Source organism: Kushneria aurantia DSM 21353, from assembly GCF_000382245.1.
Classification (GTDB): domain Bacteria; phylum Pseudomonadota; class Gammaproteobacteria; order Pseudomonadales; family Halomonadaceae; genus Kushneria; species Kushneria aurantia.
In genome coordinates this window covers 114,304-171,974 of the sequence record NZ_KB907866.1, presented here as the reverse complement: position 1 = coordinate 171,974, position 57,671 = coordinate 114,304, and the positions used below count along the sequence as shown (strand labels likewise).

Genomic DNA, 57,671 nt, shown 5'->3' with positions numbered 1-57,671 from the left:
CGGGCGCCCGTTCATATCGAAGATCGGATTGTAAGTAGCCTGCAGCCAGACCTCACGACCGCCTTTGGCCAATCGTTTAAACTCGGCAACCTGGTGTTCACCCCGCGCCAGGCGCTCCCAGAACAGTCTGTAGTCGCTGTCCAGACTATCGGCGGGGTCCACGAACATCATATGATGCTGCCCGCGCACCTCGGCGTAGCGGTAGCCCATGAGGTTCAGGAAGTTGTCATTGGCATCGATGATGGTGCCATCCAGCGCGAAAGAGACGACCGCCTGTGACTTGTGAATCGCCGCGATCTGGCCCTGATGATCGGTCTGCTGCGCTCTTTCTTCGGTCACTATCGAGGCGTATTTGACGACCTTGAAGGCCCTGCCGTTCATGTCAAAAATCGGATTGTAGGTGGCCTGAAGCCAGACAGGCTCCCCATCTTTTGAAAGGCGCTGATATTGACCGGCGTGATACTGACCGTTGCGCAGCAGCTTCCAGAACTGCGAGTACTCGATACTGTGCGCATAAGAGGGGACCACAAAAATACGGTGATGCTGGCCGACGACTTCGTCACGCTCATAACCCAGCGCTTTCAGAAAACGGTCGTTGACCTCAAGGATCGTGCCGTACATATCGAAGACGATAACCGCCTGCGACTTGTTAATCGCAGCAATCTGCCACTGATATTCGGCCTGACGCAGCTTTTCACTGGTAATGTCGGTGGCGTACTGAACGATTCGGCTGACACGGCCCGCGGGATCGATAATCGGATTGTAGCTGGCCTGCAGCCAGACCTCGTTGCCCTGTTGGCCTACGCGCCTGAACTCAGCGTTACAGTGCTCGCCGTCGCGCAATCGCTGCCAGAAAATGTGGTAGTCGTCGCCTGCCGCCTCTTCCCGGCTTACCAGAACGTCGTGAGAAAGGCCGATCAACTGCTCCTCGCGATATCCTAGAGCCTCCAGAAACAGGCTGTTGGCCTCAAGTATGCTGCCATCGACCGAAAGGTGCATGACCAGCTGCGATGCATTAATAGCGCTGATCTGGCCGCGGTCGTCGGCGGCGCGATTGTGTATATGGGTGACATCGGTATAGGTCGCCGCAACATTGACCAGTTCCCCATTTTCCAGCAGCGGCATATAATCGGCTTCGATCCATGCCTGGTGGCCGTTGCCAAGGACTCTCAGAGAGACGAACTGGCAGGCCTCACCGCTTTCAAGCGCCGGGCGCAATGCATGGTAGGCATGCTTTTCTGCTTCCAACACGAAGGTTGCAGCTTCGTCGTGTCCTTTGAGTAACTCGATGTCGTCGCCGAAAAGCTCCAGATATCGCCGATTGGCTCGTATGAGCCCGAAATCCGCATCGAAAAGGGCAACTGCAAAGTGAGTGTTGAGGGCACGCTGTTCGGGTGCGACGCTGTAGATATCGTGCCTGCTGCTCGTCACAATCTATCCCTTACGAATTCGGTTCAGGTTATTACATGCGCCATTCAGTCTGCCGGCGGGTGTTTTGCAACCGTTAAAGCGACAGCGTGCATGGCAAGCGGCGACAAACGTCGTTCGAAGACCCACATTTAACGGGCAGTCCTCTAACGCAAAAATAGATAGGGCGTTACTCACTATAACGGCATCCGACGTGCCGACTTTAATATGACCGCCGGCACCGCTGCTCCATGCGCCGGCCAGTGGAAGGAAGAACGCCCCCGGGTGGCAGTTTTTCGCCTGCCATTGACTTACGCTGTAGCCTCACTCCCTAATGAACGCTTTGCAGCCCCTGTTCGAGTGCCCATGATCCTGCTGATCATCTACGCCCTGCTGGCCGTCGGTATCTCCTTTCTCTGTTCGGTACTGGAAGCCGCCCTGCTGTCGCTGACGCCCAGCTATATCGCCAGCCTGAAGGAGCAGCGACCGAAACTGCACCACGCGCTGCAGAATCTGAAGGACAATGTCGATCGCCCGCTGGCGGCGATTCTTACCCTCAACACTATCGCCCACACCGCCGGCGCCACCGGTGTCGGTGCCCAGGTGTCGATCGTGTTCGGGGAGACCTGGATCGGCGTCGCCTCGGCAGTGATGACACTGCTGATTCTGATACTGTCGGAAATTCTTCCCAAGACCATCGGCGCCTGCTACTGGCGTGAACTCTCGCCGCTGCTGCCACCCGTGCTGCATATTATGCTGCGCCTGCTGACACCCTTTATCTGGATCTCGGAGCAGATCACCCGACGTATCGGCAACAGCGGCAGCAACGATGTCGAGGTGCGCGATGAGATCAAGGCGCTGGCCCAGCTGGGGTATGAAAAGGGAGTGGTGGACGCCGACGAGAGCCGCACCATCGTCAACATCCTCAACCTCCACGACATCAGTGCCCGCGAGGTGATGACCCCGCGCACGGTCTGCCTGACCGTGACGCCGCAGATGAGCGTCGCCGAATTCGACAGGGCGTTCGGCCGCGTCCCCTTGAGCCGCTATCCGGTGATGGCGCCGCCGGAGCAGACGCTGGGCTATATCCACAAGCTCGATATCTACCACGCCAATGACAACGACCAGCTCTCTGCGCTGATGCATCCGATCAAGACGATCAGAGCCGATGCGAGTGTCGAGCATGCCTTTATCCAGATGCTCAACGACCACCATCATATGGGCGTGGTCTACGACGATCACGACACCTGGGTGGGGCTTTTGACCATGGAAGATATTCTCGAAACCATTCTCGGTCAGGAGATCATCGACGAGACCGATAACGTCTCCAATATGCGCCATCACGCCAAACAGCTGTGGCTGCGCCGCATTCGTCTTTCGCGCGAAGAGCACGACCGGCGCGAGGGCTGAGCCGAGAGCCGACATGCTACACTGACCAACGTTCGTTTCACCTCCCGCCCGGCACTGCCATGACGATATTTCTGGTCACCTTCACCGTCTGTCTGCTGATCATCGGCCTGATGGTGCTGGCGCTGGTGCTGTCACGCACGCCGCGCTTTCGCACCAGCGAGCAGGATCTGCTGACACTGCTCGACGATGCACTGGCACGTCGTCTCTCCGAGCAGCGCTGGCATACGCTTGTCGGCTATCCCATCCGCCACGACCCTGTGCTGGAGAACGTGCGTCGTCGCTGCCAGATGATCATGGATGAACATGGCCGCCCCTGGCAGGCGGCCCAGGGCGGCGCGCTGTTCAGCGCCGCCGGCATGGAGGAGATCGCCGCACTGCGTCAGTACCTGTATGCGCGCTCTACTCTGCAGGGTTGAGCGCAGCTTGTGGTCCATCCACCTCTACGTTCAGGTTGAATATCAACACCGCCCACCTTTTCCGGTAACCTGATTCAAGCTTTCCACCATACGCATCGGTGACACGAAAGCCTGCGCTTCGAATGCGTGACAACAAACCTACAATTTCGCCCTTTACCAGGGTGACCGCCGGCGAGTCATTGGCGTCGGCCGACTGCGCAAGGAAACTTTATGCTCACAAGCCAACAGATTCTCGATCCACAGAGCTGGCAGCAGCCTCCCGACACGCTCTACGATCGCGTCAGCGATCACTACATTGCCAGTGAAAATGAGCTGATCGGGGAGTTCATCGCACTGCTGCAGACCGATCGGCAGGATTTCGACCGCATTGCCGAACGCACCGCCCAGCTGGTGCGCGACGTGCGAGCGATGGACAGCGCCAGCGACTCGATCGACGAACTGCTGCAGCAGTACAGCCTCAGCACCCGCGAGGGGTTGATGCTGATGTGTCTGGCCGAGGCACTACTGCGCATTCCCGACAGTGCCACCACCGATGCGCTGATCGAGGATCGCCTGAGCGTCGGCGAGTGGGAAAAATACGCCGGTCAAAGCGACTCCTGGTTTGTCAACTTCTCCACCTGGGGGCTACTGACCACCGGGCGCGTGGTCAGGCTCGATCACCCTCGCGAGGGCAAACCGGCAGGCTTTATCAATCGCATGGTCAACCGCATGGGCGAACCGGTGATCCGTCGCGCGATGCGCGAGGCGATGAAGGTGATGGGCCGCCAGTTCGTGCTGGGGCGCGATATCGATGAGGCGATCAAGCGCTCGAAGCCGCTGTTCGACAAGGGCTACACCTACTCCTACGACATGCTGGGCGAGGCCGCCCTGACCCGCGACGATGCCAAACGCTACTTCGACGACTACGCCAACGCCATCCGTTCGGTAGGCGGCGCGGGGGCCAGACTGGCGGACGACACGCCGGCGCCGTCGGTGTCGATCAAGCTGTCGGCACTGCACCCGCGCTATGAGTTCGGTCGCCGCGAGCAGGTACTCGAGGAGCTGGTCGCCTCGGTGCACGAGCTGGTCGCCCTGGCCCGGGAGCAGGATGTCGCCATTACCATCGATGCCGAGGAGGTCGATCGCCTCGAGCTGTCGATGGAGGTGTTTCGGGCGGTGTTCGAAAGCGATACCTGCCGCGGCTGGAACCGCTTCGGCATGGTGGTGCAGGCCTACTCCAAGCGCGCCCTGCCGATGCTGCAGTGGCTCACTCGAATCGCCGACGAACGCGGCGGCGTGATTCCGGTAAGACTGGTCAAGGGCGCCTACTGGGATACCGAGATCAAGAACGCCCAGCAGCTCGGTGTGGACGGCTATCCGGTCTTCACCCGCAAGGCGTGTACCGATGTGACCTATCTGGCCTGCGCCACCTATCTGCTCTCGGATAACACCCGCGAACGCCTCTTCCCCCAGTTCGCCACCCACAACGCCCACACCATCGCCACCATTATCGACCTCTCCGAGCAGTTCGATCGCGACTTCGAGTTCCAGCGCCTGCACGGCATGGGCGAGGCGCTCTACGACGCGGCGCTGGAGCGCGCCCGACCCGGCACCCGCTGTCGTATCTATGCGCCGGTCGGCGCTCACAAGGACCTGCTGCCCTACCTGGTGCGCCGGCTGCTGGAGAACGGCGCCAACTCTTCCTTCGTCCACCAACTGGTCGACCCTGAAGTGCCGGTCGAGTCGCTGTGTGTGCATCCGGTCGAGAACCTCGAAGGCGTGGGGCAGTATTTCAACAGCCACATTCCGCTGCCGGCCGAGCTCTATCCGGACGGACGGCGCAACTCGAAGGGCGTCGATCTCAATATCGCCAGCCAGTTCCGGCCGCTCGAGGAGGCGATGGCGCCCTTTCTGTCGCGCAGCGACTACCGTGCCGGGCCGCTGGTAGGGTTCGATCCTGCCGACAGTGACGACGTCCGGGATGTGATCTGCCCCTGGGATCATCAGCGCACCATCGGCCGCGTCCGCTGGTGCAGTCGCGAGGAGACCGAGCGCGCCATCGACACCGCCCAAAAGGCCTTCCCCGGCTGGAACGACACCCCGGTCGAGGAGCGCGCCGCCATTCTGGAGCGCTTCGCCGAGCTGATGGAAGATCACATGGCAGAGCTGATGGCGCTGTGCTGTCTCGAGGGTGGCAAACTGCTGCCGGATGGTGTCGCCGAGGTGCGCGAGGCGGTCGATTTCTGCCGCTACTACGCGGCTCGCGCCCGCGAATTGTTCGGCGCGCCGACCCTGCTGCCCGGCCCCACCGGCGAGTCCAACGAGCTGATCATGGAGGGCAAGGGCGTCTTTGCCACCATCAGCCCGTGGAACTTCCCTATCGCCATCTTCTGTGGTCAGACCGTGGCCGCCGCGGTGAGCGGCAATAGCGTACTGGCCAAGCCGGCAGAGCAGACCTCGCTGATTGCCCATCGCGTTGTCGAGCTGCTCCATGAAGCCGGCATGCCGCGCGAGGTCGTGCAGCTGCTGCCGGGCGATGGCGAGGCCGTGGGCGCGGTGCTGAGCAGCGACAGCCGCATTACCGGCGTTGCCTTCACCGGCTCGACGCAGACGGCCGGGCTCATCAACCGCGCGCTGGCGGCGCGTGACAACGCCCCGTTGCCTACCCTGATCGCCGAAACCGGTGGCCTCAACGCCATGATCGTCGACTCCACCGCGCTGCCCGAGCAGGTGGTCGCCGACGTTATCGCGTCGAGCTATCAGAGCGCCGGCCAGCGCTGCAGTGCGCTGCGTGTGCTCTATGTGCAGGAGGATATCGCCGAGCGTGTGATCGAGACCCTCAGCGGTGCCATGGCGGAACTCAGGGTGGGCGACCCTACCCTGCTGGCCACCGATGTTGGTCCGGTGATCGACGCCGACGCGCAGCAGGGGCTGCAGGCCCACATCGACCGGCTCAAGGGCGAAAACCGGCTGCTGGCGGAAACCCCCATCGACCCGGAAATTGCCGCCAACGGCACCTTCATCGCCCCTACCGCCTTTCGCATCGACAGCATCGAGGCGCTGGAGAGTGAGCAGTTCGGCCCCATCCTGCACATCGCCACCTTCAAAGCCGGCGAGGTCGATGGGGTTATCGATACCATCAACGCCCGCGGCTACGGCCTGACCTTCGGCGTACACAGTCGCAACGAGACCTTCTCGAACCATGTGGCGCGTCGCATTCGGGTCGGCAACGTCTATGTCAATCGCAACATCATCGGTGCCGTGGTAGGCGTACAGCCCTTTGGCGGTATGGGCTTTTCCGGTACCGGGCCCAAGGCCGGCGGACCGCACTATCTGCCGCGCTTTGCCGCGGAAAAGACGCGCACCGTCAACACCGCGGCACTGGGCGGTAATGCGTCGCTGCTGTCGCTGGGCGACGGTTGACTCCTTCATCAACAAGACAACGAAACGAAGGCACATTCCATGTTTGCCAACAGCGTCAAAATGGGGCCCTGCGGCGCGGGCGCCCCGCCCATGACATGCGCAGCCAGAAGCGCACGATAAACAACAACAGGAGACAGCCTTATGGCTATTGGTGTCTGGATCAGTCTTTTTATCTACTTTGCGCTGATGATCGCTATCGGGGTGTTCGCCATGCGCACCTCGACCTCCACTTCCGAAGGCTACATGCTCGGCGGGCGAACCCTGAGCCCCAAGGTGGCGGCCCTGTCGGCCGGCGCCTCGGATATGTCCGGCTGGTTGCTGCTGGGCCTACCCGGGGCACTGTTCGTCTCCGGGCTGGGCTCGGCCTGGATCGGTATCGGCCTGTTCGTGGGCGCGCTTTTCAACTGGATACTGGTGGCACCGCGGCTGCGTGAGCAGTCGGTTCACTACGGCAATGCCATTACCATTCCCCAGTTTCTGGCCAATCGTTTCCCGACCCGGGCGCTGCCGCTGCGCATGGTCTCGGCGGTCGTCATCGTGGTCTTTTTCGCGGTCTATACCGCTTCCGGCCTGGTGGCCGGCGGCAGGCTGTTCGAGACCGCTTTTTCCGGCGTGATCAATATTGGCGGGATGAGCGACTACTCGGCAGGCGTGATCATTACGCTGTGCGTGGTGCTGGTCTATACGGTCGTCGGCGGCTTTCTGGCAGTCAGCATGACGGACTTCGTGCAGGGCTGCATCATGATGCTGGCGCTGGTGATCATGCCGCTGGTGGTGCTGTTCGGCGAAGGGGGCGGCGGTTTTTCCCAGGCCTCACAGACCCTCAATGAAACCGATCCCGCGCTACTCTCCTGGACACAGGGGCTGACCCTTGTCGGCTGGCTCTCGGCGGTCACCTGGGGGCTGGGCTACTTCGGGCAGCCGCACATCATCATACGTTTCATGGCCATCCGCTCGGTGAAGGATGTGCCGACCGCCCGTAATATCGGCATGAGCTGGATGTTCATTTCGCTGGCAGGAGCCATCTCGGTAGGCATTTTCGGGCGCGCCTACGCGATCCGCAACGGCCTGGACATAGAGAATCCGGAAACGATCTTCATTGTGCTGGCCAATCTCCTCTTCCATCCGCTGATCACCGGTTTCCTCTACGCCGCCCTGCTTGCTGCCATCATGAGCACCATTTCCAGTCAGCTGCTGGTCGCCTCCTCATCACTGACCGAAGATTTCTATCGTCTTTTCCTGCGTAAGCAAGCCGCGGAAAAGGAGGTTGTCAGCGTGGGCCGCATTAGTGTCGTGCTGGTGGGGATAGTCGCTGCCTTTATTGCTTCCGACCCCAACTCTCAGGTGCTGGGGCTGGTGAGCAATGCCTGGGCCGGTTTCGGTGCAGCCTTTGGCCCCCTGATCATTTTGTCGCTGATGTGGTCGCGTACCAATGGCGCGGGCGCTCTGGCGGGCATGGTAGTCGGTGCCCTCACGGTAATGGTGTGGATCGCGCTGGGCTGGAGCTCGTCGTTTCTGGGAGGTCCCGGTGTCTATGAAATCATTCCCGGGTTTATCGCTTCCTTCATCGCTATCGTGGTGGTGAGCCGTGCAACCAGCGATGCCGGTGAATATCAGCAGATCGCCAGCCGATCATGAAGCATCTGCGCCGCCAACATCAAAGGGCTCCTTGCGGAGCCCTTTTCAGTTAACCTGGTGTCGAACGCCTTCAGTGCACCTTCTTCATCGCAAAGCGAATCACCCAGCGTACCAGCAGCGCGATCAGACCGATCAGAATCAGGGTCAACACCATCGAGGCGGGCTTGACCATCAGGGTGGCAAACAGCACGCCGGCCACCAGACTCCAGATCGCACGGTCGACCTCTCCACCGTCTCCCTGCAGCATTGTGGGCACTGCGCGCTTGACCATGTTGCCGAAACTGCCCTGCCAGGTTTTCCAGGCCAGCGCGGTGATCACGACAAAAATGACAATCCAGATAATGGCAACGGTCATGACTTCTCCTGCATCGGTTTAGTGATGTGCATAATTTAGCCTGATGGCAAGCGCAATGCATCCGTCGTGATGCCGACGCGACCTGAAGCGCCGCACCAGGGGCACATCGCTCTTCAGAAAAAATTTGGCCATTGCATTTGGACCGGGGTTGAAAAAGAAGACGCCATCACCACTTAATAGTGTAGCGCGTTGGCGAGTATTGAACACAGCGATGCTTCCGACGTATCAGAGCAACCGACACGTACGATGCAAAAGGGTTCTGTCATGCAGATCACGGAAAATACAGTGGTTTCTTTCCACTACACGCTGAAAAACGACGCCGGTGAAGTGCTTGATAGCTCTGAGGGTCGCGAGCCGCTCTCCTATCTTCACGGTTCCGGTAACATCATTCCGGGGCTGGAAAAGCAGCTTGACGGCAAGGAAAGCGGCGAGTCGCTGCAGGCTCGCGTCGAACCCGGTGAAGGCTATGGCGAAGTACAGCCGTCACTGGTTCAGGACGTGCCGCGTGACGCTTTCCAGGGCGTGGAAGACATCCAGCCCGGCATGCAGTTTCAGGCACAGACCGAGGGCGGTCCACTGCTGGTCACCGTCACCAAACTGGAAGGCGACACCGTAACGGTCGACGGCAACCACCCGCTCGCCGGCGAGACGCTCAACTTCGACGTCAACGTCGAGTCCGTGCGTGAAGCCAGCCAGGAAGAGATCGAACACGGCCATGTCCACGGCGAAGACGGTCATCAGCACTAAGGAAGCGCTGAATAAATCGTCGAACGGACAATCAAAAGGGGCAGCCATGTGGCTGCCCCTTTTTGTGTCTATTGCTCAATTGGATGCGCGGCTTTCCACGCGCCAGAGCCCGGCCCTCAGTTCAACCGCTCCAGTACAGTCAAAAAGCAGCTCTGACTACCGCATCCAGCCGAATACAGGCGAAGCGCCATTGAGAGTCGCGGATCGAGCTGCTGACCCGACCAGCGGGTCTGACCGGGCGTACCGATCACCCCGGCAAGCCTTGCCGGCCTCACTGCCAACGCCTTGTGGCTATCGTTGAGCACGCGATCCACCACGACCTCATTCTCCTCCGGAGACGGCGAACTGGTCATATACACAATACGACCGCCAGAGCGACAGAGTTCGACGGAGCGTTGAAGCAGCCTGAACTGTCGCTCGAAGCCGTAGGGCGATGCACTGCAACGCCCTGCCAGAAAACGTGTATCCAGTAGTACGCGGTCAAAAAAGCCCATCTGCTGCGGAACCAGAGCCTCATCATCAATGTGCTTCATGTCTACCTGGATACCCCCCATGCCGTAGCATGAGGGCATCTCGAGCGTTGCTGCACCGGCAATATTGGCGGTCAGCATTCCCCCATAGGCGATATCACGCAGGATACGGCTCGCGCGCTGACGACCGGAGGCGTGCATATCCAGCACCCGGTGTCCCTGTTCGATCTGTAAAAGCGACACCCCCTCTTCCGCAGAGAACAGCCCGGTGCGAGGCGCTGCCGGGCGCTGGAAAGCAGTGTCGCCTGCTGGTAGAGGTGGCATCACGCTGTGTGATGAAGTCAATCCGTCACTCTTCCCGTGAGGAGAAAAGTCGCTTTTCCACATTGGCTCAATCCCTGAGTCGCTGTCTGTTGCGGTATCGATGGGTACTGAATTTTTGTCAGCATCTCGAGATGCGGCTTCCAGCCGTTTTCATCCGTCGAAAAACCATACAAATATTTAACACATATTGTACGAAACGGCCAGAAAGACTCACCCGGGCATTGCAGCGGCGGCTTATTATGTAACGGTATAAAAGTACGGGCGCCAATCATGGCGTTCAAGGCGAGCGATACCAGTAGCGATCGCCATGGGAAGGGAAGGCAATGCAGGGGAGAATACAGCCTCTCGCTCAGGCAAGAGGCAGTGGCAGGCTAATCTACCTACCAATTCTGCCGCCATTCGTGTCGGCGGCAGACAGCGATCAACGCGACAGCATGGCCAGATTAACGCCGTCCAGCGGGCGTCGTGACTGCCAGTAGTGTCGCTGCCAGTAGGGGTTGTCGAGTTCGGAGATGCGCACACCGTTGGAACTGGAGGCGTGCATAAAGCGGCCATCGCCGATATAGATACCCACGTGGCGATCACCGCGATACGGCTTGAAGAAAACCAGATCGCCCGGTTTGAGCTCATCGCGCTCGACACGGCGGCCGGTGAGCACCTGACCGGCAGTGGTACGCGGTAGATCGAAGCTGAAGCCGTCTCGATAGACACGCTGTACCAGCGCCGAGCAGTCGATACCGCTGCTGGTCTCGCCTCCATAGCGGTAGGGCGTGCCCTTCCAGGCGCTGTATTCCGACATCAGGGCATCCTCGATCTGCGCCATGCGCCGAGCCAGCGGTGCCATAAAGTTGTAATCAGGGGAAGTGGGATGACGCGCGGCTTTCGTTTTCGACGTTTTGGTCGTCGAAGGCGAAAGCATCGCCGTATCAGTGTTACCCCCCTGTTCCTGCTGCCCGGTGGGTGATGAAGCACACCCGCCTAGCATGAAACACGCCACTACTGCTGCCATCATTTGCCGCATGAGGTCGGCCTTTTTTGTTGATTTTGCACCGGAAATATCCTGAAAGCAGCGAAAATAAAATTTTCCGCCGAATAGATCAAAATACAACGTTCGGAATATTACGGTTGCAGCAGTGCCGCTGGCGAGTTTGAAAAATTAATCAAAAACAGTGATTTCGAACCAAAGCGTTAATAATGCCTGGCTAAACGATACAATAATTATACAAATATAACCTTTGCACAACGAAAGGATACGGCAGCTTTCAGTGCAGCACCCGCGCATCACCCGGCAGCGTATCGGCATGATATGGCGGCCAGTGCCGGCTCTGGCTACCCGGGAAGTCAACGCTCGCCCAGCCTCCCGATAGCGGCGGCAATCCGGTCAACCAGGCCACCAGCGCGCCTTTGAACTCGGCCAGAAAGTCATTGCGCTCCGGCGTGCCCATCATGAAAAAGCTGTAGCCCGCCAGCATGCCGGCAGCATAGCTGCACCAGTCGCTATAGTGCTCGGCGGCCAGCGCCCGGGCATCGTCCAGATAACGCCCCAGCCGCTCGCTATCGAGCCATCCCAGTTGGCGCCCGGCAGCGGCCAGGTCGACCAGTTGGGCGATATCCCAGGCGGCCATATCGGTATCGTTGCACTGATCGTCATTGCCTCTGACCCGCTTCAAACGATCCAGGTGCACCTTTTCGTCCTCGCTACAGCCGGCAGACTCGAGCATGTCGATCTCCTGATCGAGCCGTACCGGATTGAGGGTATAAGGCGCATAGTTGATCAGATACTCCTGACGATCGCCGGCATCGACAAGAAAATCGAGAAACCGAATCAGCTGCTCTGGACCACTCAATCCATAGTGGCTGTCGAGCCAGTCGTGAATCTCTGTGGCCTGGCTGCCGTATTGCGGCTCCGGATCACCCCACAGCGGCGCGTTGAGGGGCCCTGAGAGCGACAGCGCAGCGAAGCGGGACAGCGAAGGGCGAACACCCGGTTCGCGATGAACGCCTGCGGGCGGCGTCAGCCAATGGAAGGGGCTACCCGGATCGCGACCGTGCCACAGGATATCGTCGAGCAGCGTATCGCCGTCACCGTCCGGCAGAGTTCTTTCCCAGTCTGCCCAGGCTTCCAGCATCTGCTGCGGCGAGGAATAGGCACGTGCCAGCGCACCGGCCAGACGCCGATGATGGGCCGCCAGGCGGGCCTCGTTGAAGTAGCCGGCATCGACCAGCATCTGCAGGTGAAAGGCGTATTTTTCCGCCATGAAGATGGTAGCGTTGGCATTAACGCACGCCGCCAGCCGCTCGCGATAGAACAGCACGTTCGGCGGTGGTGAGCCAAAGGGGGTTCGAGGCGCCGGCAGCCGCGAGTGTGCGGCGTCGCTGGCAAGCTGATTGAGATGATGCACCTGACCCGGCATCCAGAAGCGTTCGATACCTTCGCTGCCCTCCTGTTCACGCCAGTCGAGCACATTGTCGAGATACTCACGACTGCGCTTGCGCAGCTCATCGTCCGGCGCAACCGGCGCGCTGCCCTGGAGATAGAGCAGCTCGGGCTCGCGAATGGAGGCTATCGCCAGCGTCCAGTGGCGGGCATCGCCGCGCAGTGAACGAATCAGGTGACGCGAACGCTCGATCAGAGTGGATGCGGCAAGCGTCGACAGCGGCAGTTGCCAGGGGCTGGCAGCGGCGTCGAGCAGCAGCGACCACTCCTGCTCGAACTCCTCCAGCAGATCGATACCCTCATGCAGGCTGCGTCCGCGCTGCCATGCCTTTGCCACATCGCGCCAGTCGTGATAGCGCTGCGACAGCAGATCAACACCATGGGCGGCAAAAAGACGCGCCTCGTCGTCGTCAAGCCAACCCATCACCCGCCCGGCCCAGGCAAGATCGATCAGCCGCAGCCAGTCCCATGCCGCGAAATCGTTGGGCATGGCGTGCACCACAAACCCCTGCAGAGTGGCAGCGTAACCGGATTGATCGTGCATCGAAGCACGCCACTTCATACGCTGTTCGCGCCCCATGGCCGCCAGCCGCCGATACTCCAGCTCCCAGCCGTAGCGGTGGCCCTGGCCGGCAAGCCACAGCAGCATGCGAATCAGTTCGTCACGCTCCCCGACCGCCCAGATACGCGCGAGAAACTGTGCGGTACGTTCACGTTCGGGGTCCGTTACATCGACCTGGACCATAGGAGCAAAGGCAGCGCGAGCCCGCCAGATGGCGTCATCGTGCTGGTCGGGCCAGGGCGGGCCACTGCCACCGTCGGCAAGCCAGCCCAGCCAGCGTTCGAACACCGCCGCGCCAAGCCAGCCGGCATTGAAGGCCAACACCAGCAAAATCAGCGCCTCGTCGTGGTGCGCCAGGCTGATCCGCTCCAGCAGCGGCCAGCCCAGCGCACCGGGCTCCTCGATCTCCATGCTGCGCAGGCGAGCAGCAGCGCGCGGCGCGCTTATTCCCTGCTGCGGTGGCAACGCGTGCTGCCAGCCCAGTCGGGCAAGCCGACGCGCACACCAGTTGTGCAAACGCTCTTCCAAGAAATACCTCGGGATGATTGACAGCGAGCGGCCTCGCCGCAGTGTTGCCCCAATATAACGCCTTGCGACTTCACGCTCTCGATTCGCCGTCCTCGACGTGCCTATTCGCGGCGCTCACGGGCAGCTTTCTGAATACGCCTGGCATGGCCGGATCGGTCAGCGCTGGCAGGCAGCAGCCAGCGCAGTATCAGACGCCGCAGACGCACCACGAACTGCTCCTGGAACAGGATACAGAACATCACCGTGAGCACCAGGTAGAGCGGATAGAGCCATATCGAACGCTCCCCCGCTGCCGCCAGACAAAGCCGCAGGCTATCGACACAGAGTGAGGGCTCGCCGGCGAGAATCTGCTCGCTGCGGGAAAAAATCGTATAAATAGGCACATGCAGGGCGAACATCGGCAGCGAAGCGCCGCCCAGTCGGCCGGCAAACCTTGCCAGGCGCGCGCTGCGGTGCATCGGCATATGTACGAAAATATACAGCAGCGCGAGCTGGGCGCTCATCAGCAGACCATTGTGCAACAGATAGTACCAGGTATGGCCCCTGCGGATCAGCCAGCTCGCCACGACACAGTTCAGCGCCACATAGAGGGCCAGCGCCAGCAGACCGCGCCAGCGCAGCAGTTGCCCGGCGTTGCGACGCTGGTAATAGAAACTGCACAGCAGAATACCGGCGATGAACTCGGGTAGCCGAATGAGGGGATTGCGATGCAGGATACCGGTCTCCGGCATGCCGTAGTCGGTCGTCGCAATCACCAGCAGCGGCGGCAGCAGGTAAATCAGATTGTTCAACGCCATCGCCGTGCGGGTGCGTCTGATGCGCATCAGACGCGGCGCAATGAAGGGAAACAACAGATAAAAGAAAAAGAGCGCCGACAGCGACCAGGAGGGTGGATTGAAGGTCAGGTACCAGGGATTCCATGCATGCAGCATGAAGACGTTGAGCGCCACGTTGAACCACAGTTCGGGGTCATCCATGGTGTGTCGCAGGACGTCGGGATTGAGCGCGCCGGTATCGTTGTTGACGTCATAGAGCACGAAACGCAGCGAGGCGCCGGCATCCTGGGCGGTAAGCGCCAGATAGCCCACCAGGGTCGCGATCGACATCGCCAGTATCATCGAGCCGATATGGATCGGATAGAGATTGGCGAAACGCTTTTTCATGAAGCTCGACGCCGGCTCGCGCATGTCAAAGCGATCGTCGAGATAAACGTGGGCAAGCAGAAAGCCGGAGAGAATGAAAAAGCTGCTGGTAGCAAAAAACCCGATACCGGTGACGTAACCCGACCAGCTTCTGACCTCGGGATAGTTGTGCAGGGTATGGAAAATGACGATATAGAAACCGAGAAAAAAGCGCAGCCACTCAAGCCCTATAAACCTTTCCTTTGCAGAAGCCATGGTCACTATCCGCCTGATCACCGAAAGACCGTGCCGGCACAATCGCAACATGCGCAAAGCATGGCAGGCATTGTACCGACAGGAGCAAGGCAACATACGTAGCCGCGAGGCACAAGTCCACCCCGATCCTCCTGGACTTTAGCCGGCAGGGATGCGCTATCGAGCGGTGGTTCGATATACAGGGATGAGGCGGAAAACGAACGCTGCCGCACCGGGCGGCAGCGACAGAGCGTTGGAGCGGTTACATTTTGCCCTTGCCCTTGATCAGCGACACCAGCCACAGCAGTATCACTGAACCGATGATCGCCACGACCAGTGAACCGATGATGTTGTTGGTGCCCACTCCCAGCAGGCTGAAGATAGCGCCACCCAGTACGGCGCCCACAATACCCACGACGATGTTACCCAGGATACCGAAGCCGCCGCCGCGCATGATTTTACCGGCAATCCAGCCGGCCAGGCCGCCGATGATCAGCCATAGAATAATGCCCATGTCGTTCTCTCCTTTTGGACTTCCCTGAATGATAGGCTGGCGCGTTGATGCACAATCAATGCATGCTGTCCGCAAGGGCAATATAGCCTCTACAGCCCGTTTCGCCAGCCCCTGACATTCAGGCGCAGAGGGCCGGCTTCAATTAAACTGTGATCGATTCGACATCGCCGGAACTATTGCTGAACAAGGACGCTTCATGCCGCTTTCGCTGCCCGGATATGCCGGCGACTGGCTGGAACGCGGTCTCGACCGACAGCTACGGCTGGCCGTCACCGGCCTGTCCCGCGCCGGCAAGACCGCCTTTCTCACTTCACTGGTCAATCAGCTGCGCCATGCCGGCCTGGATGCCCGCCTCGAGCTGATGGGCTGCGTGCGCGAGGGGCGCCTGCTGGGCGCCATGCGTCAGAGCCAGCCGGACCTGTCAGTGCCGCGCTTTCCCTATGACGAAGCGCTTGCCAGCCTGGAAGGTACGCCACCCGGCTGGCCCTCGCCGACTCGCGGCATCAGCGAACTGCGCCTGTCGATCCGCTACAAGAGCCGCGCCGGCAGCCGCCATCTGTTCGGTGAGCAGCGCAGCCTGACGCTGGATCTGATCGACTACCCCGGCGAGTGGCTGCTCGACCTGCCCATGCTGCAGCTTGACTACTGGCAGTGGTGCGAACAGATGGCCGGTCAGCTACGCGGGCGCAGGCGCTCCTACGCCGAGGACTTTCTGCGCCACGCCGAGCGCCTCGACCCTGCCGCCGATGCCGATGAACAGCAGCTCGCCGACATCAGTGCCCGCTACGCCGACTCGCTGGCCAGTGCTCGCAACGAAGGCGGCTATACCTGGGTGCAGCCGGGACGCTTTCTACTGCCCGGCGAACTCGACGGCGCGCCGGTACTGCAGTTCTTTCCCCTTCCAGCCATTGCCGAACACTCGCGTACGGCACTCGACGCCCTGCCCGCCAGCAGCAATTACCAGACGCTGGCGCGGCGCTTCGAGCACTACAAGCGCACCGTCATCACCCCCTTCTATCGCCAGTACTTTCGCCGCTTCGACCGCCAGATCGTTCTGGTCGACGTGCTGTCGGCGCTCAACGCCGGCCCCGATGTCTTCGACGATCTGCGCCAGGCCATTGCCACTCTGATGCAGAGTTTCGACTACGGTAACCGCAGCCTGCTCTCCAGACTTTTTCAGCCGCGTATCGACCGGCTGGCGATCGCCGCCACCAAGGCCGATCACGTCACCCCCGAACAGCACGCCAACCTGCTGTCGCTGGTCGAGGCGCTGATGGCCGAACCGCTGCGCGATCTGCGCTACGCCAACATTCCGGTCCGGGCGCTGTCGCTGGCCGCCATTCGCGCCACCAGTGCTCGTCAAGTGGAACATCACGGCGAGCGCCATGCGGCGCTCAAGGGCACCACTCTGGACGGCGAAGAGGTGCTGATGTTCCCCGGTGAGGTGCCATCGCGCCTGCCCGATGCCGACTTCTGGCAGCGTCAGGGATTCGACTTCACTGCCTTTCGACCGGCGCCGCAGGCCGCCGGTGAGGCATTGCCCCATATCCGCATGGACAGCGCCCTCGACTGGCTGCTGGGAGACAAGCTGCGATGAGCGACCCAAGACCCGGCAAACGCTTTACCTTCGAAGCGGGATCAGCCGGTGACGCCCACAGGCGCGACGATCGAGAGGCACTTTTTACGCCAGCCGACCCGGCGCCCGGCGAGCGCTATAGCCTCGAAGCGGTGCATCATCCGCTGGAGGAGCCGACCGAAACGCCGGTTGACAGCGCCCTCGATCGCGCTCTGGCGCATCCGCGCAAGCGTCACCGCGGGCTACTGACGGTGCTGCTGGGCACGCTGATAGTAGGCGGTGTACAGGCTTTCGAGACACTTTCCAACGCCTGGCTCGGCGGTGACCTGCTGGCCGGCGCCTGGAGCGTACTGGGGCTGGGGGTGATCACGCTGGCCGCCAGCGCCCTGGGACGCGAACTCCTGAAGCTGCGCCGGCTCAGGCGTCACGCCCGCCTGCGTGAAAGGGTCGAGGCGCGCCTCGACGACGACAGTCTCGACGGTAGAAAGATGCACGCCCTGTGTGACCGGCTACGCCAGCAGATGGGCCTGAGCGACCGCGACCCGCACTGGCAGGACTTCAAAAAAGCCCATCAACAGCACCACGATGCCACTGAAACCCGGGCACTGTTTGCCCACTACGTGCTGGCGCCGAGGGATGCCAGGGCACGCGCGCTGATTACCCGCATGTCCGGCGAGACCGCCATGCTGGTCGCTATCAGCCCGCTGACCATTACCGATATGGGGCTGATGGCGTGGCGCAATCTGCGCATGATCGATCGTCTGGCTGATCTCTATGGCCTCGAACTGGGCTACGCCAGTCGCCTGACGCTGTTTCGCACCGTGCTGGCCAACATGGCTTTCGCCGGTGCCAGCGAAATCGCCACCGAAGCGAGCATGGACCTGCTCTCCATGAACCTCGCCGGCAAGCTCTCCTCGCGCGCCGGCCAGGGGCTGGCCAGCGGTCTGCTGACCGCGCGGCTGGGCATTCGGGCGCTGAAAATGCTGCGCCCGCTGCCTTTCGAGGACGAACGAGCGCCCAAAATCAGCGACCTGCGCCGTCAGCTGTGGCAGCAGATGAAAAGAGTCGATGAGGGCAAGCGCGACACCCCTTGAACTCGACCGCCTAGAGCCCGAACAGCGAGCGCAGTTTCACCGCCACCCCGGCGTCGACGTTGGCGCCGATCATTTCCGCGTCCGGCGTCTGCAGCAACAGCTGCGGATTGGCGTTCTCCACTGCGAAGGCGCGGCCGGCAAACTGCAGCATGTCGGCGTCGTTGAGGTTATCGCCAAAGGCGACGGTCTGCTCGCTCGATATTCCCAACCGCTCGGCAAGGTGCGCCAGCATTTGCCCCTTTGAGGCGCGACGGTCCATCACCTCCAGCGAGTTCTCCAGCGAATAGGTGATATAGGCGCGCGCCTCGAACTCGGCGCGAATGCGCGTCTCCAGCGCCCCCAGAAGACGCGGCTCGCCGATGAACAGCACCTTGCCGACATCGTCATGACCCACCTGCGACATCGGCGTGACCTCATAGGTAAAGCCGGTGCTGTGGTGAAAATCGAGCAGCGCCTGCTCATGGGCGTCAATCAGCCAGCGGTCGCTGGTGTAGAGATTGACCCTCACTCCCGGCGGCACGTCCATCGACAGCAGTGAAGCGACGATATCCGGCGGCACAAGAATTTCGCGCAGCAGTTCGTCGTCGGGCGAATAAAGGTGCGCGCCGTTGGCCGAAATGATATGTGCCCGCACACCCAGCATGCGGCGCACCTCGCGGATATCCTGGTAATGGCGCCCGGAGGCGATCGCGAGGTGATGCCCCTGGCGTTCCAGCGCGCGGAAGGTATCCACCGTCAGATCGTCGAGATCGTGGGCGGCGTTGAGCAGGGTGCGGTCCAGATCAGTGACGATCAGATGGGGGGTCATGCGATCTCCGCGGTTGAAGTAATTGAAGTACGTGGTGAAACCATTATAGCGCGTCACGATCTACACCGGCGTGGCATTGCGCGCCAGCAGTAGCGCCCCTTCGACGCTGCTGCCCTGCGGCGAGACCAGTCGTCCCGACAAAGGCGCCGGCAACCAGGGCATCAGTGGCGCCGCCAACCCTCCACACAGCGCCAGCGGCAGGGTGCCTTGAGGATCAAGGGCAGCGCACATCAGTGCGATCTCCTTGCCGGCCTGCAGCAGCAACGTCCGCGCCAGCGGGTGATCGGGGTGGGCCAGCAGCACCGGTGCCAGTGTCGCGAAACGCGTCTGATCGGCACTGGAGAGCCAGCGCACCAATGCCGCCACGCTGTCGACCGCCTCGCCGCCCTCGCCCATGCCTGCACTCAGGGCCCGTGACAGCGTATCCGGTACGGCGCGACCGTCGAACACCTTTTGCACATGGGCGCTGGCGCGAAGCCCCAGCCAGGCACCGCCTGCTTCGTCGCCGGCCGGAAAGCCGTAGCCGCCCACACTCACTCGTCCGCCATCGGCATATAACGCTTCGCCAATGCTGCCGGTACCCAGTGCCACGATCACCCCGGGCGCACCCCCATGGGCACCAATCAGGGTAGTAAAGGCGTCGCTTTCGAGTCGCAGTGCGGCCGGGTGCGGCGCAGCGGCCATAAAGGCTTCGCGCCAGTGGCTCTGGTTGGCTCCCGAAAGCCCCAGCACCAGCCGGCAGCGCGACAGCGGAACGTCACAGCCCAGCCGTCGCTGGGCCTCGCCCAGCGCCTGCGTGATGGTCCGCCAGGCTTGCCTGACGCCCAACCCCAGCGCTGTGGGCCCGGTAAGCACCTCGGCGCGCCGCCCATCCAGCTCGGCAACCAGGCGCGTGCCGCTACCACCACCGTCAACGCCGGCGAACAACACGGCAACCCCGCTCATGAGTCTCCATTCCCCTGGCAAGGTGCCTTGTGGAGCGCAATTTGCCGGCCGGCAACCTGTACGCAGTGTACCTCGAGTCGCGGCGACAGGCAGACCAGGTCGGCGCGCCGACCGACAGCCAGTTCGCCGCGGTCGCTCAGCCCCAGATAGCGCGCCGGACGGGTCGAGAGCCAGGCACTTGCCTCGGCAACCGAAAGCCCCAGCGACACCAGGTTGCGCAGCGCACGATCCATGGTCAGAGCACTACCGGCCAGGGCGCCATCGGCCAGCCGGACCGTTTCGCCGCACTTGTAGACGCGCTGCTCACCGAGACGGTACTCACCATCCGGCATGCCGGCAGCTGCAGTGGCATCGGTCACCGCATAAAGGTTGGAAATCGCGCGTCGCGCGGCCAGCAGCGCCCCCATCTCGACGTGAATCAGATCGGCGATCATCTCGCAGTAGTCGGCATGCGCCAGCGCCGCGCCGACCACGCCGGCATCGCGGTGATGCAGGCCACTCATCGCGTTGTAGAGGTGAGTGAAGCCGCTGGCGCCAGCCGTCAGCGCTGCGCAGCAGCAGCCATAATCGGCGGCGCTATGACCAATCTGCACGCGCACGCCACGCTCGCTCAGCGCCGCAATCAGGGCCGTATGGCCATCGATCTCGGGTGCCAGCGTCACCACCCGAATCGGTGCCAGGGCATCAAGGACATCGAACTCCGCAAGGGTACCCGCGCGGGCATGGGGCGGCTGGGCACCGAGACGATCGGGATTGATGAAGGGGCCTTCGAGATGAATCCCCAGTAGATCGGCGCCATCCACCGGCGGCGCCCTCATGATCCGGCCGGCATCGGCCAGTGCCGTTTCCAGCGTCTCTCGTGTGGCCGTCATGCTGGTGCCGAGCAGACTGGTGGTACCGAAGCGGACGTGGGCGCAGGCAAGGGTCGCCAACGACTCGCCGCCTTCCATCAGATCGGCGCCACCACCGCCATGAACATGCAGATCGATAAAGCCGGGCAGGATAATATCGCGATCATTTGTGCCCGGATCGACCGGCTCACCCTCGATCGCGGTAATCACACCGTCGCGCCAGACGATGTCGCCCAGCAGCCAGCCATCGGCGGTGAGAATATTGCCGCCGAGGCGCTGCTCGCCGCCGTATCCCTGCCACTCTGCGCTCATGGCGCCGTCCCCTCTTCCATCATCAGAATATTGATCCACGATAGGCGCAATCATGACCACTCGTCATCTGCTGCGGGTGGTTAAATGACACAACCTTTGCCAGACTCGATCGACCAGGTAGTTAGTCGACTATCTAAAGGAGTGACTCAATGTCCAAAACACTGGTAATCGGCGCCAACGGTCAGATCGGCCGTCGTTTCTGTCAGCAGGCCGCCGAGAACGGCGAAAGCGTGCGCGCCATGATACGCGACGAGTCGCAGCGCGGCTTTTTCGATGCACTTGGCGTGGAGTGCGCCATCGGCGACCTTACCGGCGAGATGGCGGCCGCTTTCGAGGGCTGCGATGCGGTGGTGTTCACTGCCGGATCCGGCCCCTCGACCGGGCCCGACCGCACCCTGATGATCGATCTCAACGGCGCTCTGCGAAGCGTCGACCTGGCCCGCGAGCACGGTGTCAAACGCTTTGTCATGATCTCCACCCTGCACGTCGACCCGCTACAGGGGCCGGAGAAACTCAAGCCCTATCTGGCCGCCAAGCGCGCCGCCGATGCCTACCTGATGGCCAGCAGCCTCGACTGGATTATACTGCGTCCCGGCCGGCTCACCGACGAAGCGGGCAGCGGCCGTGTCACCTTCTCGCAGGCACACTCTCCCGGCGGCGAGGTATCGCGTGACAACGTGGCAAGCTTTGCCCGCGCCATCGTGAAATATCCCGAGCCAGAGCGTGAGTACACCCTGCTGGATGGCAATACCCCCATCGCAGAGGCGCTTGCACAGGGCTGATCGCGCCGTTTGCCGCGCCGGCCCTCCCTTTCACCCGGCGCGGTGAGCGCTTATAGTGGGCGCCCGATTTGCCAACCGATGAACGCAATGTTTTCCAACAACGATCAGCTCGCTCAGCTCAAACAGCAGATGCGCGCCAGCACTCCCCGCGTGCAGGGCGTGATCAAGGCCACCGACAAGGGTTACGGTTTTCTCGAGACCGACGACGGTCAATCCTTTTTCGTGCCTCCCCCGGCCATGAAGCAGGTGCTGCATGGCGATCGGGTCGAGGCGGTGCTGCACGAAGAGAACGAACGCAAGAGCGTTGAGCCGGAGAGCCTGATCGAGACCGCCATGACGCGCTTTATTGGCCGGGTCAGAAAGCGCGAGGGCAAGCTGTCCGTGATTCCCGATCACCCTTCGATCAATACCGGTCTACGGGCGCGCACCCACCGCTCGATCGAGGAGAGCGATCTCAACGAGGGCGACTGGGTCGTGGCGCGGCTGCTGCGTCATCCGCTGCGCGAGAATGACCGCGGCTTTTTCGTCCAGATCGATGAGCTGATCGCCCCGGCGGCCCATCCGGCGGTGCCGTGGCGAGTGACGCTGGCACGCCATGCGCTGGAGCAGGCCTCGCCACAGGCGGGCAGCGACTGGGCAATGAGTGACGACGGGGCGGAACGCGTCGATATGACCGCCACGCCCTTTTTCACCATCGATAACGCCTCGACCACCGATATGGACGATGCGCTGGCGGTCGAAACCCTTGATGATGGCGGCTACCGCCTTACGGTAGCGATCGCCGATCCCACCGCCTATGTGCAGCCGGGTGACGCCGCCGACCGCGAAGCCCGTCAGCGCGCTTTCACGGTCTATCTGCCGGGTCAGAATGTCACCATGCTGCCCGAGCCGCTGGCCGACGATCTCTGCTCCCTGAAAGAGAACGCCGATCGCCCCGCACTGGTCTGCACGCTGGATATCGGCGCCGATGGTGCAGTGGGCGACTACCGCTTCCAGCAGGCCACCGTGCGCTCCCACGCGCGTCTCACCTACGAGCAGGTTTCGGACTATCTGGAAGCGCGAGAAGCCGGCAGCGAGCCCGTTTGGCAGCCCGAGTTCGAGCGCGGCGCCGAGCAGCTCGAAGCGCTGGCGGCGGTCTGTGGTGCGCGCCAGCGCTGGCGCATGCAGAACGCCATCGTGTTTGCCGATCGCCTCGACTATATGTTCCGCCTCGACGAAACCGGGAACGTGCTGGATATCGTCACCGAGCCAAGGCGTATCGGCCACCGCATGATCGAGGAGGCGATGATCGCCGCCAACGTCTGCTGCGCCGATCTGCTCGCCCGCCATGTCGGCCACGGTATCTTCAACGTCCACCAGGGGGTTGCGCCGGAAAAGGCGGAGCAGGCACAGGCGTTTCTGGAAAGCCAGTCGGTAACGGTCGATCCCGCCCAGTTCGGCGATATCGCCAGCTGGCGCGAACTGCGCCAGCAGCTCGACGCGCACAATGATGCCTGGCTCGACGCCCGTATGCGGCGCTTTCAGGGTTTCAGCGTAATGCAGACCGAGCCCGGCCCACACTTCGGCATGGGGCTTGCAGCCTACGCGACCTGGACTTCGCCGATCCGCAAGTACGGCGATATCGTCAATCATCGCCTGATCAAGGCGGTGCTGCGTGGCGAAAGTCCCACTGAGGCTGCCGACAGCACGCTCACCGAGCATCTGAGCGAACGCCGTCGTCTCAATCGGCTGGCCGAACGGGACGTACGCGACTGGCTTTACGTACGCTTTCTGGGCAGCGCCGTCGAGCAGGGCACAGTCTACGAGGGCGAGATCGTCGATATCCGTCGCGGCGGCCTGCGGGTGCGGCTGCCGGCCAACGGCGCCTCGGCTTTCGTGCCCGCCTCGATGCTGAGCAGCGATCGCGACAGCCTCGCCATCGATGATCGCGAAGGATTGATCACCATCGGCGGCGAACTGCGCTATCGCCTCGGCGACACGGTCAAAGTGGTACTGATCGAGGCCCGCGAGGAGACTCGCTCGCTGGTCGGCCGACCGGCCTGACACGTTGCCAGCAGCGCCACGGCGTGTGTCCACGACACCGTGGGCGCACGTCTGCGCTGCAGTCATCCTGCTGAAACATTATAATGCACGCCTGCCGGTGGGCTTCGCCCTGCTTCAGCCGGTGCAATTCGTAGGCTCGGAGGTATCGGCGTCGTGCATATTGCCGACATGACCATGTTTTATGCGCCTTCCAGCGGAGGCGTGCGCACCTATCTCGATGCCAAGCGTCGGCGTCTCAACGCCATGCCGGGCATTCGTCACACCCTGCTGGTGCCCAGACAGCCCGGTGAGCGCGACGAGGATACCAGCCGCTATCGCGTTTCGGCCTCGCCGCTGCCCTTCAGTGGCGGCTATCGGTTCCCTCTCACAAGAGAGCCGTGGCGACGCGCGCTGCTTGATCTACGCCCCGACCTGATCGAGGCAGGTGACCCTTATGTGACCGGCTGGGCCGCCATTGATGCGGCGCGTCAGCTCGATATCCCGCTGATGGCTTTCTACCACTCCGATCTGCCCACCATGATCAGCAACCGCTCGGGACGCTGGTCACGCCCCGTAATCGAGAACTACATCAAGCGCCTCTATAGCCACTATGACCGGGTGCTGGCTCCCAGCCGCATCATGGCCGAGCGGCTTGAGCGTAACGGTATAGAAAGGGTTCATGTGCAACCGCTGGGCGTCGATCTGCAGACCTTCCATCCGCGCTATCGCGATGCCGCTGTCAGATCCGAACTGGGACTCGATGAATCGACCCGATTACTGATCTTCGCCGGCCGCGGCTCGCAGGAGAAGAACATGCACATCCTGCTGGAAGCGATGCGACGACTCAAAACGCTCGACGCCGAACATCCCTACCATCTGCTGATGGTGGGCTCTTCAATGCCCACCCGGGTGCCGGACAACGTCACCGTGATCAATCACTTCTGCCCCGCCAGCGAGATCGCCCGCTACTTTGCCAGCAGCGATGCACTGCTCCACGCCGGCACCCAGGAGACCTTTGGACTGGTGGTGCTGGAGGCGATGGCGTGCGGCACGCCGGTAGTCGCCACCCGTGCCGGAGCGCTGGCCGAGAACGTGCCGGAGAGCTGCGGCGAACTGGCCCACCCGCTCGACGGCGAAGATATGGCCCAGCGCATCTGTACCCTCTTCGAGCGTGATGGCGAAGCCCTGGGTGAGCGCGCCCGCGAACATGTCGAGCGCCATCACGACTGGGATATTGTGGTCCGCGGCGTACTGGGGCACTACCGCGAACTGCTGGGCGTCACTGCTCCCGAGGCCACGAGCGTGCAGCATGGCTGAACGGGAATTCGCGCTGGTACTGCACGATATCGCGCCCGAGACCTGGCCGGACTACGCCGATTTCGTCGCGGAGGTCGACCGCCTCGGACGAATTCCCATCAGCTGGCTGGTAGTCCCCGACTTTCATCATCGCAGTAACACCTTCGAGGACGCCGAGCTGCTCGCGCTGCTCGACCGCCGCCGTGAACAGGGTGACGAGCTGATTCTGCACGGTTTCTACCACTGCGACGATGGCGCGGCGCCGCGCACGCCGCGCGACTGGTTCATGCGCCGTTTCTATACCGTCGAGGGCGAGTTCTACGCCATCGGCCATGACGAGGCGCAATCGAGGCTGGCGCACGGCGAAGCACTGTTCGCCGAGCGGGGCTGGCCGCTGCACGGCTTTGTCGCCCCGGCCTGGCTGTTGAGCGCCGGTGCTCGAGCGGCACTCAAGCGCCGTGGCTTCGCCTATACCAGCGACCCGGGGCATCTTTATACGCTACCGGAAGACCGCCCGATCGCCGCACCGTCGCTGGTGTGGAGCGCCCGCAGTGGCTGGCGGCGCGGCGCCTCCTGGCTGGTCAACGAGCGCGCACGAAAACGCCATCGACATCAACCACTGCTGCGGCTGGGGCTGCATCCGGTGGACATGCGCCATAAAATGTCGCGCCGCTGGTGGCTGGAAACCCTGCGCCACCTGCTCGACGAGGGCTATCGCCCCACCACCAAGATCGATTGGCTGCAGCGTCGCGGTGTCGTACCCAATTCTGACATGACAGCCTGATGTTGCTGGTCTACCCTACGTCCGTTTCACTGACGCCAACTGCCCGTAATGCCTGATGAATAGAACGCTTTGGCTGCTGCTGGCAGGACTGATCGCCGTACTCGCCATTCCGCTTACCCTGGGTGGCACCGATCTTCTCCACCTGCTCTCCGGTTTCCCACTCTCGCTGCTTGCGCTGATGCTGGGCATGGTGCTGCTCTGCTGGGTAGCCAACGGTGCCAAACTGCGCCTGCTGTTGGCGGGCCGAGCAGGCAGACTGGGACAGACCCGCGCCACCGGCATCGTGATCGCCTCCGAATTCGCTTTCAGCGCCACCCCCGGCGGCAGCGGCGGCCCGCTGACGCTTATCGCGCTCTTGAATCGACATGGCGTGCGCCCGGCACAAACTACCGCCATCTTCGCGATAGATCAGATCATCGATCTGCTTTTCTTCCTTGGTGCCATGATGTCGATGATGATCTATATCATCAGCCGCTCTCTGGACGCCCGGCTCGGCTGGCTACTGGCACTCCCCATGTCGATACTGGTCGTTTTGCTGGTGACAGTGCTGCTGATGGGCCGCTATCACCGCCAGGTGCTGCTGCTCAGCGGCCGCCTGCTGGGCCGCCTGCGGGTGCGGCCACGCATGCGGCGCGCCATCGCGCGGCGTATTCTGACCTTCAAGCAGGCCTTTACCGAAACCCTGCGCCTGCCCTGGTGGGCGCTGGCCGGTGCCTTTCTGCTGGGGCTGGTGCACTGGCTTTTACGCTACAGCGTGCTCTATATCACGCTCTACGGGCTGGGTCAGCACCTCGACTGGGTCTGGACCTTTCTGGTACAGATGCTGTCGATGGCGGCCGGCCAATTGACCCTGCTCCCGGGCGGTGCCGGCGGTGCCGAACTCTCCGCCTCTGCCCTGCTGTCGCCCATCGTGGGCCAGAGCACCGCCGCTGCCGCCATCCTGATCTGGCGTGCGGTGACCTACTACTTTTACCTGATCGCCGGCGCCCCTGTATTCATGCTGCTGGCCGGTAAACCACTTTTGAAGCGCATCATGTCCGGGCGCAGTGAACAGGCGTAGCATGGCGGCTGTCGGCGGAGAAGATTGTTCCGGGCATTACTCGCGCTCGCTTCAGCGGCAAGGCTTCAACGTCAAGGAGTGTCGCCATGGCAAAGGAGATCGAGAGCCCCTGCGTCTCGGTATGTCAGTTAAAAGGCAACCTGTGTACTGGTTGCGGCCGAAGCAGAGACGAAATTCGTCGATGGCAGAGTATGAAACGCCCCGAGAAAATGACGACACGGCAGAACGCCGCCGCTCGTATGAAAAAGCTCAATAGAGGCAAACGCCAGGGATCCTGATCGCTTTTTCGACGCCTCTCCCTCCAGCCCGGACAAAAAAAGGAGGCCCGCAGGCCTCCTTTAACGCTCAATAGCACCAGGGCTTACCAGCCGGCGGCTTCCTTGAGCTTGTCACCGATCTCGGCCAGCGATCGAACGGTTTTCACACCAGCACTCTCGAGCGCCTGGAACTTGTCATCGGCAGTGCCCTTGCCACCGGCGATGATGGCACCGGCATGACCCATGCGCTTGCCGGGAGGTGCGGTCACACCCGCGATGTAGGCGACCACCGGCTTGGAGACGTGCGCCTTGATATACTGCGCTGCTTCCTCTTCGGCCGTACCACCGATCTCACCGATCATGACAATCGCCTCGGTTTTCGGATCCTTCTCGAACATCTCGAGGATGTCGATGAAGGTGGAACCCGGAATCGGATCGCCGCCAATACCCACGCAGGAGGACTGGCCGAAACCGTGGTCGGTCGTCTGCTTGACCGCTTCATAGGTCAGCGTACCCGAACGCGAGACGATACCCACCTTGCCGGGCTTGTGAATGTGGCCCGGCATGATGCCGATTTTCGACTCGCCCGGCGTGATCACGCCCGGGCAGTTGGGACCGATCAGGCGTACGCCCAGTTCGTCGCACTTGACCTTGACATCCAGCATGTCCAGGGTCGGAATGCCCTCGGTGATGCAGATAATCAGCTGGATACCGGCGTTGGCAGCCTCAAGGATCGAATCCTTGCAGAAGGCTGCCGGCACGTAGATCACGGAGGCCTCGGCGCCGGTCTGCTCGACCGCTTCACTCACGGTATTGAATACCGGCAGACCCAGATGCGTCTGACCGCCCTTGCCGGGCGTCACGCCACCCACCATATTGGTGCCGTACTCGATCGCCTGTTCGGAATGGAAAGTGCCCTGACCACCGGTAAAACCCTGGCAGATCACTTTGGTGTTCTTGTCGATGAGGATACTCATTACTTGCCCTCCGCTGCTTTAACCACCTGCTGCGCCGCATCGGTCAGGCTGGTTGCTGCGATAATGTTGAGGCCGCTGTCGGCAAGCTTCTGCGTGCCCAGCTCGGCATTGTTCCCCTCGAGGCGTACGACCACCGGGACGTTGACACCCACCTGCTCGACGGCGCCCATAATACCCTCGGCGATCATGTCGCAGCGCACAATGCCACCGAAGATGTTGACCAGCACGGCCTTTACGGAGGTATCGGAGAGGATGATCTTGAAAGCTTCCGCCACGCGCTCTTTGGTCGCGCCGCCGCCAACGTCAAGGAAGTTGGCCGGCTGACCGCCGGAAAGCTTGATGATATCCATGGTTCCCATGGCAAGGCCGGCGCCGTTGACCATGCAGCCGATATTGCCGTCGAGCGCCACGTAGTTCAGTTCCCACTTCTGGGCGTTGGCCTCGCGCTCGTCCTCCTGACTGGGATCGCGCATCGCTTCCAGATCGGGATGGCGATAGAGGGCGTTGCCGTCGAGATTGATCTTGGCGTCGAGGCAGTGCAGGTCGCCACTGCCGGTGATGACAAGCGGGTTGATCTCGAGCAGAGCAAAGTCTTTCTCGGCGAACATGCGCGCCAGACCGAGGAAGATTTTGGTGAACTGCTTGATCTGATTCTTGTCGAGACCCAGATCGAAAGCCAGCTCACGCGCCTGATAGGGCTGCGCCCCCACCAGCGGGTCGATTTCGGCCTTGAGGATTTTTTCAGGCGTCTCCTCGGCGACCTTTTCGATCTCCACGCCACCTTCGGTGGAGGCCATGAAGACGATACGGCGCGAACCGCGATCGACGACGGCGCCGAGATAGAGCTCGGTGGCGATATCGGTACAGTTTTCGACCAGAATCTTCGTCACCGGCTGGCCGTTGGCATCCGTCTGGTAGGTCACCAGCTTCTTGCCCAGCCACTGCTCGGCAAAGGCGCTCGCCTCTTCGGCGCTCTCTACCAGTTTGACACCGCCGGCCTTGCCGCGGCCGCCGGCGTGAACCTGAGCCTTGACCACCCAGCGGTCGCCACCGATTTTCTTGCAGGCCTCGGCCGCTTCCTTCGGAGTATCGACTGCATACCCCCGCGAAACCGGCAGGCCATAATCAGCAAATAACTGTTTTGCCTGGTACTCGTGAAGATTCATCGTCTCATGCCATTGGTTGCATTGGACCAGAATGACAGCACGCACGATGTCCTGTCGTGCGCCCTGACCCCACTCGCGGCACCGCCCGGTGCCGCGAAGCAGTCACCTCAATAGGGGGCGCGCGGTGGCACGCCCCGCATGACGGTCAACGTTTCTTGCGATTCGCCATGTGAATGGCGTGCCCCTCGACCGCCAGCGCCGCCTCGTGTACCGCCTCGGAAAGCGTCGGATGGGCATAGCAGGTCAGTGCCAGATCCTCGGCGCTGGAGCCGAACTCCATGCCGATCACACCCTGAGCGATCAGCTCACCGGCATGCTGGCCGATGATATGCACGCCCAGCACCCGGTCGGTGGCGGCATCGGTGACAATCTTGGCCATCCCCTCGGTGGCGTTGTTGGCCATCGCGCGGCCGCTGGCCGAGAAGGGGAAGACACCGCTTTTGACCTCGAAACCGTCTTTCTTCGCCTGCTGCTCGCTGAGACCCACCCAGGCCACTTCAGGGGCCGTGTAGATCACGCTGGGGATGGCATCGTAGTTCATCTCGGCCTTTTCGCCGTGGATGATATCGGCCACCATCATGCCCTCTTCCGAGCCCTTGTGGGCCAGCATTGGGCCGCGCACCACATCGCCGATGGCGTAAACGCCGGGCGCGTTGGTCTGACAGGTGTCATCCACCTGAATAAAGCCGCGCTCGTCCAGCTCGACGCCGGTGCTGTCACCCAGCAGGTTTTTGGTATAGGGCCGACGACCGACGCAGACGATCAGCTTGTCAAAGGTCTGCTCCTGCTCACCGTTGCTGTCGGTGTACTTGACCACTACCTCGTTATCCTTGATTTCGGTACCGGTCACCCGGGCACCGAGACGGATATCGAGACCCTGCTTGCCAAGCAGCTTTTTGGTCTCTTTGGCGATCTGTTCATCGACCACCGGCAGGAAGCTGTCGAGCGCCTCCAGCATGGTGACCTCGCTCCCCAGGCGGCACCAGACGCTGCCCAGCTCGAGCCCGATGACGCCGGCACCAATGACCCCCAGACGCTTGGGTACCTCGTCGAACTCCAGCGCTCCGGAGGAGTCGACGATCAGCCCCTCGGTCAGCGGCGCCGGCGGAATCTCGACCGGCACGCTACCGGTCGCCAGCACCACGTTTTCGGCCTCGTAGGTTTCGCTGTTGCCGTCGCTGTCGGTGACCTCGACTTTCTTGCCCGGCAGCAGTTTACCGGTGCCGTTCAGCGCCGTGACGCCGTTGGCCTTGAACAACGCACTGATACCGCCGGTCAGGTTGGTGACCGTTTTGTCCTTGCGCGCCATCATCTTCCCGATGTCGATGGCAACGTCGCCGGTCTCGATCCCCAGCTCCTCGTAATCGTCACGCGCTTCGACGAACTTGTGCGAAGTCTCCAGCAGCGCCTTGGAGGGAATGCAGCCGACGTTGAGGCAGGTGCCGCCGTGAACGGTCTTGCCTTCCTTGTTGGTCCACTTCTCGACACAGGCGGTTTTCAGCCCCAGCTGAGCGGCGCGAATCGCCGCGACATAGCCGCCTGGGCCGGCGCCGATGACGATGACATCATATTTGTCAGCCATGTTGATCCCTGTTCGGTTCCAGATCGACCGTCAGCCGACGGTCGGTGTCAAAACGAGCCGCCCGGCATGAGACCGGGCGGCAGGTACTGTCGTCACACATCCAGCAGGAAACGAGCCGGATCCTCGAGCAGCTCCTTGATCGCAACAAGGAACTGTACCGCATCCTTGCCATCGATCATGCGGTGGTCGTAGGAGAGCGCCAGATACATCATGGGACGCACCTCGACCTGACCGTTGACCGCCATCGGCCGCTGCTGAATCTTGTGCATGCCGAGAATGGCAGTCTGCGGCGGATTGAGGATCGGCGTCGACAGCAGCGAGCCGAAGATACCGCCGTTGGTGATAGTGAAGGTACCGCCCTGCATGTCGTCGATGCCGAGCTTGCCCTCACGACCACGCTTGCCGAAATCACCGATGTTCTTCTCGACATCGGCCAGCTTCATGGCGTCGGTATCACGCAGTACCGGCACGACCAGACCGCGCGGCGTGGAGACTGCCACACCGATATCCTGATAGCCGTGGTAGACGATATCGGTGCCGTCGATCGAGGCATTGACGTCCGGGAAGCGCTTGAGCGCCTCGGTGGCTGCCTTGACGAAAAAGCCCATGAAACCGAGCTTGACGTCGTGCGCCTGCTGAAAGGCATCCTTGTACTGACTGCGCAGCGCCATCACCGCGGTCATGTCCACCTCGTTGTAGGTGGTCAACATGGCGGCGGTCTGCTGCGCCTGTACCAGGCGTTTGGCAATGGTCTGGCGCAGGCGGCTCATCGGCACGCGCTCTTCCGGGCGCTCGCCTTCGACTGCCTTGCCGGCCGGCGCAGCGGCCTGACGAGCAACGCTGCCGGAAGCCGAATCGGCGCTTTTGCCACCACCGCTCTTTTTGGCAGAGCCAGCGTCGACGGCCTTCTGGACATCCTCTTTCAGAATGCGACCACCCTTGCCGGTACCGGCGATCTTATTGACATCGAGATCATGCTCCGCCACCAGCTTGCGCGCCGCCGGGGCCAGCACCTTGTCGCCGACCTTCTCGTCTTTTTCCTCGGCGTTGGCGTCGCCACTGGACGCCTCGCTATCGTCACCGCGCGACTCGGCCGAAGCACCGGCGGCATCGCCACCCCCCTCGCCAAACGTCGCCAGCACCTGCTCGGACTCGACCGAGCTGCCCTCTTCGGCAAGGATCTCGGTCAGCGCACCATCAGAGGGCGCGACCACTTCAAGCACGACCTTGTCAGTCTCGATTTCGGCCAGTACTTCATCACGCTTGACCGACTCACCGACCTTTTTATTCCAGCCGGCAACCGTGCCCTCCTGAACCGACTCGGGAAAGGAGGGCGCCTTGACTTCGACACTCTTGCCCGAAGCGGCCGGCTTACTGTCACCACCGGACCTGTCGTCATCGCCACCCGACTTTTTCGCGGAGCCGCTGCTCTGATCGGATGCTGTTTCTTTCTCTTTAGAGGCGCTGTCGTCGCTTTCAGCCCTGGCGCCACCGCTACCGGCGCCGAGTCGGCCCAGCACCTGCTCGGACTCACAGGTTTCACCTTCCTGAACGGTGATCTCTTCGATCGTGCCATCTTCAGGCGCCACGACTTCCAGCACCACCTTGTCGGTCTCGATCTCGACGACCAGCTCATCGCGCGAGACGCTATCCCCGGGCTTTTTGTGCCACGTCGCCACGGTGCCTTCGGCGACGGATTCGGGAAAGCTTGGCGCCTTGATATCTGTAGCCATGGTTATTCCTTCAAGTCCTCTTCTCGGTAGCCCGCTACTTCGATGTTTTGTTCAGGCGATACTTTCGCCCTTTGGAAATGCACTCTTTAACTTTCGAAAGCGCCTTCTTAACTTTCGAAAGCGCCTTCGACCAGCGAGCGCTGCTGCTCACTGTGCACCGCCATATAACCCGCTGCCGGCGCTGCCGACTCGGGGCGACCGGCAAAGCCGAGGTCGCTGCCCACACCGGCCGCCACCTGATCGACGACACGGCGCATGTGGTGCTGGCTCTGATACCAGGCCCCCTGATTCTTGGGCTCTTCCTGACACCAGACCACGCGCTCGAGATTGCTGTAGTCGCTGATCGCCTCGAAAAGCGTCTCCTCGGGGAAAGGATAGAGCTGTTCGATGCGAACGACGGCGGTATCGTAACGCTCGTTCTCCTCACGCCAGCTGATCAGGTCGTAGTAGACCTTGCCGGCGCAGAGAATCAGACGTTTGACATTTTCCGCCTCGAGCTTGCCCTGGTCGGGAATCACCATCTGGAATTTACCCATGGCGAGGTCTTCCAGAGAGGAAGTCGCATCCTTGTGGCGCAGCAGACTCTTGGGCGACATCACTACCAGCGGCTTGCGCAGTGGGCGGATGACCTGGCGGCGCAGCAGGTGAAAAATTTGTGCCGGCGTGGTCGGCACACAAACCTGCATATTGTTTTCGGCGGAAAGCTGCAGGAATCGCTCCAGTCGAGCCGAAGAGTGCTCGGGACCCTGTCCCTCATAGCCGTGCGGCAGCAGCAGCGCAAGACCGCAGAGTCTGCCCCACTTGGTTTCACCCGAGGATATGAACTGATCGATGACCACCTGGGCGCCATTGACGAAGTCGCCGAACTGCGCCTCCCAGGCGATCAGAGCATTGGGCATAGTGGTCGAATAGCCGTATTCGAAAGCCAGCGCCCCGGCCTCGGAGAGGAAGGAGTCATGGATAGTGAAGCCGGGCTGATTGGGGCGCAGATGGCAAAGCGGCGTCCAGGTGTCGCCATTTTTCTGGTTGTGCACCACCGCATGGCGGTGTGAGAAGGTACCACGACCGGTATCCTGACCGGTCAGGCGCACCGGATGCCCCTGATCGAGCAAAGTGGCATAGGCCAGCGTCTCGGCAAATCCCCAATTAAGCGGCAGGCTGCCGGCCAACATCTTGCGCCGGTCTTCGTAGACCCTGGACACCTGACGCTGCACGTCGACGTCATCAGGGATCTCGCACATTTTGGTGGCGAGCTCCTGCATGCGCTTGAGATCGAAGGAGGTGTCGACGTCGCCGCTCCAGCTGTGCCCAAGATAGGGCGTCCAGTCGACGAAAAGGTTGCTGTTGGGCTCCTGCACCAGTGCATTGGCCACATGATTGCCGCTGTCGAGGTCGTCGCGGTACTCATCGACCAGCGCCCTGGCGTCATCCTCGTCGAGCACCCCCTCTTCGACCAGCCGACGCGCATAGAGCGTGCGCGAACTGTCATGCCCCTTGATTTTCTGGTACATCATCGGCTGAGTGCCGGAGGGTTCGTCGGCTTCGTTGTGGCCACGGCGACGGTAACAGATGAGGTCGATGACCACGTCCTTCTTGAACTGCTGACGGTAGTCGATTGCGACCTGAGTGGCATGCAGCACCGCGTCGGGATCGTCGCCGTTGACGTGAAAAATCGGTGCCTGAACCATCTTGGCGATGTCGGTGCAGTACTCGGTAGAGCGGGCGTCATCGCGACGCGAGGTGGTAAAGCCGACCTGATTATTGATCACCACATGCACCGTGCCGCCGGTCTTGTAGCCGCGCAGCTGGGACATCTGAAAAGTTTCCATGACCACACCCTGGCCGGCCATGGCGGCGTCGCCGTGAACCACCAGCGGCAGCACCTGATCCCCCTCGCTGTCTTCACGTCGGTCCTGGCGGGCGCGTACCGAACCCTCCACTACCGGTGTCACGATTTCAAGGTGGGAAGGGTTGAAGGCCAGCGCCAGGTGTACTTCACCGCCCGGTGTCATGACGTTGGAACTGAACCCCTGGTGATACTTCACATCGCCGGAGCCCTGGGCCAGCATTTTCTTGCCGTCGAACTCGTCGATCAGCTCGCCCGGGCTCTTGCCGAGGATATTGACCAGCAGGTTGAGGCGGCCTCGGTGCGCCATGCCGATGACCACTTCGCGGGCGCCGTAACTGCCCGAGCGCTGGATCATCTCGTCGATCATGGGGATGAAGGTCTCACCGCCCTCGAGACCGAAACGCTTGGTACCGGGGTACTTGCTGGCAAGATAGTTTTCCAGCCCCTCGGCAGCGGTCAGCCGCTCCAGCACATGCTTGCGCACGTCCGGCGAATAGTCGGGTCTCGATCGCACCGATTCGAAGCGCTGCTGAATCCAGCGCTTCTCCTCGGTGTTGACGATATGCATGAACTCGCAGCCAACGGTGCGGCAGTAGGTCTGCTCCAACGCCTGGATGATCTCCTTCAACGGCGCACTATCCTTACCGATAAACAGCGAGCCGGTCTGGAACTCGGTATCCATGTCGGCGTCGGAGAGCTGATGAAAGGAGAGCTCCAGATCGGGCACCGACTCCGAAACCCGCAGGCCCAGCGGATCGATATCGGCTCGCTGATGGCCGCGAAAGCGATAGGCGTTGATCAGCTGCAGGACGCGAACCTGCTTGCGGCTGACATCGCTCTCGCCACCTTCGGCAGCAGGCGCGGCACGGCGCTGATCACGGGAAATTTCGTAGAAACGGTCGCGGACAGGAGCGAGGGGCGTATCGCGGGACGGGCCGCCTTCATAACCGGGCAGGCTGTCGAAATACTGTCGCCATTCGTCCGGAACAGCGCCGGGATCGGCGAGATACTGTTCGTAGAGGTCTTCAACGTAGTGGGCGTTACCCCCGCTCATATGAGAGGTACGCCACATCAACTCCATAATGCCTTCTTGCATCGTTTAATCACCCTTTTCCCGGGGTGGAAGCCGAGGCGGTCTTCCCGACACACCTCTTAATATCAATCATCGATAGCGCGACACCCGGTACTTTGCCCATTTGGCAACGACCTGCTGGCGTCGGCCAACACCGCTCCCCGTCAAGCGACGCCTGAGTGTCAATGATAACAAGCCGTTCGCGCCAGATTAAGCACTACCGCGTGCCGCAGTGAAAAGAGCTGCTGAGCTTTTCTGCACGACGGCGCACCCCGGTATCGGGCGCGATGCTGCGCCCGATACCGGGGTGGACAGCACGCGACCACACCGTCCGATGGACTGCCGGCGGCAGCCCATCGGTTTCCGACAATGCACCGTCCGAGGCTCATATCAGGCGGTGTGGCTGACCAGCATTTCACGGATCTTGCCGATTGCCCGGGTCGGATTGAGACCCTTGGGGCAAACATTGACACAGTTCATGATGCCGCGGCAGCGGAACACGCTGAAGGGATCGTCAAGCTCGGCCAGTCGCTCGCGGGTGTGTGTATCGCGAGAATCGGCCAGAAAACGATAGGCCTGAAGCAGACCGGCCGGCCCGACGAACTTGTCAGGATTCCACCAGAACGACGGGCAGGAGGTCGAGCAGCAGGCACACAGAATACATTCGTAAAGGCCGTCGAGCTTGTCGCGATCTTCCGGCGACTGCAGACGTTCGGTGGACGGCGGCCGTTCGTCGTTTTGCAGATACGGATGGATCCGCTCGTACTGCTTGTAGAACAGCGACATATCGATAATCAGATCGCGAATGACCGGCAGGCCGGGCAGCGGCCGCAGCACAAGCCGATCGTTTTTCACCACCTGCGACAGCGGCGTGACACAGGACAGGCCGTTGCGGCCGTTCATGTTCATGCCGTCGGAGCCGCATACCCCTTCACGACAGCTGGCGCGATACACCAGTGAGCTGTCCTGCTCCTTGATCATCTGGAGTACGTTGAGAACCATCAGATCGCGGCCCTGGGTATCGATCTCGAAATCCTGCATCCAGGGGGCATCATCGGATTCCGGGTTATAGCGATAGACGGAGACCTGCAGTTTGGACATGTGGGTCATCCCCTCATCAATAGGTGCGCACTTTGGGCTCAAAGGTATCAACGGTGCGTGGCGTGAAGTTGACGTCACGCTTGCCCAGCTTTTTCTCGACCGGATAGTAGATCGAGTGCTTCAACCAGTTGTCATCATCACGGTCGGGATAATCCTCGCGCGAGTGAGCGCCACGACTTTCGCGCCGCTCCAGCGCCGAAATGGCAGTGGACTCGGCCACCTCCATCAGATTGTCCAGCTCCAGCGCCTCGATGCGCGCCGTGTTGAACATATCCGACTTGTCGGGCAGCCAGGCGTTGGCGATACGCTCACGCAGATCCTTGAGCTTCTCGACCCCGTCCTGCATGTGCTCTTCAGTACGGAACACCCCGAAGTTGTTCTGCATGATGGTCTGTAGCTCACGCTTGAGCTCGGGCACGGTTTCGCCGTCGCCGGATTCATTCCAGCGATTGAGTCGCGCCAGGGCGCTATCGATATCGGACTGGGTCGCCTCCATGGCTTCGACGCCCTGGTTGAGGGTCTCTTCGATGTGCATGCCGGCGGCACGGCCAAATACCACCAGGTCGAGCAGCGAGTTACCGCCCAGACGGTTACTGCCGTGCACCGAAACGCAGGCCACCTCGCCGCAGGCGAACAGGCCGTTGATCACCTTGTCGTTGCCGTCGGCATCGATCGTCAGCGCCTGGCCGTTCACGTTGGTGGGAATGCCCCCCATCATGTAGTGACAGGTCGGCACCACCGGGATCGGCTCCTTGACCGGATCGACATGCGCAAAAGTGCGCGACAGCTCGACGATGCCCGGTAGACGTTTCATCAGGACATCCTCGCCGAGATGGTCAAGCTTGAGCTTGACGTGATCGCCATTTTCGCCGCAGCCACGACCTTCCAGCACCTCCAGCACCATCGAGCGGGCCACCACATCGCGACCGGCAAGGTCCTTGGCGTTGGGCGCGTAGCGCTCCATGAACCGCTCGCCGTCCTTGTTGATCAGATAGCCGCCCTCGCCGCGACACCCTTCGGTTACCAGAGTGCCGGCACCGTAGATACCGGTAGGGTGGAACTGCCACATCTCCATGTCCTGCATGGGAAAACCAGCGCGCAGCGCCATACCGATACCGTCGCCGGTATTGATCAGAGCATTGGTAGTGGAGGCGTAGATACGCCCGGCACCACCAGTCGCCAGCACCGTCGCCTTGGACTTGATCAGAACGGTCTCACCGGTCTCCATGCAGATGGCGATGACACCCACGACGTCATTATTGGCGTTACGCACCAGATCGGCGGCATACCACTCGTTGAGAAAAACCGTATTGTTTTTCAGGTTGTTCTGATAAAGGGTATGCAAAAGGGCGTGACCGGTGCGGTCAGCCGCGGCACAGGTACGCGCCGCCTGACCGCCCTTGCCATACTCCCTGGACTGACCGCCAAAGGGACGCTGATAAATGCGGCCGTTATCGAAACGCGAAAAGGGAAGCCCCATGTGCTCCAGCTCGAACACCGCCTTGGGCCCTTCGCTGCACATGTACTCGATGGCGTCCTGATCACCGATATAGTCCGACCCCTTGACGGTGTCGTACATATGCCAGCGCCAGTCGTCACCGGGATCGGCGCTGCCGATGGCGCAGGTAATACCCCCCTGGGCCGAAACGGTATGAGAACGGGTGGGAAAGACCTTCGAGAGCACCGCGGTCTGACGGCCCGACTGCGCCAACTGAAGCGCTGCACGAAGACCGGAGCCGCCACCGCCAATAATGATGGCGTCAAAGGTCAGGGTACGCATCTGTGTCATTTCAAACTCCCCAAATCACCTGAACACCCCAGACGACAAAGACAAATAGGGCCAGGATTATGAACATGACGAAGCCGTTACGCACGGCGGCAGGCTTGATGTAATCGGTGGCCACGGTCCACAGCCCCACCCAGGCGTGGGCGGCAATCGACAGCAGCGCCAGCAGCGTGAAAGCCTTCATCCAGAAGCTGCCGAAAAGACCTGCCCACGCGTAGTAGTCAGGCGACGGGTTGAATAGAAACCATGCCAGCAGAAAAAGCGTATAGAGACCCAGCACTACCGCTGAAACGCGCTGGATCAGCCAGTCCGAAACGCCGTTGCGGCCAGGATTGAAGATGCTGCTTACCATACCCAGACTCCTGCCAGAATCATTAACACAATGCTGAAGATAACCGTGAGCCGGGCCCCTTGCTGACCACCTTCAAGCGTTTCGCCATAGCCTATGTCCATGACCAGATGACGTATGCCGGCTACGAAGTGAAAACCCAGCGCTGACAGCAGACCCCACATCACCAGCCTGGCGAAAAAATTATGGGCCAGCGTATCGCTGACGATCTGGAAGCCGGCGGGCGAGGCCAGCGAAGCCTGCAGCGCCCACATCATGAAGATCAGGCCGATAAACAGAAGAACACCGGAAACACGATGGGATATGGAGATAAGGGCAGGAAGGGGAAAGTGAATGCTCGACAGGTCAAGGTTGACCGGTCGTTTATCGCTCGACACGGGTCGTTGGGTTTTCACAGCGCTTTTTCTCCCGAACCGCGGATTCAACCACGGGCTTTTATGGCTGGTAATTTGACTATCCTTGCTCGGGCATCAGGTCAGGTCGCCACAACAGGCGCAAATGCCCTTTACACGGCTGATTATTATAGGCCTCAGGCATCGGTATGACAAATTGACACACGTCATAACAATCGCTGTAGCCTGAACGCAAGACCGCGAAATCAGGCCGTGAACGGATGCGAGCACGGGTAGCGGCAACTATCATGAGGAGAAGCCGTCCAATTCCAGCGGCCATTTTCCGATGTCATGCCATGACCGGTCGGAACAGCCCGGAATTGATACGAGGGAGCCGGTGTCGGCGTTCAATTGACAAAAGGCGACACCCACCCAATAGTGTGCCTTCAAGTTTTGGCGGTCATACCTGATAGAACAGTAGCTTATACAGACCGAGGAGGCCTCATGGCTGAGAGAAAGGCGACGCTCAATATCGATGGACTGGATCAGACCGTCGAATTGCCTGTCTATTCGGGCACCGCGGGCCCCGACGTCGTGGATGTCCGTGGCCTGATCGATCACGGTTACTTCACCTACGATCCCGGCTTTGTATCCACCGCCGCCTGCGAATCCGGGATCACCTTCATCGACGGCGCCAACGGGATTCTGCTGCACCGCGGGTACTCCATTGAATCGCTGGCGGAGCACTCCAACCACACCGAGATGAGCTATCTGCTGCTCAACGGCGAACTGCCCGACACAACACAGTATGAAGAGTTTCGCTACAGCGTATCGCGCCACACCATGGTGCACGAGCAGATTGCCAACTTCTTCAAGGGCTTTCGTCGCGACGCCCACCCCATGGCGGTACTGTGCGGCGTGGCCGGCGCCCTTTCGGCCTTCTATCACGACAATCTCGACATCACCCAGGAGTACGACCGCACGGTCTCTGCGATTCGACTGATCGCCAAGATGCCGACGCTGGCGGCGATGTGCTACAAGTACAACATTGGTCAACCCTTTGCCTATCCGCGCAACGACCTGAATTACGCCGAAAACTTCCTCTATATGATGTTCAGCAATCCCTGCGAGGAGTATCGCGTCAATCCGGTGGCGGCAAAGGCGATGGATCGCATCTTCATGCTGCACGCCGACCATGAGCAGAACGCCTCAACCTCCACGGTGCGGCTGGCCGGCTCCACCGGCGCCAACCCCTTCGCCTGTATCAGCGCCGGCATCGCTGCGCTCTGGGGCCCCGCTCACGGTGGCGCCAATGAAGCGGTACTCAACATGTTGGCGGAGATCGGCGATGAGTCCGAAGAGAATATTCAGCGCTTCGTCGACCGCGCCAAGGACAAGCAGGACTCCTTCCGCCTGATGGGCTTCGGCCACCGCGTTTATCGCAACTTCGACCCGCGCGCGAAAGTGATGAAGCAGACCTGTGACGAGGTACTGGAAGAGCTCGGCATGGGCGACGACCCGCAGCTCAAGATCGCCAAACGCCTCGAGGAGATAGCGCTCGAGGATGACTACTTCATCCAGCGCAAGCTCTATCCCAACGTCGACTTCTACTCCGGTATCATCCTGCGCGCGCTGGGCGTTCCGAAAAACATGTTCACCGTCATCTTCGCCGTAGCACGCACTACCGGCTGGATCTCGCACTGGAACGAGATGATCACGATGGGCACGCGCATCGGTCGCCCGCGCCAGCTCTACAAGGGCTACACACAACGCGACTATCCTGTCAGCAGCTAAAGCCCGCAGCTCTCCAGCCACCAGGGCCGTTCCAGAGACGGCCTTTTTTATGTTCGTCGAACGGCCTCGAGATCGCCACAGCGCTCCTTGAAGACAACGCCCTAGGCGCCTCGATCATTGTCCACACTTTCTGTGGATAACCCTGTTTATAACGGATGAAGAACGTCTCAAAAACGCCATCTCCCGGGCCTCCCCAACAGATTGGATAATTTTTGACCAATCGTAAGTGATTGAATAGAAAGGGTTTATGGAATATCAAACACTTGAGATCGTCGCCAGCGGGCATATCCTCTTCTCACCGGCAAAAACGCCACGCGGTGGACAGTTTTTGCCTGTGTCAAGCCTTGAATGAGTCCGATTTAGCCTGTATGAGAAAGCTGACAGCAACCTGCCGCCGGGACAAAGACAGTACGAGAGGGATATTCAAAAGCTACAAGAGAGGATGGCGTCCCGTAGGGGGTTCGAACCCCTGTTACCGCCGTGAAAGGGCGGTGTCCTGGACCACTAGACGAACGGGACGCAAAAGGATGGTGGAGCCTAGCGGGATCGAACCGCTGACCTCGACACTGCCAGTGTCGCGCTCTCCCAGCTGAGCTAAGGCCCCGTACCTGCACGCTCTGGAGACGCTGCGTCAGGAACGGGGCGCATATTACAGACCGCGGTTAACGGCGTCAATAAAGTGTCATGACGCCGGCAGCTCCCGATAGGCTCTCTCCAGCGCCTTTGCCTGCTTTTTCGATACTCCGTCCAGCACCCCGATCGCGTGGCGCAGACGCGCACGGGTCATGTCGGAGCCCAGAATCGCCATGGCGTCCATTACTGAAGTCGATGTCTGGCTGCCGGTCACGGCAATGAACACCGGCGCGAGAAAAGCCTTCATTTTCAGCTCAAAGTGCGCCGCCAACAGCTTCACCTCGGCCAGTAGATGCTCCTTGTCCCATTCGCGCAGCGCTTCCAGCCGCCACAGCAGGAACTGCAAAAGCGTCACCAGCCGTTCACGTTCGATTCCCGTAGCATCGAACTGCTCGGCACTGATCGCCGGCAAGCCAGAGAAAAAGTGCCCTGCCAGCGGCATGACCTCGGCAAGCGTCTCCACTCGCGGACGCACCTGAGGCAGAATCTGCTCGACATACGTTTCGTTGAAGGCCCACTGCATCAGGTGGCGCAAAAACGCCGCGTCGTCGAGATCCTCGCGGATATAGACACCGTTGAGCCAGGTCAGCTTGTCGAGATCGAACACCGGACCGCCCAGCGAGACGCGCTGAATGTCGAAGTTCGCCATCATCTGGTCCAGCGTGAACTTCTCCCGGTCGTCGGGCATCGACCAGCCCATTCGCCCCAGATAGTTGACCACCGCCTGTGGCAGATAGCCCATGCGCCGGTAGTAATTGATCGAGGTGGGGTTCTTGCGCTTGGAGAGCTTGGACTTGTCCGGGTTGCGCAACAGCGGCAGGTGGCACAGCTCGGGCATCTGCCAGCCGAAGTAGTCGTACAGCAGCAGATGCTTGGGCGCCGAGTTGATCCACTCCTCGCCGCGCAGCACGTGGGTGATGCCCATCAAATGGTCATCCACCACGTTGGCCAGATGATAGGTGGGCATGCCGTCCGACTTGAGCAGGATCTGGGCGTCGACCTGCGCCCAGTCGAGCTCGATCTCGCCGCGCAGCATGTCATGAAAACGGCAGCTGCCCTCCTCCGGCACCTTCATGCGCACCACTGACGGCCAGCCTTCGCGCTCGCGGCGCTCGCGCTCGGCGTCATCAAGATAGAGATCGGCGGGCTTGAGCGCGGTAAAGAGCCCCTGCGCCTTGCGCGCGTCGCGCATGCGATCGAGCTCCTCACCGCTGCGGTAGCAGCGAAAGGCGTGGCCGCTGGCCAGCAACCTGTCGACGTGAGCGGTATAAATATCGCCGCGCTCGCTCTGCCGATAGGGGCCGTGGCGGCCGCCGACATCCGGCCCCTCGCTCCACTCGATACCCAGCCAGCGCAGCGAGTCGAGAATCATCTGCTCCGATGCCGGCGTCGAGCGCTGCCGGTCGGTATCCTCGATGCGCAGGATGAACTCACCGCCGTGCTGACGCGCAAAGCAGAGGTTAAAAAGCGCCACATAGGCGGTGCCGACATGGGGATCACCGGTGGGTGAAGGGGCAATACGGGTGCGTACCGTCATGACAATCAACTGCTCCGGGAAAAAAGTGGCACCATTGTAGGTCGAGGGCGGGCTATCAGGGCAAGCGCCTCGCTACCTCGGATGGTGCGCCGGCAGGTGCGACAAGCCGTCGCTTGGCGCGCGCTCATGTTGCGTCGATACTAATGGCGTACCCTGGATGGAGCCCAAATGGCTGCGAGCGAAACTCCCCGTCAGTGGCTGACCCGTACCGCCCGTCGCGGTGCGCACTGGAGCCGACTGTCGATACTGGCCGGTACCGGCTCGACGCTGGTGCTGCTGGTTCAGGCCTGGTGCATTGCCACTGTGGCGCAGCGCATGACCATTGACGGCGCCGTTTTTACCAGCGTACTGGTGCCGCTGGTGATCCTGCCCTTCGCCTTCGTGGCGCGCGGCGCGCTTACCCGTGCGCGTACCATTGCCGGTGCCCGCGCCGGCATCGAGATCCGCCAGTCGGTGCGCCGTGAACTGCTGGAGCGGCTGGCCGCGCTGGGGCCGATCCGGGTACGACGCCAACACAGTGCCACTCTCGGCAACCGGATATGGGATCAGGTCGATGCCCTGCAGGGCTATTACGCCGACTATCGTCCACAGATGATGCTGTGCGCCATCACTCCCGCCATCATTGTGCTTGCGGTGTTCCCACTCAGCTGGGCCGCCGGGCTGATTCTACTGGTCACCGGCCCGCTGATTCCGCTCAACATGGCGATGGTCGGGCTGGGCGCTAAAAAGCGTCAGGAGGATCAGTTCCGTGAGATGACGCGCATGAGCCGTCACTTTCTCGACACCCTACGCGGTCTCTCCACCCTGCGTCTTTTCAATCGCGGCAAGGCACACGCCGAACGTGTTCACGCCAGTTCCGAAAACTTTCGTCGACGCACCATGCGGGTGCTGCGCCTCGCCTTTCTCTCCTCCACCGTGCTGGAGTTTTTTGCCTCGGTGTCAATCGCCCTGCTGGCGCTCTATATCGGCTTTGTCTATCTAGGGCAGTTCGATTTCGGCGTCTACGGCGGCGGTCTGTCGCTGTTCGCCGGCCTCTTCATGCTGGTGCTGGCACCCGAGTACTACCAGCCGCTGCGCGACCTGGGCACCCTCTATCACTCGAAGGCCGAGGCCGAGGCCGCCGCCGAGGATCTGCTGGGACTGCTGCATCAGCCGGTCGCCGAGCGTGAGGGGCAGGTGCCGTGGCGGGCCAGCGGCGCTGTGGGACTGCGCCTGAGCGGAGTGACGGCGCGCTATGCCGGGCGTCATGAGCCGGCGCTGAAAGGGCTCGAACTGGATATCCGCGGCGGCGAAACGCTGGCAGTGATCGGCCCCAGCGGCGCCGGTAAGTCCAGCCTGCTCAACGTGCTGATGGGCTTTATGGTGCTCAAGGCCGGCGAAGTGACCGTCGATGACGGCGCCGACCCGCGCGCGCTCGGCGCGATCGACGCCGGCGACTGGCAGCGCGAGCTGGCCTGGGTGGGGCAGTCGGCGGTTATTCTCTCCGGCAGCCTTGGCGACAATCTGCGCCTCGCCGCCCCCGATGCCGACGACAACGCACTGCATGACGCGCTGCAGCAGGCGGCGCTGGGCGACTGGCTGAGCCGGCTGCCGGCCGGACTCGACACGCCGCTGGGCGAAGGCGGCCGTGCCGTCTCGGGAGGCGAGGCAAGGCGCATCGCACTGGCGCGCGCCTTCCTGCGCGACGCCCGGGTGGTACTGCTCGACGAGCCCACCGCCAGCCTCGATAGTGAAAGCGAAGCGCTGGTCCTGCAGGCGCTCCAACGCCTGCGCCACGGCCGCACGCTGGTGGTGCTGACTCACCGTCTCGAACTGCTGGCACTGGCCGATCGGGTGCTGCTGCTCGAAGGTGGCGAGCGCCGCGCGCTGGACAGCCCCGCGGCACTGCGCGAAGCGGGCATATTGCGTGCCGCCGCCCGGGATGTCATCGAGGAGGCCCGCTGATGCTGAAACGTCTCGCCCCCTGGCTTGCGCAAATGAAACCCTGGTCGCCGCGGCCGGCGCTGGGCATTGTCCTGCAGCTGCTGGCGCTGGCGGCCGGCATCGGCTTGCTGGCACTTTCCGGCTGGTTTCTCTCCGCGGCCGCCGTGGCCGGCCTGACCGCCGCCAGCTTCAACTATATGCTGCCCTCCGCCGGGGTGCGCTTTTTCGCCCTGTCGCGCACCGCCACCCGCTACGCCGAGCGGCTGGTGACCCATGACACCACCTTTCGACTGCTGTCAAAGCTGCGCAGAAGCGTCTACCAGCGCCTCGAACCGCTCTCCCCTGCCGCCCTGCAGCGCTTTGGTGAAAGCGAGCTGATGACGCGCCTGACCGCCGATGTCGATGCCCTCGACGCCCTCTATCTGCGCGTGCTGACGCCCTCCATCGTCGCCCTGCTGGGGGTGGTGCTGTGCGGCGTGATTATCGGCGCCTTTGCCGTGCCGATCGGCGTCTTTGCCGCCCTGATGCTGCTAATCGCAGGGCTGCTCGGCCCCTGGCTGGCACAGCGCAGCGGTCGACCACTCTCCGATCGCTGGCAGCGCTATAACACGGCAATTCGCACGCGACTGCTGGAGCGTCTCGGCGGTTTCTCCGAACTACTGCTCTACGGCCGCTGGCAGCCCGAGGTCGACGCACTGCTCGACGCGCAGCGCGCGCGTGACGACTGTGAATACCGTCTGGCACGGCAGTGGGGCAACGCCCAACTGCTCTCCGGCCTGATGCTGGGCCTGACTCTCAGCGGCGTGCTGGCGCTGGGCGCCTGGTGGTCGACCCACCACGGCCTCGACCCCACCCTGATCGCGCTGATGGGACTGGCGGTGATGGGCGCCTTCGAGGCGGTGGCAATGCTGCCCCAGGCGTGGCAGCACCTGGGCCGTATCGAGCGCGCCGCCGAGCGTATCGAGGCGGTCGAGCAGAGCGTGCCGGAGATAGCTTTCCCCGATCGGGGAGCACCGCCACCGAGCGGCAGCCGGCTGGAGATCGAGGCGCTGAAGGTAAGCCTCGACGCCGACAGGTCAACGCTTGAGGGCCTCGATCTGTGCATCGAAGCGGGTGAGCAGCTGGTCATACAGGGACCATCCGGAGGCGGCAAGACCACCCTTTTCAACACCCTGGTACGCTTTGTCGAGCCCGACAGCGGCGATATTCGGCTGGGCGGCGTGGCACTGGATGCATTCGACGAAGCCACCCTGCGCGCGCAGTTCAGCGTCGCTCCCCAGGAGACCCATCTTTTCGGCGAGACCTTCCGCGACAATCTCACCATGGGTGATCCGGACATCAGCGACGACGCCATTCACGCGCTGCTGGCAGAGCTTGGCCTGGATGAGTGGCTGGCGCAGCAGCCGGACGGCCTGGATGACTACCCCGACGAGCGCGGCAGCTCACTTTCAGGAGGCCAACTGCGTCGCTTCGGCGTGGCCCGCGCGCTGCTGCGGCAAGCCCCCGTGGTACTGCTCGATGAACCCACCGAGGGCCTCGATGAAGCGACCGAGGCGCGGGTACTGGACACCATTCGCCGCCGCTGTACCGGTCGAACCCTGATCGTGATTACCCACAAGCCGGCGCAGCTTGAGCATTTCGACCGGGTTGCCGTACTCGATGGTGGGCGCATCATCGAGCAGGGGTCGCCGCAAACGCTGCTCGACAACCCCGCCAGCCGGCTGGCGGCGCTGCAGCGCCATTTCGAACCAACGCGACTGTTCCCCGCGACTGGCTGACAGCACCCTTTTCGACCAGGCTCACAGGGTCAGACCCGCCCACCCTGCAAGCGAGAGTCCGGAAAATTTCATGCTGCCCCATCTTCCTGATCAATACACCGCACTGGTGGTCGGCGCTGGCGGTATCGGTCGCGCCGTGGCGCAACAACTGGCCGATGACGAGCGGCTGGGCCGGCTGATCGTCGTCACCCGCGATGTCGCTCGGCTCACCGATCAGACACTGCCCGAAAACGCTCCGCGCCCCGAAATCGTACAGGCCGATGTGACCACCGAGCGTGGCATCAAGCGGCTTGTCAAACACCTCGATGGCGAAGCACTGCATCTGCTTTTCAACACAGTGGGCGTGCTGCACGACGCCGAGAGCGGCGAGCAACCCTCGAATGTAGCGCCGGAAAAGCGCCTCGAGTCGCTCTCATACGACAACCTCGCGCATCTCTTTCACGTCAATGCCGCCACCGCCGCCATGCTGCTGTCGAGGCTGGTGGACAACCTGACACAGGCACCGGCGATCATCGCCTCGCTGTCGGCGCGGGTAGGGTCGATCGGCGACAACGCCATGGGCGGCTGGTACGCCTATCGAGCCAGCAAGGCGGCGCACAATATGCTGATTAAAACCGCCGCGGTGGAGTTCAAAAGACGCAACCCGCAGGCGATTCTACTCTGCCTGCACCCCGGCACCACGGACACCACGCTATCAAAACCCTTTCAGGCGCGAGTGCCCCAGGGCAAGCTGTTCACGCCCGAATTCGTCGCCGAACGGCTGATCGATGTGATCGGCAAACGTAGCCCTGAAGAGAGCGGCAGCTTTTGGGACTGGAACGATCAACCGATCGAGTGGTAGTGACAGCGGGCGGCACGGCGCCCGCTGTCATTCACAGTTCAGGGAATCAGCACGGTGGAACCGGTGGTCCTGCGATCTGCCAGCAGCTGCTGCGCCTCGCCGGCTTCGCCGAGGCGGAAACGACGCGCCACGTTAATGTGCACTCTGTCATTGATCATCACCTCGAACAGATCGCGGCACATCGCCTCGAAACGCTCACGGGTGTCGGCGTAGCCGGCCAGGCCCGGGCGGGTCACGAACAGTGAGCCTTTCTTGTTGAGCGTGGCCAGGTTGACCCCCTCGACCGGTCCGGAGGCGTTGCCGAAACTGACCAGCAGTCCGCGGGGCGCCAGGCAATCCAGCGACGTCTCCCAGGTGTCGCGGCCTACCGAGTCGTAGACCGCCGGACACATGGCGCCCTCGGTCAGCTCGCGCACCCGCTCGACAACGTTCTCTTCGGTGTAATTGATGGTCGCCCAGGCGCCGCAGCGCTGTGCCAGCTCGGCTTTCTGCGGCGACGACACGGTACCGATCAACCTTGCCCCCAGCGCCTTCGCCCACTGGCAGGCGATCAGCCCCACACCGCCGGCGGCGGCGTGAAACAGGAAGGTATCGCCGGCTTTGACATCATGAACCTGGCGCAGTAAATACTGCACCGTCAGACCCTTGAGCATGGCCGCCGCCGCCTGATCAAAACCGATCGGGTCGGGCAACTGAATCACCTTTTCGGCCGGCAGCACATGATGCGTGGCGTAGGCACCCAGCGGCCCCACCGCATAGGCCACTCGATCCCCGGGCTTGAAGTCTTCAACCTCTTCGCCGACCGCCTCGATGACACCGGCGCCTTCGGTACCGAGCCCCGAGGGCAGCTCACTGACGGGATAAAGGCCGGTACGGAAGTAGATATCAATGAAGTTGAGCCCTATCGCCCGATTGGCGATACGCACTTCGTGCGCCTGCGGCTCGCGCGGCTCGAACTCGCTCAGCTCGAGCACTTCCGGGCCGCCGGTTTGACTGAATTCAATGCGTTTGGCCATGTAATCCTCTCTGTCTGACGGTATGACACGCGCGCCTGCCGCGTCTCGGCCGGGGTGCGTAATGCGTGCACCTATTATTGGCTGAACGGCCAATGCGATAAAGTGGTGCCCTCTATATGACTCAACGGGGAGACAACCGCAAGATGCTCAAGGGTTTCATGTGGCTGATGATCTTCGTGATTATCGGCAATCTTGCGCAGGCCACACTGGGCATTCCGATAGTGGGCAGTGTGGTGGGCATGCTGCTGCTGTTCGTGATCCTGCTGATGCGGGGGCGCAGCTCGGGTTCCATGGCGCGCGCCGCGAAACAGCTGATTCGGCACTTCACCCTGCTGATTCTGCCCAGCGCCGCCGGCCTTTTCTTTCTCGGCCCGGTGCTGGAAAACAACTGGCCGCGCCTGCTGCTGGCCATCATCGGCGGCACCCTGATCAGCAGCGTGATCACCCTTTTGACCATGAACGCCCTGCTGCGCTGGCAGTACCGCCGCGAAGCGCACTCACAGCGCTCGCCGAAACCATAATGGAAGCTGCCTCACCGCTCGATGCGCTGATCCATGGTCCGGCGCTGGCAATCGTCATTACTCTCATCGCCTATATGCTGGCGGGGTCGCTGCATCGCGCCATGCACTATCCTGCCTGGGCGCCACCGATGTTGACCGGCAGCCTGATGCTGGCGCTGATGATCTTTCTACTGCCGCTCTCCTACAGCAGCTACTATAGCGCGGCACACTGGCTGACACTGCTGCTGGGACCGGCCACCGTGGGGCTTGCCATTCCGCTCTTCGAGCAGTTCCAGCACATTCGGCGACTGCTGATCCCCATTATGGTCAGCCTGATAGTGGGATCGGTCAGCGCCTGCGGCGCAACGCTTGCGATCGCATGGGCGCTGGGGCTCTCCCCCGACCTGCTGGCATCGCTGGCGCCCAAAGCCGTGACCACGCCCATCGCCGTGGGCATCAGCGAAGGTCTGGGCGGCTATCCAGCGCTGACCGCCGGCGTGGTCACCGTCACCGGCATTCTGGCGGCCTCGGTTATTCCCGTACTGGCGCGCCTTCTCAACTGCCGTGAGCCTGGCGTCATGGGGTTCGCGCTTGGCCTCAACGGCCATGGCCTGGGCACGGCGCGCGCATTCACACTCGACCCGCAGGCAGGAGCGTTGGCCAGCCTGGCCATGGGCCTCAATGGCGCACTCAGCGCCGTGGCACTGCCCCTGCTGGCCGGCTGGCTGCACTAACGATGACAAAAAATCCTGCAAAGTCATAATCTTACTTTTATGAAAGATTAACAATTCAATACAAAAACCATGCTGTCACCCGCTGGTCGCAGATTTCATTTGATGACAAACTCACCGACCTTGAATACTCACTTAATAAACGGCCAGAAGCAGCATCGCCGTGAGGCAACCAATGAAAGATCTGGGCAGACGCATTCGCGAACGGCGTGAAGCCTGTGGCTTGAGCAAGGCCGAACTGGCAAGACAGGTCGGCGTTTCGGACGTCACCATCTCCTACTGGGAAAACGGCACGATCAAAAGAGTGGGCCACTCACGGCTCGAACCGCTGTCGCGAGCGTTACGCTGTGATATCCAGTATCTGCTCGGCAATCAGCAGGAATCGACACTCAACGGAGCATCCAGCCTGCCGATCTACACGCTGAACGGCTCACCTGACTCGCTCAATACAAGCAACGGTGTGGCGGCCTGGCTCCCCACCAGCTTGTTCCCCACCCAACCACTGACACCGGACAGCTTTCTTCTCGCTGCCGGCGCCTCTACGGAGTTCGATTACTGCAGCAGCGGCAGCTTCCTGCTCGCAAGACGCTGCCAAAATTTTGAAAATAGTGGTCTTTATTTGCTGGAGCGGCACAGTCGTCTGCTGATTCGTCGCATAAGACAGGGACGTAGCACCCTGCTGGAACTTTTCAGCGAAAAAAGCCCGGAAGTACCGGAACAGAGCTGCCATCCCGATGAGCTGACAATTCATGCTCACATCCCGGTGGTCTGGGTACCCAGCCTGATCGCCTGACACGCGACTGGCGACAAAACGGCGATCTCCTACACTATCCTGACACTGTTATACCCGAGAGATCGCCTTGGCCGACGTCGTCGACAACGCTACCCGCTCGCGCATGATGTCGGGCATACAGGGACGCAATACACACCCGGAATTGACGGTAAGGCGTTATCTGCACGCCTGTGGCTATCGCTTTCGCCTGCACCGACGTGATTTACCGGGCACCCCCGATCTGGTTCTGCCACGCTTTCGCTGCGCCATCTATGTGCATGGCTGCTTCTGGCACCGCCACGCTGGATGTTTCTATGCCACTTCCCCGGCAACCCGCAGGCAGTTCTGGCGTGACAAGCTGGAGGGCAACGTGGCCCGCGACCGACGTCAGCTCAAGGCCCTCAATGAACTGGGCTGGCGCGCGGTCATCGTCTGGGAGTGCGGCCTCAAACACTCACTGGAGTTTCTCTACGAGATACTGCCGCTGATCGAAATGGGCGCCGACGTCGAGGAGTGGCCGGCGCAGCCGCCACGGGTGCGCCGGGGGCAGTCCGACAGCGACTGAAAATACCGACGCCGTTTCGGGCCGGGCGTTTTGGGCACTATCGCTGGCCGCCTGGCGCAAGGCTTATAATGGGGACTTCGATATCTGCCGCCGTCCCTTCTGCTTCTCCTGCCGCATGGAGCTGTCTCAATGCAGTCAAGTAACAACCTGATCGCACCACTCATGCTGGCAAGCCTTGTACTGGCAGGCTGCGACGGTGAGCGAGCGCCGTCGCAAAACAACATGCAGAGCTCAGGTACTCATCAGGTTTTCGCTGGCACTCTGCCGTGCAACAACTGCGAGGCGATCGATGCACGCCTTGTCATGGACTTTCGCCACGACAGCCAGGGCGGGCCCTTCACACTGACCGAGACGCGACGCGGCGGTCCAGACGATGGAGAGACCCACGACATCAAGGGCGAATGGCGAGTGATCAGTGGTCCGCAGGTCTCCGGTGAGGGGTCGATCTATGTGCTGCGCCCGGCACCGCGAGGCGAGGAGTTCTCACGGCGCTACTTCCGTATGGCGCAGAACAGCACCATGCGGCCTGTCGATGACAACTATCAGCCGCTTTACGGTGATCGCGATGCGCAGCTGCAGAGGCGCTGAAAGAGAGTTAAAAAAAAGACTCAGCGATTCAGAACCTGCTCGCGGGCCCGGCGCATCGCCTCTTCCGGTTCAAGACCCTGTTGCTTTTCGAGCTTTGCCGCCAGCTGTTGAATCTCGCCCTCCTCGGCGAGCGACTCGTTGTCGGCAAACTCGCCCCACCCCTCTTTGAGCTTGCCCTTGAGATCTTCAAGCGGCGGGCTTTTATGGTCGTCACTCATGGCGCTACCTCTCCCTGGATTCACCACCGGTACCCGACCGAATTATAGCCGCTCGCCCCGCAAACGCCCGTAGCACTGCGCGATGACCGCAAAACCACTATATTGATCCAGGTCAACATTCCACCAACTCGACTTCATGTTCAACATGGCCACGGAGAGGCTCAATGAAACTGGCAGAATTCACTGAAAAGATGCATGACGGCGCCGTCGACGAGATCGTTATCGAAGCGATGGAGGGCGATATCTACCTCGTTCGTCCCAGCGTCGAAGGCGAGTCTGAAGTGCTGCTCAGCGAGGATGGCAGTCTGCTCAGGCAGCGATCTCTCAACGCCGCCAAGACACTGCTGCGCGATATGGGCGTTACCCGCGACATGCCGCTTTTCTTCCGTCACAGCGTCGCTCACGACGAGATGATGGGCTCCGGTGCGTCGACCGCCGACGACCGCATGCCGATTACGCTGGAAGGCGAAGCGCTTTAAGGACGGCAGACGCGGATGGCCGGCAAGCGTATTCTGTCGCCATTGTGCCTGACACTGCCGAGCCGAAACTCATGATCTCCGATCCGATCGCCATTACCCGCCGCTGGCTCAGGGAGTGGGTTATCGCCCACAACCTGTGCCCCTTCGCCGCTTTCGAATTCGACCGCCAGCGTGTGCGCTACTGCTGCATCGACGGCACCAACACCGCTACCCTGCTTGAACGGCTGGCCGAAGAGTGTCGCCATCTCGACGAGTGCGACACCACCGCGACCACCCTGCTGATTGTGACCTCCGGCGCGGAGGACTTCATGCGCTATCTCGGCCTGGTCGACAGCGCCGAAAGCTGGCTGTCGGTCTCGGGCTACGAGGGTATCTATCAGCTCGCCAGCTTCCACCCCGACTATCTTTTCGCTGACAGTCGCGCCGACCGACAGGGTGAAGACGCGGCGGACTACAGCAACCGCGCCCCCTGGCCGATGCTGCATCTGCTGCGTGAAACAGGCATCGAAGCCGCCCTGGCCCACTTCCCGCATCCCGAACGTATTCCACAGCGCAACGCCGAGTTTCTCAGAGCCCGGGGCGCCGACTGGTGCCGTGAGACGCTGGCCACCATCAGCGATCATCGCTGAAGCTCGGCTAACCCGCGTCCCGGGACGTCACCGCGCACTTATTCCACGGCGGTCACGGTATACATATTGCCCATCAGCGGATCGCGGGAGAAACCGTACTCGATGCCATCCTGCGTCTGTGAAACCGGCGTGCCACTCCAGGCCTGGTTCAGCACCAGCACCATGCCCATGGCATCGTCGACGGACAGATCATCACTGCTGGCCGCAAGAACCCTGGCGGCCACCGCCTGGATACGCGCGCCGGACTCGCCGGATTCACTCTCGCGTCCGAAAAACACCAGCCCGTTAACGAGCTGCGACTCGGGCTTTACCGAGCCCAGCAGCCCCATGTTGTCGCTGAAGGTTTCACTGAAAGTGCCCTGTGGCCCGTCCAGATTCTGCAGCTCGCCCTGTGCCTGATACGGCAGCTCCGACTCGGCCATCAGATCATTGAAGCGGGTCACGAAGGTTTCGGCGCTCATGCCAAGATCGCTACCGGCTTCAATCTCGGCGCGACGGTCGGCGACGGATGACGCCCAGGCCGTCGCGGCCAGCAGGGATGACGCCAGCAGCAGGAAGGTAATCGCTCTTTTCATGACATTCTCTTGCGTTGGAAGATTTCAACCGTCGGCTGCCGGTTCAGTAGGGTTTTGACGAAAGGCAAGAGTACGCCATGCTCTCTGGCAGGTCATCCTGTATAGCGGCTGTGTCGTGCTTCGCCGACGAACACCAAAATCGTCGTCGCTTCACCATGGCACATGAGCTGGGCCACGTACTTATGGGCCACGTCCAGCCTGGCGTAGAGCCCAGAAGAGATACCAATTTCAATGCCTACGGCGATCCATTGGAAACCGGCGCCAACGCCTTCGCGGCCGAGCTACTGATGCCGGAAGCCGAGATACGCAGGCATGCACACTCGGCGACCGACGTCAGGCACTTGGCGGGTATCTTTGGTGTCTCGACGTCAGCGATCTCCAATCGGCTGAAAAATCTCGGAATCGCCTGATGGCGAACGACAACGAGTATAAAGTGGAACCGGAGTATCAGGATGGCCCCGAAAATGCCAATTCGGGGCCAGATTCATATGGAGTGGATGAAGGTGAGCAGTTGGCCGGCGAGCGTTTCTCAAAAGAGCGAGAGCGCAGTCAAAAACTGCAGAATGATTCAACAGACGAAAACCTTACACGCAGGAGATGGGGACGGTGGGCTGGCCTGACCTTCATGGTGGTATTCAGCTTGGTCACGACTGCCATGATAGCTACCGCCACCTTTCTGGTTTACAAGCTGATTGCCACCTTCACGATACGAGAGCTGGTGCCCACCCCCTTTCCCGACACCGGCACCTGGTCGAATGTCCTGCCCATGCTGCCCATCTTCTCCCTGTCCCTCTTTGCCCTGCTGATGTTCATCACTCTGGCGCGCTTCGCCACCGACTTCATCAACGAAGAAAGGCGCGGCGGCAGCCAATCCAACGCCAATAATGGCAGCGACGACGCTGCGGCCATTCGCGTACTCAGAAGACTGCTGGCCGCCATTAGCGGAAAGTAAACCGTCACCAACAGGTACCAGGCCCCGCCCACGCGGGCCCTTTTACTGCCCTCCCGCCGTAACACCGTCGTTTACAACAAACAAATCTCGCACGATCAGCGTTCGGTACTGACGATGTCAGCATTCGCAGACATTGAGGGCCTCATGTACCCCCCACCCCTTACAAACCGTCCCGGCTATCGCCCAGGACTCGCACGCGACAGCATGTCCAGCATGTACACCGTCGAACTCGCCCGCCTCCAGCACTCCCCCGGCGCGCTTTCGGGAAACCGGTAAACATGATTTCAGTGCCTGGTACCCACTTGGCACGAACACTCTCTTAGACGCCTCGGGCAAACCGGGCCTGACCACGCGGCAGATCAAGCGTCTCGTGCGCCGCTATCGGGACGTCGCCGCGGCCGGCGCCCAAGCAACGCCGTGACCAAGGCTGTCCGCCACTCGGTCCTGACGCTGGAGCGAGAGCGCTGCGCCGATTTCAACCCCACCCAGGCCTGCGGGAAGCTGCGGGCCTGTCACGGTCGTGTGCTATCGGTCGAAACCCTGCGTTAGTGCGCGTATTCAGCAGCACCTCCCTGGCGGCGAACGGCGAGAACAAGAGATGGTTCGGCATCACTCTGAGCCCCTCGGCCTGTCATGCCGAGGGGAAATTTCTGTTTTGGATTTACACGAGCACCAGATTACTTGACTTCATTTTGAAAAGAAGGCATTATTCAGAATATCGTTAGTTTTATATTATAAAAACAAATTATTGTTAGGCAAAGTGCAGTCGTGCCGCCTGCATCACTGCGTCTCCCTGGTCAACATGCGCTGGGATAAGGAAGGGAAATTGCGCCTGTCATCTCGAATGAGAATGGAGGATATGCCGATGCAAACCGTAGCGCAAAATCACCTTCGTAAAGATGGCTGCGCCTTCTTTGAAGGTTCCGCCCTGCCTATCCCCGACGAACTCGCTCCCCATGCTGAGAAATTCGTCGCTGAATGGGACAGCATGGAGGTCGACAAGTACCTCAAGGATGGAGCAACGTTTCGCGAACGGCGCTATGGGCGATATGCATTTCAACCGAGCACCGAACGTATCGTCCTCCTGAAGCAAAAGCCCTATTTCCAGGCTGCAAAGACCAACGCCTATGCCGGTGGCGTCCAGCGGGTGGTCGCACCGGTAACTGACTCGATTACATCAAATCCGGTTCTCAGCACGCTGATCAAGCACGACTTCAAGTGCTTTCCGGCTAGCGACTATCCGGAAGACGATTGGTGGCTCGTCGCTTGCCACATGTTCCGGATTATCGGACGGAAGAGCGAACTGGGCGAGCCAACACCTGAAGGCGTGCATCGTGATGATATCGATTTCGGCGCAATCCACCTTATCAAACGACAAAACACCGTTGGTGGTCTTTCGCGCATTCATGAAAACGACCGGAGCGTGAAGGCTGAGCACTGCCTGGAAGGACTGTTCGACACGCTCTATTGGGCCGACCGGCAAGTGCTGCACTCCGTCACGCCGATCGCACCGGCGAACGGTGATAAACCGGCGATCCGGGACATTCTGGTGCTCGGCTATACCCATACACCCAAGATCCTCAAAGAGGACTGATCAAGGATATACGAAATGCATCTACGCGCAGCTATTGCGAGGAGCCCGTTCACGCCGATAGTCATGGCCTGCCTGATCATCGTGTATATCGTGTGGGGCTCAACCTATCTGGCGATTGCTCTTGCTCTCGAAGGAATGCCACCGCTCTTGATGACTGGATCACGGTTTGTCGTGGCTGGTCTATTTATGGTCGGCGTTCTGGCGATCCGTGGTGTCGGATTACCCACCTTTAAAGAACTATTGAGTTGCATGATTGTCGGCTGCTCGATGCTGGGCCTCGGCGTTGGCGGAATCGCTATTGCTGAACAGACAATCTCAAGCGGAATGGCTTCGGTCGGCATCGCGACTGTCCCGATCTGGGCGGTACTGCTATCCGTTCTGTTTCTCCGTGAATGGCCCAACAGTTGGGAAGTGTGGGGAATTCTACTTGGCTTCGCCGGAGTGGTCGTCCTCAATCTTGAGGGTGGCGGCATAGGTAACGCCGGAATCGGTGCCGTCATAATCGTCGCCGCAGCGCTTTTTTGGGGTTTGGGGTCTGTTCTCAGCAAGGTCCTTCCGGTTCCCGAAGGCATGACGGGTTACGCCTATGAAATGCTGACGGGAGGAATCGCGATCACGTTGATCGCATTAATGCTCGGAGAACGCATGAACACACTCCCGGGGCCGGGGGCTTTGATTGCTTTGTTGTATCTAGTGATCGGCGGATCGATTCTCGCCTATAGCGCTTACATGTACCTTCTACAAAATGTACGCATGTCGGTGGCAACAAGCTACACGCTCGTGACGCCTATCGTGGCAGTTGGCCTTGGCATGTACTTCCTCAATGAAAACGTGGGTATTTACACTGCTCTCTCTCTCTTTTTCGTATTGATCGGCGTTGCGTGTATCCTGCGTGGTCGGGAGGCGAAGTAAGCAAAACGCTAGCCGATAACGCAGGAAAAAAGAGACGCGGCGAAAAGGGTGAATATTTAGAACTAGCAAAAACGGAGGTCAAGCATGATTGATGAAAAGATTCTATTCATTGGCGATTCATCCAGATGGAGTTATTCAGCAGCAGATTGCCTTGCCATTGTGTTTCGACATGTTGACAGGATCTTTTGGGACCATGGGAATGAACCACCATCAGCAGTCGAAAACTGGGAGGGAGATCGCCTTTTTACCTTCAAGGCAGACCTGATACTAACCCCGGCCGTGCTTGCGCAGGTAAAGAAAACGGCTATCAATTT

At 61.3% G+C, this 57,671-nt stretch carries 52 protein-coding genes and 2 tRNA genes (2 of these 54 only partly in view); 29 read left to right on the top strand and 25 right to left on the bottom strand.

Annotated elements, in window-relative coordinates; genetic code table 11:
• Window positions 1–1,431: the start of a bifunctional diguanylate cyclase/phosphodiesterase gene (locus tag H146_RS20195; RefSeq protein WP_019950917.1), read on the bottom strand. It extends 1,797 nt beyond the left edge of the window; the window shows 1,431 of its 3,228 coding nt (coding positions 1–1,431); its start codon is at window positions 1,429–1,431; the stop codon falls past the left edge of the window.
• Between the two features lie 342 nt (window positions 1,432–1,773).
• Here H146_RS20195 and H146_RS0105770 point away from each other — a divergent pair, with 342 nt between their 5' ends.
• From H146_RS0105770 to putP, 4 genes are all read left to right on the top strand, one after another.
• Window positions 1,774–2,817, top strand: a complete 1,044-nt coding sequence (locus H146_RS0105770) for a CNNM domain-containing protein (RefSeq protein ID WP_019950916.1) — start codon at window positions 1,774–1,776, stop codon at window positions 2,815–2,817.
• Window positions 2,818–2,876: 59 nt separating this feature from the next.
• The gene (locus tag H146_RS0105765) at window positions 2,877–3,233 is read left to right on the top strand and encodes a hypothetical protein (RefSeq protein ID WP_019950915.1); all 357 of its coding nucleotides are present in this window, start codon (window positions 2,877–2,879) and stop codon (window positions 3,231–3,233) included.
• Window positions 3,234–3,443: 210 nt separating this feature from the next.
• Window positions 3,444–6,635 (top strand): bifunctional proline dehydrogenase/L-glutamate gamma-semialdehyde dehydrogenase PutA, encoded by a 3,192-nt coding sequence (gene putA, locus H146_RS0105760; RefSeq protein WP_019950914.1) that lies wholly within the window; start codon window positions 3,444–3,446, stop codon window positions 6,633–6,635.
• A gap of 141 nt (window positions 6,636–6,776) precedes the next feature.
• A complete protein-coding gene (putP, locus tag H146_RS0105755; protein ID WP_019950913.1) occupies window positions 6,777–8,273 on the top strand; it encodes a sodium/proline symporter PutP in 1,497 nt (498 codons plus the stop codon).
• Window positions 8,274–8,343: 70 nt separating this feature from the next.
• On the opposite strand, the gene H146_RS0105750 is transcribed toward putP, so the two are convergent.
• On the bottom strand, window positions 8,344–8,628 hold the full coding sequence (locus H146_RS0105750; RefSeq protein WP_019950912.1) for a hypothetical protein: 285 nt from the start codon (window positions 8,626–8,628) through the stop codon (window positions 8,344–8,346).
• 264 nt (window positions 8,629–8,892) lie between these two features.
• Here H146_RS0105750 and H146_RS0105745 point away from each other — a divergent pair, with 264 nt between their 5' ends.
• Window positions 8,893–9,375 carry an FKBP-type peptidyl-prolyl cis-trans isomerase gene (locus H146_RS0105745; protein ID WP_019950911.1) on the top strand — a complete coding sequence of 161 codons (483 nt, stop codon included), beginning with the start codon at window positions 8,893–8,895 and terminating at the stop codon, window positions 9,373–9,375.
• 116 nt (window positions 9,376–9,491) lie between these two features.
• Here the strand turns inward: H146_RS0105745 and H146_RS0105740 are convergent, their stop codons facing one another.
• From H146_RS0105740 to H146_RS0105720, 5 genes are all read right to left on the bottom strand, one after another.
• Entirely contained in the window at window positions 9,492–10,190 is a 699-nt protein-coding gene (locus H146_RS0105740) for a class I SAM-dependent methyltransferase (RefSeq protein WP_169433462.1), read from the bottom strand.
• A gap of 400 nt (window positions 10,191–10,590) precedes the next feature.
• The gene (locus tag H146_RS0105735) at window positions 10,591–11,013 is read right to left on the bottom strand and encodes a C40 family peptidase (RefSeq protein WP_019950909.1); all 423 of its coding nucleotides are present in this window, start codon (window positions 11,011–11,013) and stop codon (window positions 10,591–10,593) included.
• A 418-nt stretch (window positions 11,014–11,431) separates the two neighbouring features.
• The gene (locus H146_RS0105730) at window positions 11,432–13,696 is read right to left on the bottom strand and encodes a YbeU/YbeR family protein (RefSeq protein WP_026351777.1); all 2,265 of its coding nucleotides are present in this window, start codon (window positions 13,694–13,696) and stop codon (window positions 11,432–11,434) included.
• A gap of 101 nt (window positions 13,697–13,797) precedes the next feature.
• The gene (locus tag H146_RS0105725; protein ID WP_019950907.1) at window positions 13,798–15,093 is read right to left on the bottom strand and encodes an acyltransferase family protein; all 1,296 of its coding nucleotides are present in this window, start codon (window positions 15,091–15,093) and stop codon (window positions 13,798–13,800) included.
• 241 nt (window positions 15,094–15,334) lie between these two features.
• On the bottom strand, window positions 15,335–15,586 hold the full coding sequence (locus tag H146_RS0105720) for a GlsB/YeaQ/YmgE family stress response membrane protein (protein ID WP_019950906.1): 252 nt from the start codon (window positions 15,584–15,586) through the stop codon (window positions 15,335–15,337).
• 196 nt (window positions 15,587–15,782) lie between these two features.
• On the opposite strand from H146_RS0105720, the gene H146_RS0105715 reads away from it, so the two are divergent.
• Complete coding sequence (locus H146_RS0105715) at window positions 15,783–17,183, top strand: YcjX family GTP-binding protein (RefSeq protein WP_019950905.1); 1,401 nt, start codon at window positions 15,783–15,785, stop codon at window positions 17,181–17,183.
• On the top strand, window positions 17,180–18,256 hold the full coding sequence (locus H146_RS0105710) for a TIGR01620 family protein (protein WP_019950904.1): 1,077 nt from the start codon (window positions 17,180–17,182) through the stop codon (window positions 18,254–18,256). The genes H146_RS0105715 and H146_RS0105710 overlap by 4 nt, the downstream gene beginning before the upstream one ends.
• Window positions 18,257–18,266: 10 nt before the next feature.
• On the opposite strand, the gene H146_RS0105705 is transcribed toward H146_RS0105710, so the two are convergent.
• The 3 genes from H146_RS0105705 to nagA are packed head-to-tail and all read right to left on the bottom strand — an operon-like array spanning window position 18,267 to window position 21,172.
• Window positions 18,267–19,064 (bottom strand): Cof-type HAD-IIB family hydrolase, encoded by a 798-nt coding sequence (locus tag H146_RS0105705; protein WP_019950903.1) that lies wholly within the window; start codon window positions 19,062–19,064, stop codon window positions 18,267–18,269.
• 60 nt (window positions 19,065–19,124) lie between these two features.
• Window positions 19,125–20,009, bottom strand: coding sequence for a glucosamine kinase nucleotide-binding domain-containing protein (locus H146_RS0105700; protein WP_019950902.1), 885 nt, complete (start codon window positions 20,007–20,009; stop codon window positions 19,125–19,127).
• On the bottom strand, window positions 20,006–21,172 hold the full coding sequence (nagA, locus tag H146_RS0105695; RefSeq protein ID WP_019950901.1) for an N-acetylglucosamine-6-phosphate deacetylase: 1,167 nt from the start codon (window positions 21,170–21,172) through the stop codon (window positions 20,006–20,008). Before nagA ends, H146_RS0105700 begins: the two co-directional genes overlap by 4 nt.
• 149 nt (window positions 21,173–21,321) lie before the next feature.
• On the opposite strand from nagA, the gene H146_RS0105690 reads away from it, so the two are divergent.
• From H146_RS0105690 to H146_RS20590, 6 genes are all read left to right on the top strand, one after another.
• Window positions 21,322–21,954 (top strand): SDR family oxidoreductase, encoded by a 633-nt coding sequence (locus tag H146_RS0105690; RefSeq protein ID WP_019950900.1) that lies wholly within the window; start codon window positions 21,322–21,324, stop codon window positions 21,952–21,954.
• Window positions 21,955–22,041: 87 nt separating this feature from the next.
• On the top strand, window positions 22,042–23,997 hold the full coding sequence (locus H146_RS0105685) for an exoribonuclease II (protein ID WP_019950899.1): 1,956 nt from the start codon (window positions 22,042–22,044) through the stop codon (window positions 23,995–23,997).
• 153 nt (window positions 23,998–24,150) lie between these two features.
• Window positions 24,151–25,293 (top strand): N-acetylglucosaminyl phosphatidylglycerol synthase, encoded by a 1,143-nt coding sequence (gene gpgS / locus H146_RS0105680; protein ID WP_019950898.1) that lies wholly within the window; start codon window positions 24,151–24,153, stop codon window positions 25,291–25,293.
• On the top strand, window positions 25,286–26,056 hold the full coding sequence (gpgD, locus tag H146_RS0105675; protein WP_019950897.1) for an N-acetylglucosaminyl phosphatidylglycerol deacetylase: 771 nt from the start codon (window positions 25,286–25,288) through the stop codon (window positions 26,054–26,056). The genes gpgS and gpgD overlap by 8 nt, the downstream gene beginning before the upstream one ends.
• Before the next feature lie 55 nt (window positions 26,057–26,111).
• Complete coding sequence (gene gpgF, locus H146_RS0105670) at window positions 26,112–27,116, top strand: glucosaminyl phosphatidylglycerol flippase (protein ID WP_019950896.1); 1,005 nt, start codon at window positions 26,112–26,114, stop codon at window positions 27,114–27,116.
• Window positions 27,117–27,202: 86 nt separating this feature from the next.
• Window positions 27,203–27,394, top strand: coding sequence for a DUF1289 domain-containing protein (locus H146_RS20590; protein ID WP_083920787.1), 192 nt, complete (start codon window positions 27,203–27,205; stop codon window positions 27,392–27,394).
• A gap of 83 nt (window positions 27,395–27,477) precedes the next feature.
• Here the strand turns inward: H146_RS20590 and sucD are convergent, their stop codons facing one another.
• The 9 genes from sucD to sdhC all read right to left on the bottom strand — a co-directional run bounded on the left by sucD (window position 27,478) and on the right by sdhC (window position 39,383).
• Window positions 27,478–28,350, bottom strand: a complete 873-nt coding sequence (sucD, locus tag H146_RS0105665; RefSeq protein WP_019950895.1) for a succinate--CoA ligase subunit alpha — start codon at window positions 28,348–28,350, stop codon at window positions 27,478–27,480.
• Window positions 28,350–29,516, bottom strand: coding sequence for an ADP-forming succinate--CoA ligase subunit beta (sucC, locus tag H146_RS0105660; protein ID WP_019950894.1), 1,167 nt, complete (start codon window positions 29,514–29,516; stop codon window positions 28,350–28,352). Before sucC ends, sucD begins: the two co-directional genes overlap by 1 nt.
• 145 nt (window positions 29,517–29,661) lie before the next feature.
• Entirely contained in the window at window positions 29,662–31,098 is a 1,437-nt protein-coding gene (lpdA, locus tag H146_RS0105655; protein ID WP_019950893.1) for a dihydrolipoyl dehydrogenase, read from the bottom strand.
• Window positions 31,099–31,190: 92 nt separating this feature from the next.
• A complete protein-coding gene (odhB, locus tag H146_RS0105650; RefSeq protein ID WP_019950892.1) occupies window positions 31,191–32,831 on the bottom strand; it encodes a 2-oxoglutarate dehydrogenase complex dihydrolipoyllysine-residue succinyltransferase in 1,641 nt (546 codons plus the stop codon).
• A gap of 107 nt (window positions 32,832–32,938) precedes the next feature.
• Window positions 32,939–35,776 carry a 2-oxoglutarate dehydrogenase E1 component gene (locus H146_RS0105645; RefSeq protein WP_026351776.1) on the bottom strand — a complete coding sequence of 946 codons (2,838 nt, stop codon included), beginning with the start codon at window positions 35,774–35,776 and terminating at the stop codon, window positions 32,939–32,941.
• A 366-nt stretch (window positions 35,777–36,142) separates the two neighbouring features.
• On the bottom strand, window positions 36,143–36,853 hold the full coding sequence (locus H146_RS0105640) for a succinate dehydrogenase iron-sulfur subunit (RefSeq protein WP_026351775.1): 711 nt from the start codon (window positions 36,851–36,853) through the stop codon (window positions 36,143–36,145).
• Window positions 36,854–36,869: 16 nt separating this feature from the next.
• Entirely contained in the window at window positions 36,870–38,642 is a 1,773-nt protein-coding gene (gene sdhA / locus H146_RS0105635; protein WP_019950889.1) for a succinate dehydrogenase flavoprotein subunit, read from the bottom strand.
• Window position 38,643: 1 nt separating this feature from the next.
• Window positions 38,644–38,991, bottom strand: a complete 348-nt coding sequence (gene sdhD / locus H146_RS0105630; protein ID WP_019950888.1) for a succinate dehydrogenase, hydrophobic membrane anchor protein — start codon at window positions 38,989–38,991, stop codon at window positions 38,644–38,646.
• On the bottom strand, window positions 38,985–39,383 hold the full coding sequence (sdhC, locus tag H146_RS0105625; protein ID WP_156826710.1) for a succinate dehydrogenase, cytochrome b556 subunit: 399 nt from the start codon (window positions 39,381–39,383) through the stop codon (window positions 38,985–38,987). Before sdhC ends, sdhD begins: the two co-directional genes overlap by 7 nt.
• Window positions 39,384–39,824: 441 nt before the next feature.
• Here sdhC and gltA point away from each other — a divergent pair, with 441 nt between their 5' ends.
• Window positions 39,825–41,114, top strand: a complete 1,290-nt coding sequence (gltA, locus tag H146_RS0105620) for a citrate synthase (protein ID WP_019950886.1) — start codon at window positions 39,825–39,827, stop codon at window positions 41,112–41,114.
• Between the two features lie 443 nt (window positions 41,115–41,557).
• On the opposite strand, the gene H146_RS0105615 is transcribed toward gltA, so the two are convergent.
• From H146_RS0105615 to gltX, 3 genes are all read right to left on the bottom strand, one after another.
• Window positions 41,558–41,633, bottom strand: a tRNA-Glu gene (locus tag H146_RS0105615).
• Between the two features lie 9 nt (window positions 41,634–41,642).
• Window positions 41,643–41,718: transfer RNA gene (locus H146_RS0105610), tRNA-Ala, on the bottom strand.
• A gap of 78 nt (window positions 41,719–41,796) precedes the next feature.
• Entirely contained in the window at window positions 41,797–43,284 is a 1,488-nt protein-coding gene (gene gltX, locus H146_RS0105605; RefSeq protein ID WP_019950885.1) for a glutamate--tRNA ligase, read from the bottom strand.
• A gap of 168 nt (window positions 43,285–43,452) precedes the next feature.
• Here gltX and cydD point away from each other — a divergent pair, with 168 nt between their 5' ends.
• From cydD to H146_RS0105590, 3 genes are all read left to right on the top strand, one after another.
• Window positions 43,453–45,228, top strand: coding sequence for a thiol reductant ABC exporter subunit CydD (gene cydD, locus H146_RS18570; protein WP_019950884.1), 1,776 nt, complete (start codon window positions 43,453–43,455; stop codon window positions 45,226–45,228).
• A complete protein-coding gene (cydC, locus tag H146_RS0105595; RefSeq protein WP_019950883.1) occupies window positions 45,228–46,985 on the top strand; it encodes a thiol reductant ABC exporter subunit CydC in 1,758 nt (585 codons plus the stop codon). The genes cydD and cydC overlap by 1 nt, the downstream gene beginning before the upstream one ends.
• Window positions 46,986–47,055: 70 nt before the next feature.
• Window positions 47,056–47,826 (top strand): SDR family NAD(P)-dependent oxidoreductase, encoded by a 771-nt coding sequence (locus tag H146_RS0105590; RefSeq protein WP_019950882.1) that lies wholly within the window; start codon window positions 47,056–47,058, stop codon window positions 47,824–47,826.
• Window positions 47,827–47,864: 38 nt separating this feature from the next.
• On the opposite strand, the gene H146_RS0105585 is transcribed toward H146_RS0105590, so the two are convergent.
• Window positions 47,865–48,842, bottom strand: a complete 978-nt coding sequence (locus H146_RS0105585; RefSeq protein ID WP_019950881.1) for an NADPH:quinone reductase — start codon at window positions 48,840–48,842, stop codon at window positions 47,865–47,867.
• A gap of 116 nt (window positions 48,843–48,958) precedes the next feature.
• Between H146_RS0105585 and H146_RS18565 the strand changes: the two genes are divergently transcribed.
• The 5 genes from H146_RS18565 (at window position 48,959) to H146_RS0105560 (ending at window position 51,998) form a co-directional block, all read left to right on the top strand.
• Window positions 48,959–49,363, top strand: a complete 405-nt coding sequence (locus H146_RS18565; protein WP_083920786.1) for a CidA/LrgA family protein — start codon at window positions 48,959–48,961, stop codon at window positions 49,361–49,363.
• Window positions 49,363–50,076 (top strand): LrgB family protein, encoded by a 714-nt coding sequence (locus H146_RS0105575; RefSeq protein ID WP_019950879.1) that lies wholly within the window; start codon window positions 49,363–49,365, stop codon window positions 50,074–50,076. Before H146_RS18565 ends, H146_RS0105575 begins: the two co-directional genes overlap by 1 nt.
• A 172-nt stretch (window positions 50,077–50,248) precedes the next feature.
• Window positions 50,249–50,866 (top strand): helix-turn-helix domain-containing protein, encoded by a 618-nt coding sequence (locus H146_RS20190; protein WP_019950878.1) that lies wholly within the window; start codon window positions 50,249–50,251, stop codon window positions 50,864–50,866.
• Between the two features lie 67 nt (window positions 50,867–50,933).
• Window positions 50,934–51,410, top strand: a complete 477-nt coding sequence (locus H146_RS0105565; protein ID WP_019950877.1) for a very short patch repair endonuclease — start codon at window positions 50,934–50,936, stop codon at window positions 51,408–51,410.
• Between the two features lie 129 nt (window positions 51,411–51,539).
• A complete protein-coding gene (locus H146_RS0105560; RefSeq protein ID WP_019950876.1) occupies window positions 51,540–51,998 on the top strand; it encodes a copper resistance protein NlpE N-terminal domain-containing protein in 459 nt (152 codons plus the stop codon).
• A 20-nt stretch (window positions 51,999–52,018) separates the two neighbouring features.
• Here the strand turns inward: H146_RS0105560 and H146_RS0105555 are convergent, their stop codons facing one another.
• A complete protein-coding gene (locus H146_RS0105555; RefSeq protein WP_019950875.1) occupies window positions 52,019–52,216 on the bottom strand; it encodes a CsbD family protein in 198 nt (65 codons plus the stop codon).
• A 164-nt stretch (window positions 52,217–52,380) separates the two neighbouring features.
• Here H146_RS0105555 and H146_RS0105550 point away from each other — a divergent pair, with 164 nt between their 5' ends.
• The gene (locus H146_RS0105550; protein WP_019950874.1) at window positions 52,381–52,695 is read left to right on the top strand and encodes a DUF6482 family protein; all 315 of its coding nucleotides are present in this window, start codon (window positions 52,381–52,383) and stop codon (window positions 52,693–52,695) included.
• A 71-nt stretch (window positions 52,696–52,766) separates the two neighbouring features.
• Window positions 52,767–53,324, top strand: coding sequence for a DUF1415 domain-containing protein (locus tag H146_RS0105545; RefSeq protein ID WP_019950873.1), 558 nt, complete (start codon window positions 52,767–52,769; stop codon window positions 53,322–53,324).
• Window positions 53,325–53,362: 38 nt separating this feature from the next.
• Here H146_RS0105545 and H146_RS0105540 read toward each other — a convergent pair whose 3' ends face one another.
• Window positions 53,363–53,899 carry a hypothetical protein gene (locus tag H146_RS0105540; RefSeq protein WP_019950872.1) on the bottom strand — a complete coding sequence of 179 codons (537 nt, stop codon included), beginning with the start codon at window positions 53,897–53,899 and terminating at the stop codon, window positions 53,363–53,365.
• A gap of 77 nt (window positions 53,900–53,976) precedes the next feature.
• On the opposite strand from H146_RS0105540, the gene H146_RS18555 reads away from it, so the two are divergent.
• From H146_RS18555 to H146_RS20185, 5 genes are all read left to right on the top strand, one after another.
• Entirely contained in the window at window positions 53,977–54,309 is a 333-nt protein-coding gene (locus tag H146_RS18555; protein ID WP_019950871.1) for an ImmA/IrrE family metallo-endopeptidase, read from the top strand.
• The gene (locus H146_RS21260; RefSeq protein WP_156826709.1) at window positions 54,309–54,851 is read left to right on the top strand and encodes a hypothetical protein; all 543 of its coding nucleotides are present in this window, start codon (window positions 54,309–54,311) and stop codon (window positions 54,849–54,851) included. Before H146_RS18555 ends, H146_RS21260 begins: the two co-directional genes overlap by 1 nt.
• Before the next feature lie 859 nt (window positions 54,852–55,710).
• Entirely contained in the window at window positions 55,711–56,445 is a 735-nt protein-coding gene (locus H146_RS0105520) for a 2OG-Fe dioxygenase family protein (RefSeq protein WP_169433461.1), read from the top strand.
• A gap of 15 nt (window positions 56,446–56,460) precedes the next feature.
• Entirely contained in the window at window positions 56,461–57,357 is an 897-nt protein-coding gene (locus H146_RS0105515; protein ID WP_019950867.1) for an EamA family transporter, read from the top strand.
• A gap of 84 nt (window positions 57,358–57,441) precedes the next feature.
• Window positions 57,442–57,671, top strand: partial view of a formyltransferase family protein gene (locus tag H146_RS20185; RefSeq protein ID WP_019950866.1) — the start only. The gene runs 367 nt beyond the window's last position; only the first 230 of its 597 coding nucleotides appear in the window; its start codon is at window positions 57,442–57,444; its stop codon lies beyond the right edge, outside the window.

Coding starts and splice junctions, on each gene's coding strand:
- sucC (WP_019950894.1), bottom strand. CDS start 29,516: ATGAATCTTCACGAGTACCAGGCAAAACAGTTATTTGCTGATTATGGC.
- H146_RS0105725 (WP_019950907.1), bottom strand. CDS start 15,093: ATGGCTTCTGCAAAGGAAAGGTTTATAGGGCTTGAGTGGCTGCGCTTT.
- sdhA (WP_019950889.1), bottom strand. CDS start 38,642: ATGACACAGATGCGTACCCTGACCTTTGACGCCATCATTATTGGCGGT.
- H146_RS0105745 (WP_019950911.1), top strand. CDS start 8,893: ATGCAGATCACGGAAAATACAGTGGTTTCTTTCCACTACACGCTGAAA.
- gltA (WP_019950886.1), top strand. CDS start 39,825: ATGGCTGAGAGAAAGGCGACGCTCAATATCGATGGACTGGATCAGACC.
- putP (WP_019950913.1), top strand. CDS start 6,777: ATGGCTATTGGTGTCTGGATCAGTCTTTTTATCTACTTTGCGCTGATG.
- nagA (WP_019950901.1), bottom strand. CDS start 21,172: ATGAGCGCAGAGTGGCAGGGATACGGCGGCGAGCAGCGCCTCGGCGGC.
- lpdA (WP_019950893.1), bottom strand. CDS start 31,098: ATGGCTGACAAATATGATGTCATCGTCATCGGCGCCGGCCCAGGCGGC.
- gpgF (WP_019950896.1), top strand. CDS start 26,112: ATGAATAGAACGCTTTGGCTGCTGCTGGCAGGACTGATCGCCGTACTC.
- gltX (WP_019950885.1), bottom strand. CDS start 43,284: ATGACGGTACGCACCCGTATTGCCCCTTCACCCACCGGTGATCCCCAT.
- H146_RS0105765 (WP_019950915.1), top strand. CDS start 2,877: ATGACGATATTTCTGGTCACCTTCACCGTCTGTCTGCTGATCATCGGC.
- H146_RS0105520 (WP_169433461.1), top strand. CDS start 55,711: ATGCCGATGCAAACCGTAGCGCAAAATCACCTTCGTAAAGATGGCTGC.
- H146_RS0105645 (WP_026351776.1), bottom strand. CDS start 35,776: ATGCAAGAAGGCATTATGGAGTTGATGTGGCGTACCTCTCATATGAGC.
- H146_RS0105550 (WP_019950874.1), top strand. CDS start 52,381: ATGAAACTGGCAGAATTCACTGAAAAGATGCATGACGGCGCCGTCGAC.
- H146_RS20190 (WP_019950878.1), top strand. CDS start 50,249: ATGAAAGATCTGGGCAGACGCATTCGCGAACGGCGTGAAGCCTGTGGC.
- H146_RS0105560 (WP_019950876.1), top strand. CDS start 51,540: ATGCAGTCAAGTAACAACCTGATCGCACCACTCATGCTGGCAAGCCTT.
- H146_RS0105700 (WP_019950902.1), bottom strand. CDS start 20,009: ATGAGCGGGGTTGCCGTGTTGTTCGCCGGCGTTGACGGTGGTGGTAGC.
- H146_RS0105540 (WP_019950872.1), bottom strand. CDS start 53,899: ATGAAAAGAGCGATTACCTTCCTGCTGCTGGCGTCATCCCTGCTGGCC.
- H146_RS0105735 (WP_019950909.1), bottom strand. CDS start 11,013: ATGGCACCGCTGGCTCGGCGCATGGCGCAGATCGAGGATGCCCTGATG.
- H146_RS0105590 (WP_019950882.1), top strand. CDS start 47,056: ATGCTGCCCCATCTTCCTGATCAATACACCGCACTGGTGGTCGGCGCT.
- H146_RS18555 (WP_019950871.1), top strand. CDS start 53,977: ATGCTCTCTGGCAGGTCATCCTGTATAGCGGCTGTGTCGTGCTTCGCC.
- sucD (WP_019950895.1), bottom strand. CDS start 28,350: ATGAGTATCCTCATCGACAAGAACACCAAAGTGATCTGCCAGGGTTTT.
- putA (WP_019950914.1), top strand. CDS start 3,444: ATGCTCACAAGCCAACAGATTCTCGATCCACAGAGCTGGCAGCAGCCT.
- sdhD (WP_019950888.1), bottom strand. CDS start 38,991: ATGGTAAGCAGCATCTTCAATCCTGGCCGCAACGGCGTTTCGGACTGG.
- cydD (WP_019950884.1), top strand. CDS start 43,453: ATGGCTGCGAGCGAAACTCCCCGTCAGTGGCTGACCCGTACCGCCCGT.
- H146_RS0105690 (WP_019950900.1), top strand. CDS start 21,322: ATGTCCAAAACACTGGTAATCGGCGCCAACGGTCAGATCGGCCGTCGT.
- cydC (WP_019950883.1), top strand. CDS start 45,228: ATGCTGAAACGTCTCGCCCCCTGGCTTGCGCAAATGAAACCCTGGTCG.
- H146_RS0105640 (WP_026351775.1), bottom strand. CDS start 36,853: ATGTCCAAACTGCAGGTCTCCGTCTATCGCTATAACCCGGAATCCGAT.
- H146_RS0105715 (WP_019950905.1), top strand. CDS start 15,783: ATGCCGCTTTCGCTGCCCGGATATGCCGGCGACTGGCTGGAACGCGGT.
- H146_RS21260 (WP_156826709.1), top strand. CDS start 54,309: ATGGCGAACGACAACGAGTATAAAGTGGAACCGGAGTATCAGGATGGC.
- H146_RS0105720 (WP_019950906.1), bottom strand. CDS start 15,586: ATGGGCATTATTCTATGGCTGATCATCGGCGGCCTGGCCGGCTGGATT.
- H146_RS0105710 (WP_019950904.1), top strand. CDS start 17,180: ATGAGCGACCCAAGACCCGGCAAACGCTTTACCTTCGAAGCGGGATCA.
- H146_RS0105770 (WP_019950916.1), top strand. CDS start 1,774: ATGATCCTGCTGATCATCTACGCCCTGCTGGCCGTCGGTATCTCCTTT.
- H146_RS0105555 (WP_019950875.1), bottom strand. CDS start 52,216: ATGAGTGACGACCATAAAAGCCCGCCGCTTGAAGATCTCAAGGGCAAG.
- gpgD (WP_019950897.1), top strand. CDS start 25,286: ATGGCTGAACGGGAATTCGCGCTGGTACTGCACGATATCGCGCCCGAG.
- H146_RS0105575 (WP_019950879.1), top strand. CDS start 49,363: ATGGAAGCTGCCTCACCGCTCGATGCGCTGATCCATGGTCCGGCGCTG.
- H146_RS0105705 (WP_019950903.1), bottom strand. CDS start 19,064: ATGACCCCCCATCTGATCGTCACTGATCTGGACCGCACCCTGCTCAAC.
- H146_RS0105545 (WP_019950873.1), top strand. CDS start 52,767: ATGATCTCCGATCCGATCGCCATTACCCGCCGCTGGCTCAGGGAGTGG.
- H146_RS18565 (WP_083920786.1), top strand. CDS start 48,959: ATGACTCAACGGGGAGACAACCGCAAGATGCTCAAGGGTTTCATGTGG.
- H146_RS0105685 (WP_019950899.1), top strand. CDS start 22,042: ATGTTTTCCAACAACGATCAGCTCGCTCAGCTCAAACAGCAGATGCGC.
- odhB (WP_019950892.1), bottom strand. CDS start 32,831: ATGGCTACAGATATCAAGGCGCCAAGCTTTCCCGAATCCGTCGCCGAA.
- H146_RS20590 (WP_083920787.1), top strand. CDS start 27,203: ATGGCAAAGGAGATCGAGAGCCCCTGCGTCTCGGTATGTCAGTTAAAA.
- H146_RS0105750 (WP_019950912.1), bottom strand. CDS start 8,628: ATGACCGTTGCCATTATCTGGATTGTCATTTTTGTCGTGATCACCGCG.
- H146_RS0105515 (WP_019950867.1), top strand. CDS start 56,461: ATGCATCTACGCGCAGCTATTGCGAGGAGCCCGTTCACGCCGATAGTC.
- H146_RS0105585 (WP_019950881.1), bottom strand. CDS start 48,842: ATGGCCAAACGCATTGAATTCAGTCAAACCGGCGGCCCGGAAGTGCTC.